The following is a 57,671-nucleotide window of genomic DNA, read 5'->3' on the forward strand; positions in this document are numbered from 1 at the left end:
ACACATAACCAAAAAGACTTTAGTCGTAATTAATTGATCAAGTACATTATAACGCTAAGCCCAAAAATCAGATATATTTGGGCTTATTTGTCATGCTTAATGATAAAAATAAATCGATACTACAAAATACTTAAACTTAAATTTAAACAAAAAGCAAAGCCAAATATCGCATTGTGCTTGACTTTACGTAGAAAAAAGAACGTCACATTTTTGCGACGTTCTTTTGGTTTCTATTGATATTATCCTAAAGTACGACTAATCCCAAAGACAGTTTTGAAGACACCGTTGGAAAGACCAGGAGTATCATAAATAATTGCTCTTAGAATAGGTGAATCCACAGTTTGTTGAATAAACCATTGATTCTGGAAAGCATCACACATAGAAAGAACTACATAAACAACGAAGTAGGCAGCAAATAAAGAAACTAGAGCTCCTAAAACATTATCTAATAAAGTGGTAAAGCCATGTTTGTTAGGATCCTTTTTTGGCAACCAACGCTTAAAAATTTTAACAATTTGTCGCCCAACAAACCAAATAATAAAGAAGGCGATAAAACGATAAATCATTAAATCAAGTGCTGAATTGGCAGTAGAAGTATTAGGATTAGCAAAGCGAGAATAAAGCCAATTTCCTAGTCCGTTTTGACCGAGGATCGCAATTGCAAAAACAATAGCACCGAAAATCAAATTAATAATGCGGCGTGAAAAACCAATTTGATAGCCCTTATAAACTTGATAGCCTAAATATAATAAAACTAAGATAGTAACAAGCATAAAAATTCTCCTTTGGCAATATTATAGCGAAATCTGGGACAAGTTTAAGTATTAAACTGTGAACTTTTGACGATTTTAAAAAAATAATTCATAATTAAAACGATAAACTCAATAAAATTGGGATTGTTAACTTCCCATATTTGCGGTAAATTAGAGTATGTGAAACATGGTTTCACGGGTGAAAAATGAATCCAGAAAATTTTATAAATGCTTTGACTGAAAAGGGTTTTGAACTTAGCTCAAAGCAAAAAGAACAATTTGCAATTTATTATCAAGAATTGGTTAAGACTAATAAAAAGGTTAATTTAACCAGAATTACTGATGAAAAAGATGTCTATCAAAAACATTTTTATGATAGTATGACCCCGGTTTTTGAATTTCCTGACCTTTTTAAAGGGGAAAAAAGTTTATGTGATGTAGGTGCCGGTGCAGGTTTTCCATCTTTACCAATTAAGATTCTTTGTCCAGAGTTAAAGGTTACAATAATCGATTCTTTGGGAAAAAGATTAAAGTTTCTCGAATCCTTAGTGGAGAAACTAGGTTTAACTGACATTACTTTGGTTCATAGTCGAGCAGAAGATGCAGGTCAAAACCCTGCTTTACGAGAAAAATTTGATTTAGTGACGGCACGCGCAGTTGCAAGAATGTCTGTTTTGGGAGAATACTGTTTACCTCTAGTAAAACTTGATGGTTATTTTATTGCCTTAAAAGGACCAAAAGCAGATGATGAATTAGCTAGTGCAAAAAAAGCAATTAAACTCTTGGGCGGTAAAACACAAAAGGTAGTTGAATTAACATTACCTAATAGCGATGATGAAAGAACTTTAATTTTAGTTAAAAAGCTAACTAAAACACCAAAAAAGTATCCACGTCAAGCTGGAACTCCAAATAAGAAACCACTTTAAAGAGTTTAACTGGGAGGAAAATTAGATGCCATTATTTTTTGGACATAAAAATAAAAATGAAGAAAATAAACAAGTTCAAGAGATTGAGATCGATCAAATTGTACCTAATCGTTATCAGCCAAGACGTACATTTAGTGAAGAATCAATTGCTGAGTTAGCACAAACTTTAAAAGAGCAAGGCTTACTCCAACCAATCATCTTACGCAAAGATAAACAAGAAGATGGTAAGTATGAGATTATTGCTGGTGAAAGACGTTTTCGGGCAGCACGTTCATTAGATTGGGCTAAAATTCCTGCGATTGTTGAAGATATGGACGATGCTAAGGTTGCTTCATTAGCATTAATTGAAAATTTACAACGTGAAGATCTTAATCCAATTGATGAGGCACAAGCTTATTTACAATTAATGAAGGTTAATGATTTAACCCAAACTGAATTAGCAAAACAAGTTGGTAAAACTCAATCTTATGTAGCAAATAAAATTCGTTTGTTACGGTTGACTCCCAAGGTACAAAGTTTTTTAGTTTCTAAAAAAATTACCCAACGTCATGGTCGTGCTTTGTTAAACTTAAATGAAGAAGATCAAGATCGTGCCGTAAGTGAAATCATTAAACGGGGGCTTACTGTTAAAGAAACAGAAGCAATGGTTGAAGACTTAGATGGTTATTTTGCTGCTTTAGCTGAAGCTGAGACGCAACCTGATGAGAAAAAGAAAGCCAAAAAAACTAAAAAGCAAATTATTAAGACCGGAAATGATTTTAAAGTTCAAGTTAATACTATTAAGCAAGCAATTAAAATGGCTAAAGAATCTGGATTAAAAGTCAAATATAAGGAAGACCAACAAAAAGATTCTTATAAGATTACAATTGAATTATTCAATAAAAATTAAGGAGCAATAATGGTTCAAATTATTTCTGTCGCCAATCAAAAAGGCGGCGTTGGAAAAACCACAACTACGATTAATTTAGGGGCAAGTATTGCTAAACATGGTTATAAAGTCTTAATTGTTGATATTGATCCACAAGGAAATGCTACTTCAGGATTAGGAGTAGAAAAATCTTCAGTGGATCAAGATGTTTATAATGTAATCATTGATGAAATTCCAATTTCAAAAACTATTCATCATAGTTCTACTAAAGACCTAGATATTGTGCCAGCTACAATTCAATTAGCTGGAGCAGAAATGGAATTAACATCTTTAATGGCAAGAGAGACACGATTAAAGCAAGGCCTTGATGAAGTAAGTGACCAATATGATTTTATCTTTATTGACTGCCCACCTTCACTAGGACAATTATCAATTAATGCTTTTACTGCATCTGACTCAATTCTGATTCCAGTTCAAAGTGAATATTATGCAATGGAAGGATTAAGTCAATTACTTAATACGATCCGTTTAGTTCAAAAACACTTTAATAAGGATCTTGATGTTGAAGGTATGCTGTTAACAATGCTAGATGCTCGGACAAATTTGGGTGCAGATGTTGTTAAAGAAGTTCAATCTTATTTCAGCAAAAAAGTTTATAAGACAATTATTCCTAGAATCACTAAGCTGGCAGAAGCTCCAAGTTATGGTCAAGCAATTACTGAATATGCACCGAGATCTCGTGGGGCAGAAGTTTATGATTCACTAGCAAAAGAGGTGTTAAAAGCTCATGGCAAGAAAGTCAAACGATGATAAAAAGAAGGGCTTAGGTAGAGGCTTGGGTAAGGGATTAGAAGCACTATTTGAAGATAGTCCTAAAATGAATGATGGTGAGGAAGTTAATGAACTTACCTTAACCGAAATTCGTCCTAACCCCTACCAACCTAGAAAAACTTTCGATGAAAAAAGCTTAAAAGAATTAGCCGAATCAATAAAAGAAAATGGTGTTTTCCAACCAATTATTGTACGAAAATCTGTCAACGGTTATGAAATCATTGCTGGTGAAAGACGTTTTCGTGCTTCTAAATTAGCAAATAAGACTACGATTCCTGCTATTATTCGTGATTTTGATGAAGCACAAATGATGGAAGTAGCAGTTCTAGAAAATTTGCAGCGTGAGGACCTTACGCCTTTAGAAGAAGCCCAAGCTTATGAAACTTTGCAAAAGAATCTTGGCTTAACTCAAGAAGAAGTTTCTAAACGTTTAGGAAAATCCCGTCCATATATTGCTAATTACTTACGCTTATTAACTTTACCCCAAAAAACAAAGCGTTTGCTTCAACATGGTGAACTTTCTATGGGACAGGCTAGAACACTTTTAGGATTAAAAAATAAAGATGAAATTGATGCACTAGCTAAAAAAGTTGTTAAAGAAGGAATAACAGTTCGTCAACTTGAAGCTTTAGTTAATCGTATTAATGAAAATAGCCTTTCACAACCAAAGCAAAAACGAATTAAGAAATCCGCATTTATTAGGGCTAGTGAAGATGAACTAAAAGGTAAATTTGGTACTAGCGTGAATATTACAGAAAATAAAAAGGGTAAGGGACATTTGGCAATCGATTTTTCTTCTGCGGAAGAATTAAACAGAATTTTGGATTTGCTAGGTGTTAATTTAGACAAATAATTTCCATATAACTATGTGAGGTGATTTTTCATGTATCATTTAGCTGATGTTGTACAAATGAAAAAACCACATGCATGTGGTGAAAATAAGTGGGAGATCTTGCGTCTAGGAGCAGATATCCGAATTAAGTGTATGGGATGTGGTCATATTGTAATGATGTCACGTGGTGATTTTAATAAACGATTGAAGAAACTCGTGACGATGGCCAATGACCCCAAAAATGAACAGCTGGAATACTATGTTCCAAAAGATAAAATTATCGTACCTCATTTTGATTAAGTAAAAATTAAGGAGAAGACAATGGCATTAACTGCTGGTATTGTTGGCTTACCAAATGTTGGTAAATCAACATTGTTTAACGCAATCACTAAAGCTGGAGCGGAAATGGCTAATTATCCATTTGCAACTATTGAACCCAACGTAGGAATGGTTGAAGTTCCGGACCAACGTTTAGCAAGAATTCAAGAATTAATTCCTGCTAAGAAGATCGTTCATACTACTTTTGAATTTACTGATATTGCCGGTTTGGTAAAGGGTGCTTCAAAGGGTGAAGGTTTAGGTAATAAATTCTTAGAAAATATTCGTCAAACTGATGCAATTGTGCATGTTGTACGTGCTTTTGATGATGACAATATCACTTCCGTTACTGGTAAAGTTGACCCAGAAGAAGATATTAATACGATTAATTTAGAATTAGCAATTGCCGATTTAGATGCCGTGAACCGTCGTATTGGAAAAGTACAAAAAGTTGCTCAACAAGGTGATAAAGAAGCAAAAGCTGAAATGGCTGTTTTAGAAAAATTAAAGCCAGTGCTTGAAGAAGGAAAAGCTGCACGTTCAATTGACTTTAATGACGATGAACAAAAGATAGTTAAGGGATTATTCTTACTAACTTCTAAACCAGTTATTTATGTAGCTAACATTGCCGAAGATTCAATGGCAGATCCAGAAAGTGATAAGTACTTCCAAATCGTTAAAAAACACGCCGAAAGTGAAAATGCTGAGGCCTTAGGAATTTCTGCTGCTACTGAAGAAGAAATTGCAGCTATGGATGATGATGAGAGAAAAGAATTCTTAGAAATGGAAGGCGTAGAAGAGTCTGGATTGGATCGCTTGATCAAAGCTGCTTACCACATTCTTGGTTTAAGAACTTTCTTTACTGCGGGTGGCCCAGAAACACGTGCTTGGACTTTCCATCAGGGGATGAAAGCTCCACAAGTTGCTGGTGTTATTCACTCAGACTTTGAACGTGGTTTTATCCGGGCCGAAGTAGTTTCATTTGATGATTTGAATGAATTAGAAACTATGCAAAAAGTAAAAGAAGCTGGGAAATTACGTCTTGAAGGTAAAGATTATGTCGTCGAAGACGGTGATATTATTGAATTTAGATTCAATGTTTAGGAGTTTAGGCTTTTATGAGTGAAAATAAAAAGGATCAAAATCAAGCTGCTGAAGAAGTAAAAAATGATAAAGTTGAACAAGAAGAATTAAAAAAGCAATCAAAGCAGGCTGCACATGAAGAAGCAATCAAAAATACTGATCCCCAAGAATTGCGTAAACAATTAACTAATAAAAATTCAGATTATGTATTTAGATTGCAAAAGGCTTTACTTGAAAATGAAAATATTGCTAATGATCAAGTAGAGCCAGCAATTGATTCGATTTTACCTGAGATGGTTATTGCTCAACAAAAAGGAATTCCTGCTAGCACACTTTATAAGATGTCGCCAACGGAAAAAGCAATTGAGTTAACTCATCCTAAACCTAAGGTAGTTACTCAAAAGTTTGGTTTGCAAGTAATAGACAACATTCTTTTATACTTGGCATTATTTGCCGGCTTGTATGGTTTTGTCCAACTTGTTTCAAAAACACCTAGTGGTGCTGAATTAGGAGTAGTAACTTTATTAGTTTTAGTTGTTGGTTTAGGTTACATGATGGCATATTATAATCGCTGGATTGTTACACCAAAAGATAAAAGAATGGGAACTGGTAAAATGATTTTAATTGGAGTTGCGATTCTGATTATAATGTTCCTTTGGGTAACTGCCACAAGTATGCCAGGACTAAGAAGCCTTAATCCACCGCTTAATCCATGGGTAGAGATAGTGATAGCAGTAATTGCCTTTGGAGTACGCTATTACTTGAGACGTAAATATAATATTATTGATCCAGTAAGACAAGCTCGTCTCCAACAACAAAATAAAAAGTAATATTGATAATGATATTTAATTAAAAGTAGTTTAAAATAACAATTAAAAGCTTTTATCTTGAAATAGACTGACGCTTCGGCGTCTTTTTATTTTAGATTCAATTAATAAGGGGAGAAATTAATGATTTCTACATTACGAAAATCGATTCGACAATACAAAGGCTTGTCAATTGCAGCTCCCATTCTGGTTTCTGGTGAAGTTATCGTTGAAATGCTGATTCCATATTTGGTAGGTATTTTAATTGACCAAGGAATTATGAAGGGAGATATGAATGCCATTGTTAAATGGGGAATAATCCTCTTTTGCCTTACTATTTTTGCGGTGGCATGCGGTATTGGAAGTAGTTATAGTGCTACTCATGCAGCGGCTGGTTTTGCAGCTAATTTAAGACAAGATATGTTTGATAACATTCAAGAATTTTCTTTTTCTAACATTGATAAATTCTCAAGTTCAAGTTTAGTTACACGTTTAACTACTGATGTAACAAATGTGCAAATGGCATATCAAATGATTATTAGATTTGCTGTTCGAGCACCAATGATGTTAGTTGTGGCTATCGTAATGTCAGTCATTATTAGTCCGCGCTTATCACTGATTTTTGTAGTTATCGCACCTATTTTTGCGATTATCTTAGCCTTATTAATTAGAAGTGCTTATCCATACTTCCCTAAAATTTTTAAGGGATATGACAAATTAAATCAGGATGTCAGAGAAAATGTGCGTGGTATTCGTGAAGTAAAGACTTACGTTCAAGAAAAACCACAAATTGAAAATTTTGAGAAGTCTACTGGATTAATTTACAAATTATTCTCAACTGCCCAAAAAATCATGTCGCTTAATGCAGTAACCGTTATGGTAGTTTTAAATGTATCTACCTTAGCTATTGCTTGGTTTGGTGCTAAGGAAATAATTGGTCATACTTTACAAACTGGTCAATTAGTTTCGATGTTTACTTATTCAAATTCAATTTTATTCGCTTTGAATATGATTGCTATGATTATTACCCAGTTAGTTATTTCTGGAGCAAGTGGACAAAGAATTACTAAAGTTCTTCAAGAAAAACCCACAATTACTAATCCTAAGAATCCAATTGAAGAAATTGAAAACGGTGAAATCAACTTTAAGAATGTTGATTTTAAATATGCACCTGATGATAAAAATTTTGCTTTAAAAGATATTAATTTGCATATTAAGTCTGGTGAGACAATTGGAATTATTGGTGAAACCGGATCATCTAAATCAACTTTAGTTTCTTTGATTCCACGCTTATATGATGCAACTTCTGGTGAAGTGGAAGTCGCCGGCCATAATGTAAAAGATTACGATTTAAATGTTCTTCGTGACAAAGTAGCGATGGTCCTGCAAAAGAATGTGCTTTTTACAGGTACCATTAAAGAAAACTTGATGTGGGGTAATGAACACGCAACTGATGAAGAAATAGTGCGTGCAGCTAAAATTGCTCATGCTGATGGATTTATTAGAGAACTACCAGATGGTTATGAGACGCAAATTACTCAAGGCGGAAATAATGTTTCTGGTGGACAAAAGCAACGTTTAACAATTGCTCGGGCCTTATTAAAGAATCCGAAAATTTTGATTCTTGATGATTCTATGTCTGCTGTTGATACTAGTACTGAACGTGAAATTCGTCATGCTTTGGTCAATGATATGCCTAATACGACAAAAATCATTATTTCTCAACGTATTGTTTCTATTAAAGATGCAGATCATATCATCGTCATGGATAAAGGTCGAATTCAAGCAATTGGTACTAATGATGAATTAATGAAGACAAATGAACTTTATAGTTCAATTGCAAAATTCCAAGAAGAAAAGTAGGTGAATTAGTTTTGGATCAAGCAAAAGAGAAACCTCAATTAAAGGGTAAAAGAGGTAAAGTTTTAGGTCGTTTATTAAAATTAGTTTTTACTACTAGTCCTTGGATGCTAGTTGTCTCTATTATTGGAATAATTTTATCAGCAGCAGCTAGTGTTATTGGTTCATTATTTATTGAAAAATTAATTGATACCTATATCACTCCTCTGCTCCATGAAAAAGCACCTAATTATCAACCTCTACTTTATGCAATTTGTGTAATGTTAGGAATCTTTATTATTGGTTGGATTGCTAACTATTTGTTTACTGTTTTAATGGCAATTTTGGCACAAAAAGTTCAGTATAACGTACGTAATAAGATGTTTACCCACATGGAATCTTTGCCAATCCCTTATTTTGATCAAAATGAATATGGGGATATCATGAGTAGATATACTAACGATATTGATACTCTTCAACAAATGATTTCGCAGTCAATTCCTCAATTTATGAATTCGCTGTTAACCTTAGTATTTGTGGTTGTAGCAATGTTTACATTGAGCTGGCAATTGACAATTTTGTCCTTCTTCATCTTTGCCTTATCCTTTGGTGTAGTTAGATTCTTAACTATAAGATCTAGCCGTTACTTTAAAATCCAACAGGAAAAGATGGGTGAGTTAAATGGTTATGATGAAGAAATGCTTAATGGTCTAAAGGTAATTAAGATTTTTTCTCATGAACCTGAAGCAAAGGAAGGTTTTCAAAAGTATAACGATCAGTTGCGAATTGCTTCTGGTAATGCGAATGCGTATGCTAATGTGCTATTTCCAATTATGGGGAGCATCGGAAACTTACTTTATGTCTTAGTCGCTTTTGTAGGTGGTGCTGCAGCAATTAATGGTTGGGCTCCACTTACTCTAGGAGCAATTGCATCTTTCTTACAATTATCAAGACAATTTAGTATGCCTATTTCCCAGATATCGCAACAACTAAACTCAATAGTGATGGCTTTGGCGGGTGCAGATCGAATCTTTGAATTAGAAGATGAGCCTTCAGAAGTTGATAATGGTGATGTAACTATTTGGCGTAATCCAGATAAGAAACATGAGTTTGATTGGGTGGTTCCAGAAAAGGATGGTCAAAATAAAAAGGTACCTATTAAGGGACATATTATTTTTGATCACGTAAACTTCTCATATGTACCAGGACATCAAATTTTATATGACATCAATATTAATGCCAAACCAGGAATGAAAGTGGCTTTAGTTGGTGAAACAGGTGCTGGAAAAACTACTATTTCCAATATGTTGAACCGATTTTATCAAATTCAATCAGGTAAAATCACTTATGACGGGGTACCAATTTCACAAATCAAATTAGATGATTTACGTCATTCTTTATCAATTGTTTTACAAGAAACACACCTATTCAGTGGAACAATTAAAGATAATATTCGATTTAGTAAACCTGATGCCACTGATGAAGAAGTACGTGAAGCAGCTCGATTATCTCGAGCCGCAGAATTTATTGAAAATCTTGCTGATGGTTATGATACTGTCATTGATGGCGATGGTGGCGATTTATCACAAGGACAAATGCAATTAATTAGTATTGCACGTGCGATGCTCGCTGATGAACCAGTAATGATTTTAGATGAAGCGACTTCAAGTATTGATACTAGAACTGAAAGAATGGTTCAAGAGGGTATGGATAACTTGTTAAAAGGGCGTACAAGTTTTGTTATTGCCCACCGTTTATCAACGATTGTAAACTCTGATTTAATCCTTGTACTTGATCATGGTCATATTATTGAACGTGGTTCTCATGAAGAATTACTTAAAGAAAAGGGTTATTACTACGAGCTATATACTGGCAAAAAAGAATTACAATAATTAAAAGCACTAAACTCAAAAAAGTTTAGTGCTTTTTTATGACTTTATTAAGGATCGAGTTATAAGTAAAACTTTTATATAAATAAGGGTAAAATAGTTCTAAATATAAAATGTATAATATAAAGTGTAAAAAATAAAAAATACAGGAGAGGAATTCTCTATGAAAGTCTTAGTTGTTGATGACGATAAAGAAATCGTTGAACTTTTAAATATTTATCTTAAAAATGAAGGTTATGAACCAGTAAGTGCATATTCAGGTAAAGAAGCTTTAACTAAATTATCTACTAATCCTGATATTGCATGTATGATTTTGGATATTATGATGCCTCAAATGTCAGGAATTGATGTAATTAAGGAAGTCAGAAAAGATTCAGAAATTCCTATTTTAGTTGTATCGGCTAAATCAGGAGATATGGATAAAATTCAAGGCTTAATTACTGGTGCAGATGACTATGTGGTAAAACCATTCAACCCATTAGAAGTAATGGCTCGTGTGCGTTCATTACTTCGTCGTAGTCAAAAAGAAGTTAAGAGCGATGAACCAGATATTTTAGAAGTAGGTCCTTTGGTTATTAATAAGGATTCTCACGAAGTAAAAACGGTAGACGGTACACCAATTCAATTAACTGCGTTAGAATTTGGCATTCTCTATATGCTTGCCAGTCATCCTAATCGAGTATTTTCAGCAGATGAGATCTTTGAACGTGTTTGGCAACAAGAGTCAGTTGTATCTGCAAAAACCGTTATGGTTCATGTGTCTCATTTAAGAGATAAAATCCAAAAAGCTACAAATGGTGAAGAAGTTATTCAAACCGTTTGGGGCGTAGGGTACAAAATAGAAGCCTAAGAAAGCTATGAAAAAACAAAAGGTTAAATTAACTGGTCGTGAAAAAAGCGAATTATTTGGTGAAGCGTTAGTAACGATAGTATTATTACTTCTTTTAAATTTATCAATAGTAATTTTACTTAATTTAGCTGTGATGAATGATCCTCACTTAGAAAATAATATTTTCTTTCTCAAAAAAAATATTACCTTATGGAATGGATCACATCTTTGGTCCTGGCAACGTGGGTTTATAGTAATTTTAATTATTTTTGATGTGATTATTCTTTGGTGGCGTTTGATTAGACGTTATCACCAAATGCAATTACGTCATGTAATTGATGAATTGCATTATATTGCCGATGGACATCTAGATCACCGAATTCCTTTTACTGTAAAAACAGATTTACAAAAGGTTATTGATTCGATTAATGCTCTGGTAGAGAGTACTGTAGCCGCAATGGAAGAAGAACGACAAATTGAAAAATCAAAAGATGATTTGATTACTAATGTGTCGCATGATATTCGTACACCGCTAACTTCAATCATTGGGTATCTTGGACTACTAAAATATCAAAATGATCTAAGCCAAGATAACAAAAAATATATTTCGATTGCCTATGATAAATCTTTGCAAATGAAGGCGCTAGCTGATGATTTATTTGAATATACTACCTTAAAATCTTCTAATAAGAGTAAGTTGGTTTTAGCACCTCTTCATATTAATTCAATGCTTGAACAAGTAGCGGCAGGCTTTGAACTAGAAGCAGAAAATAAGAATATTGAATTTAATGTAGAAACTAGGCCGCATGATTTAACAATTGAAGCGGATGCAAAGAAATTGGTTCGAGTTTTAAATAATTTAATTTCTAATGCTCTTAAGTATGGTAATGGGGCAAGTAGAATTAACTTAATTGCTAATAAAGTGAATAATCAGTATGTTGAATTACGTGTTGAAAATAATGGTGAAAAAATTCCTGAGGCTGCACTTAAGTCGATTTTTGAACGTTTCTATCGTGTAGAATCTTCACGGAATCTTCAAACTGGTGGCGCTGGTTTAGGATTAGCAATTTCCCAAAACATAGTTGAGTTACATGGGGGAACAATTACTTGTAAATCAGATGATAGTTGGACTAGTTTTATCATTCGATTGCCACTCAATTCTCCCCAGGAATAATAGCGTGTGCTATAATTTAGGCTGAATAGATTTGATTATAGGAGAAAAAATGACTGAATCTAGCATTTCATTAAATACTTGTATTTTAATTTTAAAGGAACATCACTTACTTAAATCTAGTGCTGTTCAAGACGCAGTACCCACAAAATTAGATTATATTTCTTATGATTCACGTGATATTAAGACTAATACGCTATTTTTCTGTAAGGGACAAGCTTTTAGACCAACTTATTTATCAATGGCTAAGGATAATGGAGCAGTATGTTATGTAGCTGAACAACCTTATCCTGAAGGTAAAGGAATGCATGCTTTAATTGTTAGAGATGTATCTAAGGCAATGGCCTTACTTTCTGCTGCCTTCTATGGCTTTCCGCAAGATGATTTATATGTTGTGGCGTTTACTGGTACCAAGGGGAAGACTACATCTGCTTACTTTTTAAAGGGGATGTTAGATGAAGTTAATGGGGGTCGAACAGCATTAATTTCATCAGTAGATGATGTTGTGGGACCTAAACCAGAAGACCGTTTTAAGTCGAGTTTAACCACACCGGAATCTCTTGATTTATTCCGTGACATGCGGACTGCCGTTGATAATGGCATGACTCACTTAGTAATGGAAGTATCTTCTCAAGCTTATAAAAAGAATCGTGTTTTTGGTTTAACTTATGATTTAGGTTTCTTTTTAAATATTACTCCAGATCATATTGGACCAAATGAACATCCTAATTTTGCAGATTATTTACACTGTAAATTACAATTAATGGTAAACTCGCGTAAATGTATTATTAATGCTATGACTGATCATTTCGACGACGTTTATGCGGCAGCTACTACTACGACTAACCCAGATAGTATTTATTTATTTGCAGATAATAAATTTGAAAATCCAAATTTAGATAAAACAATTGATTTCCGCTTTGAATCTATTGAGACTGACATGGCTGAAACTAAGTTTAAGCTTTTCTGTGAATCACCAATGGCTAAGAAATTACCAATCGCAGGTGAATATACTTTACAAATGATTGGTGATTTTAATGAAATCAATGGGACTGCTGCAATTATTGGAGCAGGTCTTGCAGGTGAGGATTATCAAGAAGCTGCCAAAGGAATTCGTCATGTCACAATTCCTGGTAGAATGGAGACTCTTCCTTCTGATAATCACGGTACAGTAGTGGTGGATTATGCTCATAATAAAGCCTCAATGATGGCATTAATGGGCTTTATGAAGAAAGAATTTAATAATCCAAAGATTATTGTTGTGGTTGGAGCACCAGGAGATAAAGGTGTATCTCGTCGTCCTGGATTTAGTGAAAGTTTAAGTGCTTATGCTGACAAGGCATTTTTAACGACTGATGATCCAGGCTTTGAAGATCCTAAAGATATTGCAGATGAAATTGATGCCGGTATTGATCATTCAAAAGTTGATGTAACGATTGAATTAGATCGTGAAAAGGCCATTCATGATGCAATTGCCATGGCTGGTAAAAATGACATTGTATTAATTTGTGGTAAGGGTGCTGATCCATATCAAAAGATTCGTGGTGTTGATACTCCTTATCCAACAGATATCAAAGTTGCTGAAAGAGTTATTAAAGAACTTGAAGGTAATAAAGATTAGTAAGGAATAATTATGAAGCATTTCTTCTCAATTATTGGTGGAATGGGAACAATTGCTACTGAAAGCTATGTTCGATTAATTAATCATCGTGTAAAAATTTCAAAAGATCAAGATTACTTAAATTATAGTTTAGTTAATGATGCACAGGTGCCAGATCGAACAGCTTATATTAAAGATCATTCTAAACCCAATTTCTTTTATGATTTAAAAGATGATATCGAGGGCCAAGATAAGTTGCATCCTGATTTTATGGTAATGGTCTGCAATACTGCCCACTATTTTTATGATGATTTGGCCGCATTAACTGATGTACCATTTTTACATATGATGCGTATTGCAGTGCATAACTTTGTTGATAATTATCCCAATGAAGAAAAAATTGGCTTAATTGCTACTGAAGGTTCAATCTATGATCATCTTTATGCAGATGAATTAGAAAAAGTAGGTAAACAAGTTGAATTAGGTGGTCCTGAAATTCAACCAATGGTAAATGAGTTAATCTATGACAATATTAAAGAAAAAGGTGTTGTAGATAAGAAACTTTACCATAAGATTTTGCAAACAATGCATGATAAGTATGGGTGCAATGTAGTTTTACTGGGCTGTACTGAATTATCGTTAGCTCAAGAAAAGGCTCCCGATCATCCTTATAATGTAATTGATCCTCAGTCAATAATTGCTGATGTTTCAATTGAACTCGCTTTAAAGATTCGCAATGGAATGGATCCTAAAGAAGCAACCAAAAAATATTTATATAAATAATAATTAAGAAGATTTGACTTAATGCGCAAATCTTCTTTTTTTGATTAAGAGTGACGAATTTTGAAGAAAAATGACTAAATTTGATTGCTTTTTAAAATGTAAGCGGTTATCATATTGATAGAGGTGGAAAGTGATGCTGACTGAAAAACGCCAACAGACAATTGCCGCTTATATTAAAGATAAAGACATTTGTCGAGTTGCAGAATTATGTAAGTTGACGAATTCATCGGAATCAACCATCCGACGAGATTTAATTGATTTGGAAGAGCGAGGCATGATCGTTAGAATACACGGTGGTGCCCGTTCACTTCAAAATTATTCTCGTGATGTAGAACAACAAGTAAGATTTAATTTAAATATTGATAAAAAGCGACAAATTGCTGCATATGCTGTAAAAAAAGTTAATCCTGACGAACATATTTTTTTAGATGCAGGGACAACTGTTTATGAGATGATACCTTTTTTGAAAGAAATTCCAAATTTACACATTATTACTAATGGTGTAGATACAGCATTAGCCTGTATTGAAGCAGGGATTTCAACGCAAATTCTAGGTGGAGAAATTAAACAGCAAACTAATGCGATAATTGGAGTAACAACTATTAAGCAAATGCAAAAAATGAATTTTTCAACTGCTTTTATTGGTGCGAATGGTCTTAATCGACAAGGTAAATTTACTACCCCTGATCCCAATGAAGCTGATGTAAAACAAACGGGAATTATTCAAGCTAAGAAAAGTTTTATTTTGATGGATGATTCCAAGATTGGTAATTCTAATTTTGCAAGTTTAGCTAATACAGAAAATGCAGTTTTGATTACTAATCAATTAACAAATGAGGAAAAACTTCAATTACCAGAGAAGTTACATTTTGAGGAGGCAATAGCATGATTTATACAGTTACAGTTAATCCGGCTTTGGATTATGTAATGCAATTAAAAGAAGTAAAATCCGGTGAAGTTAATCGAACAGATGATTGTCAATTTTTAGCCGGTGGAAAAGGAATTAACGTTTCACAAATTCTTAATCAACTTAGTGTAGATAATACTGCTTGGGGATTTGTCGGTGGTTTTACCGGTAAAGAATTAGTACGTCAATTAAATGTCAAAAAAATTGTTAGTGATTTTGTGACAATTAGTGATGATACTCGTGTAAATGTTAAGATTCATGCTCAAAAAGAAACTGAAATTAACGCAGCTGGACCAAAAATTGATGCGCAAGAAATCGCTGCGTTTAAAGCTCGTCTAGATGATTTAAATGCTGGTGATATTGTTGTTTTAAGTGGTAGTTTAGCTCCAAGTTTACCAACTGACTTTTACGAAGAATTATTACCAACCATTAAAGAAAATGGTGCAGAATTTGCTATTGATACTACTGGTCAAGCTTTATTAGACACTTTGAAGTATAAGCCTTTAGTTATTAAACCAAATCACCACGAATTAGCCGATTTATTTAACACTACTTTTGCCAATAAAGAAGAATTATTGGATGCAGCCAAAAAGTTAATGGATATGGGCGCTCAAAATGTAATGATTTCAATGGCAGGTGATGGTGGTTATTTAATCACTAAGGATCATATTTATCATGGCACAGCTGCTAAGGGAATCGCAGTTAACTCTGTAGGTGCTGGTGATTCAATGATTGCAGGCTTTGTGGGAACTTATTACAAGACGCAAGATCCTGTTGAAGCCTTTAGAGTAGGTATGGCTTGTGGTGGCGCTACTGCTTTTACTGAAGACATTGCGGTAAAGAGTCAAATTGATACTGTTTTACCGCAAATAAAAGTTGAAGAAGTACAATAGAAAGTTAATTATTTATCAAGAAAGGGAAAAAGATGAAAATTGAGGATCTTTTAAGTCCTGATTTAATGATTATGGACCTTAAAGCTACAACTCAAAAAGAAGCTATTAAAGAAATGGCTGATTTGGAAGTAGCTCAAGGGATTGTAAACAATGAAGATGAATTCATTAAATCAATCTGGGCTCGTGAAAATGAATCAACTACAGGAATTGGTGAAGGAATTGCAATGCCACACGCACGTAATAAGTATATTAACCGTGCTGCAGTTTTATTTGCAAAAAGTCCTAAGGGTATTGATTATAATGCTTTAGATGGGCAACCTGTTCACTTATTCTTTATGATTACTGCACCAGCTGGTGCTGATAATACTCACTTACAAGCATTGGCAAAATTATCTAGTTTATTGATTAATCCTGATGTTGTTAATGCTTTGAAAGCTGCTAAATCACCAGAGGAAGTTATCGACATCTTCAAATTAGCTGAAGCTGAAAAAGATGCGCAAGATAAAGCTGATGCTGAAGCTAGAAAAGCAGCTGCTGAAAAGAAAGATGATACACCTGCAGATAAAAAGAAGCCATTAATTGTTGGGGTTACTGCATGTATTAACGGGATTGCCCACACTTACATGGCTCAAGAAGCTTTAATTAAAGCTGGTAAAAAGATGGGGGTGGATGTCCGCATTGAAACTAATGGTTCTGAAGGTGTTAAAGATAAATTAACTCCTGAAGAAATTAAGGAAGCTAAAGGTGTTATCATTGCTTCTGATAAAAAAGTTGATATGCCACGTTTCAACGGTAAAGAAGTCGTAATGAAACCAGTTGTTGATGGTATTAATCACCCTAAGGAATTAATTGAAGATATCTTAGAAAATAAAGCACCTATTTATCATGCAGATAGCAGCGCTTCAAGTTCTGATGATGCTGGTAAAGAAAAACAGGGTGTTTGGGCAACGATTTACAAACATCTAATGAGTGGTATTAGCCACATGTTACCATTCATCATTGGGGGTGGTATCTTAATGGCCATTTCCTTCATTGTTGAAAACTACATGGCAGGTGGTGCTAAAAATCCCGCCTTTATTTTCTTAAACAATGCAGGTAACATGGCATTTGCCTTCATGGTTCCAGTTTTAGCTGCTTATATCGCTGAATCAATTGGTGATTTACCGGCCTTGATGCCTGGTTTTGTTGGTGGTTTCATGGCTACCGTTTATGGAGGAGCTTATGGTGGTACTTATACAGCTAGTGTAATGGGTGCTAAGACCGCTTCTCCATCAGGATTCTTAGGTGGACTTGCTGCTGGTTTCTTAGCAGGTTACATTATGGTCTTACTTAAGAAGATCTTTGCTAAGTTGCCAAAATCAGTTGAAGGTATGAAGCCAATGCTAATTTACCCAATCTTGGGATTATTGATTATTGCATTATTGATGTACTACATCATTAACCCAATTTTCTCAGGTATCAACTTAGCAATTACTCATTTCTTAAACAGTATGGGTACTGCTAACTTAGCAATCTTGACTACTGTACTTGCAGCCATGATGGCTATTGATATGGGTGGTCCTTTCAACAAGGCTGCATACGTATTTGCATCAGGTGCATTTGCTAACGATCCCAAATCTGTTACTGCTGCTATTTTAATGGCCGCCGTTATGGTAGGTGGGATGGTTCCACCATTTGCAACTGCTATTGGTACTGCCTTCTTTAAGAATAAGTACACTAAAGAAGAACGTCGTGCAGGTGTTTCAAACTGGGTATTAGGATTTTCATTCATTACTGAAGGTGCAATTCCATTTGCTGTAGCCGACCCTGGTCGTGTAATTCCTTCATGTATGATTGGTTCAGGTATTGCTGGTGCGTTGGTAGGAATCTGGCATGTTGGTGTTCCAGCACCTCACGGTGGATTCTGGGTATCACCACTTGCAACTAATATCTGGGGTTACTTCCTATCAGTTATTATCGGTTCGATTTTAGCTGGTGTGATTATGAGTCTTTGGAAGAAACCTGTCTCAGAAGATCCAGATGAATAAAAAGATAATTTTATTAAAAACGTACTTCTTTAGAAGTACGTTTTTTGTGTAGGAAACTAGGTTTTTAAGCACTTTTTTAGTATAGTGGAGGTAAGAAAAGCTGCAATTAGAAATTGAGGATATCAAATGATAAAATTAATTGCTACTGATATGGATGGTACGTGGTTAAAGGCAGATAAAACCTATGATCATGAACTATTTAAAAAAGATTTTAAGTTAATGCAGGATAATAATGTTAAATTTGTAATTGCTAGTGGCAACCAATATAAAAATATTTTTGCTCGTTTTCCTGAACAAGCTAGTGAACAAATGTATTTTATCGCTGAAAATGGTGCCTTGGTAGCACATGGACGCGATATTTTAAAAGTAGTAAGTTTGAGTAAGGAATTATATGAGCAAATTATAAAAATTACCCATGAATATTCTTATCCAGTAATTGTCTCAGGTGTAAAAAGTGCTTATATTTTAAAATCATCAGGATCAAAGTTTTATGATTCGATGAGTCGTTTTTATCGAAAAATAAAGATAGTTAATAATTGGGATGAGATTGATGATCAAATTTTCAAAGTTAGTTTGATTATTCCGGAAAAGGAAATGCCAGCGGTTTTAGTAGAACTTGAACAAAAGTATCCACAGGTTGGTTTTGTGGCTGGAGGATATGATTCAATTGATCTTTCAGCACCTGATGTTACCAAAGCCTTAGGATTAGAATTTTTAAGTAAAAAATTAAATATTGCACCGGCCGAAATGGTTGCTTTTGGTGATAGTGGTAATGATGTAGCTATGCTGAAATATGTTGGTAAGAGTTATGTCACTAGCACGGCTTTGCAAAGTGCCAAAGATGCTGCAGATACCGTAATTGGGTCTAGCCAAGACAGTAGTGTTCAAAAAGAAATTATAAAATTACTTGAAAAATAAGGATACATAAATTATAATGATCGGTTAATTATTTGGATTAACTGATCATTTTAATTTAAATCTAGAATTTATTTAAAGGAATTATGTAATGAATAAAAGTAGTAAAGTTAAGATTTATACTTTAATTGCCATTTTGGTAATTATTTTAACTGGTTGTTCAAAAACAAAAAAACAAAATGATAAGATTAGTATAGTTACTTCTACTAATATTTACTCTAATATTGCGGCTAATATTGTTGGTAAATACGGAAAAGCGACACCCATTATCAAGAATAGTGCGACAGATCCCCATGATTTTGAACCAACTACAGCAGATGCAAAAATTGTTGATCAAGCTGATATCGTAGTAGCCAATGGCTTAGGTTATGATAGCTGGATGAATAATTTGGCAAGTGCTTCTAATAAAAAGGTTGAACTTGTTGGTGAAAACCTAATGCATTTAAAAAAGGGTGATAATCCACATATTTGGTATGATTTAAACATGCCAGTAAAGTATGTTAGGTATCTTGAACGACAACTTATAAAAATTGATCCTAAACACAAAAACTATTATCAACAAAATGCGACCAACTATCTTGCTGAATTAGATAAAATTAAGTTAATTGTTCGTGGAATTAATGGAAAAAATAGTAAATCTGTTTTTGTAAGTGAACCAGTTTTTGATTATGCTTTAGAAGAAGCAAATTATAAAATTGGCGATCGTGATTTTGAAGAGGCAATAGAAAACGATACGGATCCAAGTCCAAGGGTTATTAATCAAATGACCACAGCGATTAAAAAGCGTAAAATTGCATTTTTTGTTAATAATGAACAAGCGACTAGTTCAACGGTAAATGGTTTTATTAAACAGGCAAAAGAAAAAGAAATTCCAATTTTAAATGTTAGAGAAACAATGCCTCCAAATATATCGTATTTACAATGGATGAGACAAAATTATACTAATTTGGCCAATGTAGCTAAAGAAAGTAGTTAATCTAACAAACGTAATGAAAGAGGTACGATTTGAAAGATATTTTAAATGTTAAAAATTTATCAATGAAATTTGATAATAAAGTGATTTTTAAAAATGTAAATTTTAAATTAAAAGAAGGATCAATGACGGCTCTTTTAGGTCCTAATGGTGCCGGAAAGACTACCCTAATCAGGATTTTAATGAATTTACTTGACCCAACTGAGGGAGTTTTTAAGTTTGATAAAGAAATTAGGTTAGGATATGTACCGCAATTTAGAAACATTGATGAAGATTATCCTTTATCAATTAAGGCTTTTGTTGGGTTAAATGCACCTACTATCAAAACAAAAAGAATTAAAGATCATATTAAACATGAGCTAGAAGAAACCAATCTTTTAGAAATTCAGAATACAAGAATGGGAAAAGCTTCTGGTGGCCAAAAGCAGCGCGCATATTTGGCACAAGCCTTATTAGATAACCCCAATATGATTATCCTTGATGAAGCAACGGCTAGCTTGGATCCACGTGCAAAAGAAGAATTAATGAATTTATTAAAGCATCTTAATGAGAAACATCAAATGACCGTGTTATTTGTGACTCATGATCTCCCTTTAGCAAAGAAATATATGAAAGAGTATTTATACTTAAATCATCAAACAGCTGAACAAGGGAAAATGCAAGACTTTAAGGGGGATTACGAATAATGTTTCAATTTGAATTTATGCGTTATGCCTTTTTAGCTTCAACCTTTATCGCAATTACTTGTGGTGTAGTAGGAATTTATGTGGTTTCACGTAACTTTAGTTTCTTGGCACATACTCTATCTGAAATCGGGTTTGCTGGAGCAGCCTTTGCGGTCTTTATGGGAATTGCGCCGCTTTGGGGGATGCTCTTATTCACCTTACTTGGCTCAGTTAGTGTAGGTGAATTAACAACCCGCAGTGATCAAAAGGAATCATCTATTAGTGCAATTTCAGCCTTATTTATTGGCTTAGGTGTCTTGTTTTTAGCTATTTCTGGCTCCAATAGTCGCTATGCTACCAACATTTTATTTGGAAGTATTATTGGGGTTGATCATACTGGAGTAGTACAATTAGTTGCCTTGTCGATAATTGTATTGTTACTTATTTTCTTAGTTCAACGTCCCTTAAATTTTGATTCTTTCGATCATATTGGTGCACAAGCTCATGGAGTAAAAAGTGGAGTTGTTGGGGTGATTTTTTTAGTTGCTTTAGCAATGTCAGTATCAATTGGATCGCAAATTGTTGGTTCTTTATTGGTATTTATTTTGTTAACCTTGCCAGCATCAACTGCTAAGTATTTAGGAAGAACAATTGGATCAATGATGATCTGGTCAATTGTAATTGCGTTAATCGGTGTTTGGGCCGGGCTTTATTTAGGCTTTTTGACCAATTGGCCAGTTACTTTCTTTATTGCAATTATTGAAGTTGCAATTTACTTAGGAACATATTTCTTTAATTTATTCCGTAATTCGTTTAATTAAAAATAAAAATGGAAAGAGTTTATTAGCTCTTTCCATTTTTTTATCTTTAATTCTTAATTTGGTCGATAAGTTTTTCAAATTCAGTTAAACGAGTTTCGAATGTAGCAAAAGCATCTTCTAAATAGTCAACTTTAGTCATATCAACGCCAGCCTTTTTCATAATTTCAGTTGGATAATCACTTGAACCAGACTTTAAGAAATTAATATATGCTTGGATTTGGTCTGGAGTACCGTGAACAATATTATTGGCTAAGGCAGTTGCTGCCGCAAAACCAGTAGCATATTGGTAAACATAAAAGTTATAGTAAAAATGAGGAATACGAGACCATTCTAAGGCGATCTCGCCACCAGGTTCAACACTATTGCCATAATAGCGTTGATTTAGTTGACCATAGAAATCATCTAAAACTTGAGCAGTTAATGGTTCACCTTTTGCATCTGTTTCATGGATAAATTGTTCAAATTCCGCGAATTGAGTTTGACGGAATAAAGTTCCTTTAAATGAGTCAAGATAGTGGTTTAAAATAAAAGCTCTAGTTTTAGGATCAGTTTCTTTATCTAAGAAATATTCAGTTAAAATATTTTCATTAGTAGTTGAGGCAATCTCTGCTACAAAAATTGGATAGTCACCATAAATAAAAGGTTGAGTATGACGTGTGTACCAAGAATGCACCGAGTGACCTGTTTCATGAACTAATGTAAATAAAGAATCCAGATTGTTTTCCCAATTTAATAGTTCATAAGGATCTGTATCGTAAGAACCGCCGGAATAAGCCCCAGTTACCTTATTTTGTGATTCAACTACATCAATTACCCGATTATTAAATATGTAGTCTACATGATTAAGGTAGTCTTCGCCTAAAGGACGCAAGGCCTGTCTTGCTTCTTTCTTAGCTTCTTCAAAAGTATAAGATAATGCTGGTTGACCTGTTAAAGGAACGTACATATCGTACATTTGTAAGTCTGATAAGTTTAAAATTTTCTTTCGTAAAGATACATAGCGGTGAAGTAAATCTAAGTGATTATTAACTACTTTAATTAAATTATCGTAAACAATAGTAGGAACATTATTTTTACTTAAAGCAGCTTCGCGTGCTGAATTATATTTATGCATTTTTGCATCAAAATTATGTTGCTTAGTTGTACCGGCTAAAGTAGAAGCTAGTGAATTTTCAAATTGACCATATGCTTCATACATAGTGGTAAAGGCATTTTTTCTAACATTGCGATCTTGGGATTGAATCAAAATAGAATAAAGCCCATCAGATAGTTGGACCATTTCCCCATTATTATCTTGGGTAAAACCAAATTGCATATCTGAATTGGTTAGGACATTAAAAGTATTAGCGGAACTTTCCAAAGCATTTTGCGCAGAAGCAATAATTTTTTCTTGTGCTGCAGGTAAAGTGTGAGGCCGCTTATTTGTGACCGTCTCTAAACGATGAGCATATTTTTTTAATCTAGGTTCATCTTTAATAAATTGGGTTAAAGTTTCGTCTGAAATACTCAAGATTTCTGGATCTACAAAAGCTGTTGCCGACGCAAAATCACCCAATAATGTCTGTGCTTTAGCAACATAGCCTAAATAATGACTATTACTTGTATCGACATCACTAGACATAGTGGCATAAACATAGACTTTTTCTAGTTTACGTTCAATATCTAAAATTTTTGTGATACCTTCATATAGATTCTTTCCTGATTGAACTAAATTTTCCTTTAATTGATTAAGCTTTGGAATCTCTATACTAACAGTTTGGTATTCTTTTTCCCAAGCTTCATCATTTTCAAACACTCGACTCAAATCCCATTTTAAATTTTGATCTACTTTATCTCTAGTTGGAAGTGTCATTAAAATCCTTCTCTCTTATATATTTGATTTTACTAATAATTATAATTAATAATTACTTGCTAAAAAATAAAAGTTTATTAATAATAGAATTCATGTGATTCAATAACAAAAAAGTGTGGTAAAAAGTAGTTAAGGAATAAAGAAGGGAAATTGGACTAATGAATCCTGAAAATCACCAGCAATCTTCTAACTCACACAAGTCATCACCAAAATTATCACGCAATAAATTTTTTGCCGCTGATCAAGATAAAGTCAAGAAAACGCATATTGGTGCTAAAATTGCCGGATTAATCGCTCTTTTAGTAGTTGGAATTAGTGTTGCATATGGAGCAGGGGCATACTTTAATGCAATTGAAAGTGTTCAACAAGCTTATCATGGTAATGGTCCAACTTCTAAGAAAATTTCTGAAAATAAACCAATTTCTATCTTGCTTTTGGGAGTTGATCAAGGAATTGAGGGACGACATGATCAAGGTAACTCTGATACAATGATTTTGATTACAATCAATCCTCAAAAAAAGAAAGCTACTATGACTTCCATTCCGCGTGATTTGTTAGTTGATGTTCTGGGTGATGGAAAAAATGGTGGAAAATATTATATGTCCCGTATTAATTCTGCCTATGAAGTAGGAGGATATCGTGCATCATCTAAAACCGTCTCTAAAGCATTTAACGTTCCTATTAACTATTATATGGAAGTGAATATGCATGCTCTAGAAAGTATGGTAGATGCTGTTGGTGGTGTAGACGTCAATGTTCCTTTTACTTTTACTTACCACACCCATTTTAAAAAGGGTAAAATGCACTTGAATGGTAAAGAGGCATTAGATTATGCACGTATGAGAAAAGACGATCCTCGAGGAGATTATGGGCGTCAAATGCGGCAAAGACAGATCATTAATCAAATAGTTAAGAAATCTATGTCTATTAATTCAGTAAGCAACTATCGTAAGATTTTAAGAGTTATTTCTAAATATGTGGAAACTAATTTAACCTTTAATGATATGATGTCAATTGCAATGAATTATCGTGGTGCGGCTTCAAATATTGAAAGTGGCTATGTTCATGGACATGATGCCACAATTGGTGGAGCCTCAATGCAAGTTGCATCAACTAAAGAATTACAACGCGTCTCTGATCTGAATCGAAGTAATTTAGATCTTCCTAAGAAAAAATTGCATAACGAAGAAACTCGACAAAATCGTTTACAAAAAGGGATTGATTGGAAGGATCCAGCGGAATTTACTAATTATATAATTTATGCTCAGCATTCCGATACAGAAGCATGGGATGGTACAAATTAATTGAATGAATAAAAATGACTTTTTAGGATTAGAAAGTCATTTTTTTATTGACAAAAATTTTAATATTGAGTTTACTTATTTTTAGTAAGAAAAAATCAAAAAATAGGTGATCGTAATGAGCAAATTACCAAAAAATGGAATAATATACTTTGGTACTATGGCATGTGGGCATGGATATATTGAAAGTAAGTTAATAGTAAAGTTATACCAAAAACATTATCCACTTGTTATACCTAATGATAATGAAATAAGTGAATGGATTAAAGAGTTGAATGTGAGACAATTCCCCAGCTTTGTAATCATGAAAAATGGACAACTTAAAGAAATTTTTGATGGATTTCTGGCTGAGTCACAAATTTTAACAATTGTTAAGTATTATTTTAGTGAGGAAGTGAATCATAATGGAAAAATTAGCTGATAAGTATCAAACCGCCGCTTTTGAACAAGTAGTAAAAATTGGCAAAACCTTTAGCAATTTAACAAGGATCAAGATACTATTTATGCTTGATCAAGGTCCAAAATCAGTAGAAGAACTTGCAAGCCAAATAAATATGAGTGTTGCCAATACTTCAAAAAACTTACAAATTTTAAAACAAGTAAACTTAGTAAAAGAAGAAAAACAAAAAAATTTTGTTATTTATCATCTTACTTCTAAAAAAGTAAATGAGTTATTATCGCTTCTAATTGATTTGAGTGAAGAATCTTTACCAAGTTTTACTGAATTAGAAGATAACTTAGTGGCTAAGACAGCAGATTTACCTCATGTTGATTCAAAAACTTTGTATGATAAATTATCTTCTAATGAAGCTTATGTGCTAGATTTACGCCCAAAAGATGAATTTGATAATGATCATTTACCTCAAGCTCATAATATTGACTATCACTATATTGATGAGCATCTCAATGAATTACCAAGTGATCAGGATATTATCGTTTATTGTCGTGGCCGTTTATGTGGCATTGCAAATGTAATTGGTCAACGTTTACAAGAGTTAGGACATAGGGTTTACACTTACAACCATACGGTTTCAGAGTGGAAAAAAGATATTCAATAGTAAAAAATTCTGATTTTAAGTCTAAGTGTTGACTTATTTTTAGTAAGTGATAATATAATTATATAAATTAATCAACGAAAACGTAGAATAGTTATTAAATAAAATAATTTAGGAGAAAGCAAATGAAAAAGTATGATGTAGCAGTTATTGGAGCAGGCCCTGGTGGAATGACTGCAGCATTATATGCTGCAAGGGCTAACCTTAAGGTAGCGATGATTGACCGCGGCGTTTATGGTGGTCAAATGAATAATACCGCTGAAGTAGAAAACTATCCTGGTTTCCCTTCAATTATGGGTCCTGAACTTGGTGAAAAAATGTACCAGAGTACGGTTAAGCAAAATGTTGAATTTGTCTATGGTGATGTAGCCGGACTCAAAATGGATGGTCATAAGCGTATTGTTCAAATGGAACCAGAAGATATTGAAGCGACGGTTGTAATCATTGCGACTGGATCAAATAATAAGAAGCTTGAAATACCTGGTGAAGAAGAATATAGTGGCCGCGGTGTTTCTTACTGTGCAGTATGTGATGGTGCCTTCTTCAAAGATGATAATGTCGTAGTTGTTGGTGGAGGAGATTCAGCTGTTTCTGAAGGACTTTACTTAGCAAATGTGACTGATGATGTAAATGTTATTCACCGTCGTGATCAATTAAGAGCTGAAAAAATTTTACAAGATCGTGCCTTTAAGAACGATAAGATGAACTTTACTTGGGATAGTGAAGTAAAAGAAATTATTGGCGATGGTCAAAAAATGACTGGTGTAAAAGTGCACAACAATAAGACTAATGAAGACAAGATTGTTGATGCAGCTGGGGCATTTATTTATATCGGAAATGAACCAAATACACAACCATTTAGAGACCTAGGTATTACTGACAAGGATGGTTGGGTAATTACTAATGACCGAATGGAAACATCAATTCCAGGGGTTTATGCAATTGGTGATGTACGTCAAAAAGAACTTCGTCAAATCATTACCGCAGTTGGTGATGGTGGCGTAGCTGGACAAAATGCATTTGAATATGTAGAAAGCTTAAAGGCTGAAGGAGTAAAATAATGGAAATTAAATATTGGTCAGATATTGCTTGCCCATTTTGTTACATTGGCTCTACTCGTATGAAGCGAGCAATGAAAGAAATTGGGATTTATGATAATACAAAATTAGAATTAAAGTCTTTTGAATTAAATCCAATGGAAGCAAAACATGCTCATCAAGGTGATTATATTAATCACTTTACTGGAGGAAATCCTGCAATGGCAGATCAAGCTAAGCAACAAATGGCTTATATTAGCCAAATGGCTGCCGGTGAAGGCTTGGAATTTCATTTGGATAAAGTTGTGCCAACCAACACAATGGATGCTCACCGTTTGATTAAGTTAGCTGAAAGTAAGAATAATCCAGAGCTAACAGAACGTGTAATTAATCGTTTTTATAAGGTTTACTTTACTGATGGTGAGTCAATTGCTGATCGTAAAGTGTTGCTAAAAGCTGCAGTCGAAGCTGGTTTAGATCAAGCAGAGGTAACTGAACTCTTAGATAGTGATAAATACGAAAATGAAGTTAGATTAGATGAAATAGAAGCTCACCAATCTGGTGTACAAGGAGCACCGTTCTTTGTCATTAACAATAAATATGCAATAAGTGGTGCTCAACCATATGAAGTTTTCTTAGAAGCTTTAAAAAAGGTACAAGCTGAAGAAGCAGCATCATAATTTAAGGAGGATGAGTAGTCATGAAAAAAGAAGAAAAGGTAATTAAAGAAAATAAGACTCCAAAATTTCATATTGTCGAAACTGATTCAAGTATTAGTGCAGGAATTTGTGGTCCTGATGGCTGTGTACTTGATTGGGGTAAAGCAACTGATAAGTAAATAAAGCAAAAAGAAGAAGCGATAGATTAAAAAATCTATCGCTTCTTCTTTTGTGATATCTGTTGACATAATCATCTTAGTTCAAAACTTCTTAAAGTCAACTAAAGAATATTTAATTAGAATCTATCCTAGTACTTCAACTGTAGCGTATAAAATTCCAGCAGCAGGAACTTGATTGTTTGGCATAGCAACGTCTAACTGACGAGGGTTACTTGCAGCAAAACTACCAGTATCATTAACTACTTTATACCATACTGTACCATCAGATAATGTAATTTTTAATCTTGTCCCTTTTGGAAAAATAGATAGGTTGGCTGCTACACCACCATAACCCATGTTTGAACCCATTGCGGCAGGATCATAAAAGGAAAGCTTAAATGTTCCCTTATTAGTGGAAGTAGTAGCAGTAGTAGTTTGGCTTGTAGGAGCTTGAGAAACTGTTACTTGTTTTTGCTCCTGTACTTTCTTTGCCGCTTCTTGAGCAGCTTGTTGCGTCATTCGCTTTTCTTCAGCTTGAATTTGTTTTAATTTTTGATTATTATAATTAATTTTTTGTTGGTCCTGAAATCTTTGTAACATGATTTGAGGCTTAAGAGTTTCCCTAACTAAATTCATGGACACAATATTATCATTAGAATTTTTTATAGTAGCATCAGCGTTTTTACTAGTGAAATTTACTAATAATAAGACTAAGCCAATTAAACTCATCCAAAATTTACGCATATAAAAATTCAAACTCCTCGAAAAATAAGTAAAATAATTAAGAAAATGCTGTAGTTAATGAATAAAACTGTTATTCTTTAACTAAATCAATAATTCATCTAAATTATAAAGACTGCTTATTGCAGAGACTAAACATACAATTTACAAAATGATTTTAGAATGTAATATAGTAATTTCTTTGTAATAAAAAATAAGATAAACAGAGGGCATAATATGAACAAAGCGAAGTATTTTCCGGTAGTTTATGGAGTTTTATCAGCAATTATTGGCTTTTTAGCTGTTTTAATCATTTGTCATCGTCTGCGTTTACAACTAAGTATCGCAATAATATTTAGTAGCTTATTTGCAATATTTTTCTTTGTACTTTCGTATTTTAGAGCACATGCTTCACTTGAAATTAAAAGGATAACAGCTAAATATCATTTAAGTGCAAGTGATTTGGCAAAGATAACTGGAATGAAAGAGACGGACTTTCCCTTTGTAAATGGAAAATTACAACTAATTTTGCCGAAACGAAAATGGCCGGAATTATTAACAAAGTTACAAGAATTTGAACAAAATAAAACTAAAAATTAAAAGGATTAAGAAGAAAAATGAGTTTATTAACGGTTAAGAATCTAAGTCAGTCTTTTATTGATAAGACTTTGTATCAAGATGCCTCTTTTGTGCTCAATAAAGAAGATCACATGGGTGTAACTGGTCAAAATGGTGTGGGGAAGTCTACTTTGATCAAAATTTTAACTGGTGAAGTTATTCAAGATGAAGGAACAGTTAAATGGCAAAATAAATTAAACGTCGGTTATTTAGATCAGTATGCGCAGCTTGAACCGGGAATGACATTAAAAGAATTTTTACAGACTGCTTTTGAAGATCTTTTTATTCAAGAGTCAAAATTAAATGACTTATATACCCAATATGGGGAAAAGGGTGAACAAAGTTTATTAGATAAGGCTGGAAAAATTCAAACTTTCCTGGAGGAACAAGGATTTTATGATATTGATACTAAGATTGATCAAGTGGCGTCCGGCTTAGGTTTACTTGAATTGGGATATGATCATGACGTATCAAAAATGTCTGGTGGACAAAGATCTAAATTAATTTTGGCCAAGTTGCTCTTACAGAATCCAGACGTTTTAGTACTTGATGAACCAACTAACTATTTAGATGTAGGACATATTGATTGGTTAGTAGATTATCTTAATGATTTTGATGGTGCCTTTATTGTAGTTTCACATGATTATAATTTTCTTGGTCGAATTACTAACTGCATCATTGATATCGATTTTGGTACGATTACTCGCTATACTGGTGATTTAAAACATGCACTTCGTCAAAAAGAAGCAGATCGAGAAAGTTATCTTAAGGCTTATGCGAATCAGCAACGCAAAATAAAAAAGACCGAAGCTTATATTCGTAAAAATAAGGCCGGCTCGCGCTCAAAGAGTGCGAAGTCACGGGAAAAACAACTTTCAAAGATGGAGATCTTGACTCCACCGCAAAATAATAAACGTGCCCATGTTCAGTTCCCGTATGTAGCTACTGCTTCGAATCTTTTATTACAAACTCAAAATTTGGTAATTGGCTATGATGAGGCCTTAGTTAATGCTGCTTTTAATTTCTCTGTAGGTAATGGAGAAAAAGTGGCTGTCACTGGTTTTAATGGAATTGGGAAAACTACTTTATTAAAAACTTTGTTAGGCCAGCTTAGCCCAATAAAGGGAAGCTTTGATTTGTCTACTACTGCAAAACTAGCTTACTTTAAGCAAGATTTATCTTGGCCTAATAAAAATATGACGCCCTTACAATACTTGCAAGAAGAATATCCCCGTCTCAAGCCCAAGGAATTACGTCAAGCGTTGGCAAGAATGGGCCTGACCGCACAGCAGGCAATGAGTTCACTAAAAGAGTTATCTGGTGGAGAACAGGAAAAAGTTAAATTGGCCCAAATGAGTTTTGAACCGGCCAATTTGCTTTTTCTAGATGAGCCAACTAATCACTTAGATGTGGCAACTAAAGACGCATTGCGTAAAGCCATAGTTGAATTTGAGGGTGGTGTGATAATTGTAAGTCATGAGAGAGACTTTTTTGAAGGCGATTGGGTAGACAAAACAATAGATATTGAAACCATGAAATAGAAGGGATCATGGAAAGGAAAGCTAATGCAAAAAAAGGTGATAGATTCTACTTATGCAGCTGAAGTACTTGATACTTGTTTAAAAGCAGGTAGATTAATGATTCAAGGTGGAAGTGAAATGTATCGAGTTGAAGATACTATGCTTCGAATTGCAAGAAATGCGGGTATTGAAGGAAGCCGTTGTTTTACGACTCCAACCGGTATTTTTATGAGTTTGGGCCCACATTCTTATACTCAAATCACACAAATAAAAAAACGTGATATTAATTTAGAATTGGTAGATCGAGTCAATGCATTATCTCGAGAATTTGCAGAAAAAAGAATTAGTTTAAATGAGTTAAAAACAAAACTTATTGAACTTTCTAACAATACTCCTAATTATCCAATTTGGTTACAAATTTTTGGGGCAGTTATCTTGAGTTGTACCTTAATGGTTCTATTTATGGCAAATTATGATTGGCGCGATTTTCCTGCTGCTGCTTTAGTTGGTGGAGTTGGTTATGGCGTATTTTTGGCCATAAAAAAATATACTAAGATACGATTTCTAGCTGAATTTATTACTGCTATGTTAATGGGATTTATTACAATTTTTCTTTGTAAAATTTTTCCCAAACTACTAGTTGATAATATTTTAATTGGGGCTTTAATGACTTTGGTACCAGGAGTAGCTTTTACTAATGCTTTAAGAGATCTTTTTGGTGGAGATATTTTATCTGGAATTGCTCGTGGAATTGAGGCCTTATTTACCGCCATTGCACTAGGAGGCGGTATTGGTATTGCAATGAAGATTTTAGGAGGTTAGAATGCCATATTGGTTAGAAATACTTATTAATTTCTCTTTTGCTTGGATTGCATCAGTAGGTTTTGCTTTAATTATTAATGTGCCGCACCGAGCATTAATCTTATGTGGCTTGAGTGGAGCAGCAGGCTGGATGGTCTATTGGTGGGATATTCAATTACACTTTGGCCGTTTAGCCTCAAACTTGCTTGGAACATTAATTGTAGGCATTTTGGGAATTATTTTTGCACGGATAAAAAAGTGTCCAGTAACTGTATTTAATATTCCTGGAATTGTTCCCTTAGTGCCCGGTGTGCCAGCTTATCAAGCAGTACGGGCAATGGTAGAGGGTCATATGAATAAGGCTGAAGATTTAATCATGAAAATTGCAATAGTTGCTATTGCAATAGCAATGGGATTTATGCTGGCTCAGATGGTGGGAGAAGTAATTATTCGCATCCATAGAAATAGAAAAAGTAGAAAAAATTTGTTATAATAGTAATGCGACGAGTCGAGGAAAACGCGAAGTGCGTTCTTTGACTGAAGACACCTTAACTTAAATGTTAAAACACGGGAAGTGTTGGTGTTGGGCTACTTCGGCTGTGAAACGAAGACCCTGAGATGAATTACTTATTCATTTTCTTCATTAGCCAGCTCTATGGAGCTGGCTTTTTTTATTTAAAATATTTGCATGTAAATGAAATATTAGTTATCTTATTTAGTGATTATATATTTCATTAATGAAGGTTTTAAATTTTGAAGATTAAGCAAGAAAATATAATAAAGAAAATTGAAGAACAAGATTATTTACAAGATCTTGAAACTATAAAATATAGTGAGTTAAACAAGACGAAAATAAAAGGCTTCACCGAAAAAATGATTAAAGAAGTAATACAAGCTGCAAAACATGATTCTTTAATTCAAACTCAGCTCGCAGTTGCTGGTCAACGTCCTGTAACATTTGCATTAGAAAGTAACATTATTAATTTACCTTTTGCTAACTACAAAAAAATAAGTAATTTTGGTAATGATGATGAAGATTATGAAGTAAATGTTTACTTTGAAACCATTTCTGAATATGTCAATGTATCAGGGTTTAGAATCGATATTTTAGGTTCTGTGAGTGAAATTGAAGCAGATCCTTCAAAATATAGTGAGTTATTAGCAGAAAATATTAGTGAAAAACTTAAAGTTGTTAGAAGCTATGAAAAACCAACAACTAAGGCAAAATCTACTAAAAAGTAAAAAAACAGACTACACATAGTGTAGTCTGTTTTTTTACTTGATTTCGTTCATATGAGTAATGGCATGTTTATTAGCATAGAAAAAGAAATCATCACCATCTGCATTTTCAACTAATCCTTGTTTAATAATGGGATCGATATCATCTATAGTTTGTGAGTATTTATTTTCAAGTCCTAAACTTAATAATCCCTTATTTAAACTATATTTGACATAGTTGATTACGATGTCACTCCATCCTGTATCTTGATAAAGTAAGTTAATATGTTTAACTTCATTTTCCATGGCAGTATTAAGTAAGTTATCTACCCAAATTTTAACCTCTTTTTGCTTATTTGGTGATAAGGTATTAAAACGGTCTCTAAACTTAATACCTGAGTACATTCCACTAAAAGAGGTAACACGTAGTGCATCTTTAGTTAGCTCAGCAGTACGTGGTAAATGACCTTGTCCAAAGAGATATAGAGGTGCAAAAAATGCTGAATGATACAAGCCTGAGTTAATTAAAGTCATTAAAGCAAGACGTTGAAGAGCATCTCCAGATTCATAAATGGAATTCAAATGATAGTTTTTGTCTTGTAAATACTCATTATTAACAGCCCAATCAAAGATCTCTTTTCGGTCAGAACCTCTAGTGAGTTCTTCAATAATATAGCTATAAGCTCGATTATTAAGAGATTCAAGGTACTGAAATGCATTAAAAACAGCCGTTTCTTTTGGCGTAGTAGCTACTTCTTGTACTGATCTAACACCTTTTTCCATTTGTAACGATGAGGTTAGTGAAAGCGAAGCAAAACTGTGAAGTAATGCATCTTGTTGTACCTTTGGTAATTGTAAAAATTCTTTAGTATCTTTTCGTATTGGAACTCTGCGTGATTCATAAATGATATCGTTTAAACGCGACCATGCAGAATTATCAACAACAGTCTGTTTACCAGACTTCCAATCAAACGGTTTAAAATAAATGTTAGTCATTGTTATTGCCTATAATCACTTAAAAAACTAATATTTCCTATTTCATTAGGACGGTTAACTTTTTTAACATCATTACCTGAATTGCTGGTATTTTGGGATAGATTATTAATAATTTGTTTTACATTTTTAACATCTGTCGAGTTACCACTTAATTCAAGCAAATACAAAATTGGAATGTTGAGAGTTGCTGAGATTTTTTTTGCAGTTTGAGCGAATAAATCGTTAAAGTTACGATTACCACAGCCAATTAGGCCAATTAGATTTTTTTTATTGTCTTTATATGTTATGAAATCAACTACAGAATCCATCATAAAATCCTGATAAGAGGGGAGCACTAAAATATATTTTTCTCCCATTTGATATTCTGGTTTCATATCATCAATTTTATGGGCAACTAGACCAGTTTTATTGATAAACTGTTCAGTTTGCCCCGTTATTGTATAATAAGCTATTGCAACCATATTTACATGCCTAACTAAATAATAAAACATTAAACTGACATCTTTATTTTGATGTTGTTTTTTTAAAATGTCAAATTAATATATTAAATATAAAAGTAGCTTAACTTGTCGTCATACCGTATACTTATTTTAAAGGATAGGAGGTAATTATTGTGACTATTGGTTGGAATATTTTAGGAATTTTGGCTTGGTTAATTATTATTCTTTATTTAGTATTTATTATTCAAAATATCCGCAAACGTCATTTGTTAATGATTGTGCGTGATCGTAAAAGATTTACATGGACGACTACAATTATTGACACGATAGAAATTGTTATCTTTTTTATCGCAACAATTTTTATGGTAATGTTAACCTTCTTTACTAAACCAGATTTAGAAAATAAGAATATTATTTCGAGCAAGGTTGAATATGAACCGTTAATTATGAGTACTGATAATAAACAATCATATTATGTGGTAGCAAGCTCTAATAGTAAATCAGCTCCTCGACAAAATTATAAGTTTTATAGTAATAAAGAACGAATTATGGTAAGCAATAATTATGCTTCAATTTCTGATGGTAAAGACCCAATGTCTGTAGAAGCAGCAGCTATTCCATATGTTAAAAAAGATCTAGAAAAGGCTGATAAGCAATATCAGAATGCCTATGTAGCAATTTACACAGCTACTTATAAAAAGAACTGGTATAACGGAATTAGTCTTCATTCAGGGAAAATGGCGACAAGATATTATTTAATTAGAATTCCTGATCAAACTTTTGTTAAACGAATTAAAGACTAAAAAGCGGTGAGACATTGTCTCACCGCTTTTATTTATCAGAATTATTAAGTTTTTTTGCTTTTGATTTATCAACCAATTGAAGTGCATACCCATAAACAAAAGCCATAATTAGGGTAGCAGTTAGATAGTCCATAACATTTCCTGAATAAAAGGCTGCCGTTAGAATAAAACCTAGGGCTATTAAAATTATCGTATTGATAAACTGACGATTTGCCTTTGATTTAAACCAAGAATAAATAAGATAGAATAATTCGTAAATATAGATACCTAGGAATAACAGTACTCCAATTATTCCAGTTGAATAATATTGAGCAAGAAAATCACGCTCTAGTGGGAAAATATTGTTTTCTCTGATATATGAAATTCCTAAAAATTTATCATATTTATTATGATTATTAGCCACCACTTTATTTAACATTTTTATTTCTAAATGCCGGTAATTAAGGCGTTCATCAACTGGACTTTTCATAATTTCTAGCCAAAAGTCAGGATCATATTTGTAAGAATAACCTTTTAATACAAATCCTTTTTTTAAAGAATAAGCATAATAATGTTTTTTAATAAAACGTTTTAATACTTTTTCTCTCTTAGCTCCGCTATACTTCTTTAGATCTTTTTTCAAAATATCATCGGATTTTTTGATATTAGCCTTTTTACCTCTGTTGTCGGCCACTCCGATATCGTAAGTATTTCGTCTAAACATTGGACTATGTGGAACGATTAGGCTAGAACCTAAAATGACAAGCACAAGAGTTAATAGAAATTTTTTGTTCACTTTAATATTTTTCAAAATAAATAAGTGAACTAAGTAGAAAATAAAAAATACAATAAAGTCAATAAATAAACCGTAGGCTCCAACCTTGGTTCCTAGCATTAACATAGCTAGTGATTGAGCAACTACAAGAATAATATTGAGGGCCTTAAAATCTTTATAAAGAAAATAAAGCATAAGCGGCATTAAGAAAAATAAAATTGCCGATATAGTATTTGCTAAATAAAAGAAACCTTTAGATGCAAGTTCAAAATAGGCATAATTATTAGAGGTAAACCATGCAAAGATATTAGCATGAATCCATCTTACGCCATAAGACCCATAGGCAGTTAAAGAGTGTACAAATAGGTTTGTTAGTATAATAGTTAATGAAAAAAGTCCAGATAAAGTTTGAATAAGGTGTTCAAACTGCTTTTCAGAAAAATGGGTATAACGTGTAATATAAAGAATGATAATTGGTAGGATCATTCTTAAAAGATAAAAAATTTCTCCAAAAGTTGAATAGCCATAGCCACTAGGATCTACGGCATGAAAATTTGCTGGTCGGACATGGTAAAGATGTAGAAAAATATAAATAATTAATAAAATGATATAGGTGATAACCCACCATTGCTTTCGCAATCTTTGCCAATTATTTTTTTGACTAAAAAACATTAAAAAGACAACAAAAACACCTACAATACGAATGATAGTAGGAATTGTGAAAGGTAAAATGGTAGATAAACGCCCTTTATAGAACCAATCTAGTTCTAAAAAGGGTTGAATTAGGATAAACCAAAATAAAACGCGATTTATTTTTTTTTGCAATTTAAAAACTCCACTAATAAAATCTGGGATACTTTTAAAAATTATACTATAAAAAAGATAGAACAAAAAAAGTGAATCTTGGGATTCACTTTTAAAAAGTTAAAATTACTTTTTAGTTTTTTTAGTATCTTTTTCTTTACTACTATCCTTATCAGGTGAAACCTTTGAAATTTTTACATCATTTGTAGAAGCTACTTTAGTTTGAGCCGGTTTTTTAACTTTTTTTAGTTTTTTGAAATTAATTACCATCTTATGGTTTAAATCACTAACTGCGGTTTCATCTTCAGAATCATATGAAGTAATTGCAAGAAGAGCAGAATTATCATAAATTTTTTCTACTTTTCCTTCGAAGGGATGCTTCAACTCTTCTTCAGAAGTTGCGCCGAGAATATCACCTAATTTTACATCAGCTTTTTTCATTATAAACTCCCTTTTCTATCTGGACTGTTTTGTTCTACAATAGTGAAATACTATTATAGATACATATAAATTTCAAGCGGGAGAGACATATTTTGCAAAGAATTATTATTATTGCTGGTCCTAGTGGTGTAGGGAAAACAACAGTAACAGATTATTTATATAAAAAATATAATATTCCGCGCGTTATTACTCATACTACGCGACCAATGCGGACTGGAGAAATAAACGGAAAATCCTATTATTTTGAAACGGATGATACCTTTAAGAAATTACATTTTTTTGAGCATGTTAAATATGGTGATTATCAATATGGATCAAGTAGAGAAGCATTAGAAAAGGCATGGAGAAAAAATGATCTGGTTACTTTAATAGTAGAAACTGAAGGAGTTGCATCATATTTAAATAAGTTAGGTAATAAGGCATATTTTCTTTATTTAACTGTAAGTGATTCTAAAATTTTAAAGCAGAGATTGATTGAACGTGGTGATGATGTTCAAGAAATAGAAAAGAGAATAAATAGCCAAGAATACAAACGTGATTTAAGGCTAAAACCAAATTTAGAAAGGTTTGCGCATTATATAATTAATGATAATCTGGCTGATACAAAAGAAAAATTAGATAAATTAATAACTTCATTAGAAAAGTAGTTAACAGAAAAATGCTATTTTAATGTCAATGAAAGCAATTACATTACAAAAAATATGATTTAAAGTTCCTAATTGTAACTAGCTCGGTTTAATTTTGTAACATCGTTGTAATAATTGCATCCTACAATAACAGTTGTCAATTGAGATACAAAACGTAGCAACTGATAAACATTTTCGCTACTAATAAAATATTAACAATTTATTTGAAGGAGAATTTATTTTGAATTTTAAATCAAACGTTATTAAGTTATCTGCTGCAGCTGCTTTAACTCTGACCGGTGTAGCCGCAACTAACTCTGTTAAGCCTGCAGCTCAAGTAAAGGCTGCAACTCAACAAGTAGTAACTATTAATTACGTTCCTGGTTATGGTATTGCCGTATGGAATAACTACGAAGGTGGTCATACTACTGGTCAATATTTAAAACATGGTGATAGTTATAAAGTAATCAAAACTACTAAGGATTCACAAGGTAATACTTGGTACGATTTAGGTGCAAACCAATGGATTATGGCTAAGTATACTGTAGATAAGAATGCTTCAACTCAAGCTGCATCTGCATCAACTGCTAACACTTCATCAGTGCAAGCTGTTATCAATGTAGCAAAAGCACAAATTGGTAAACCTTACGTATGGGGTGCTTCTGGTCCTAATAGTTTTGACTGCTCAGGCTTAACTTCTTATGCATTTTCTAAAGGTGCTGGTAAGAACATTGGCCGTACAACTTATGTACAATTAAATGCTGGTAAACGTGTTTCTGTAAGTCAATTACAACCAGGTGATTTAGTATTCTGGGGTAACTACCATGTAGGTATTTACCTTGGTAACAACCAATACATTCATGCACCACAACCAGGTCAAAGTGTTAAAATTGCTACTATTAGTAGTTACTTCTACCCATCATACGGTGTACGTGTATTTAACTAATTTGAATTTAATTAAAGGCTATTGCAACTGCAATGGCCTTTTTTTGTGTTATAATGAGTAGCATTGAATTTTTAATGATTTTTAGAAAGTTTGGATAAAATGCCTACTCGTAGAGGGAAAAATAAAGATTATACTAATTTAATAATTACACTAGCTAGTATAGTAGTGTTGTTCTTAATTGGTTTCTTAATTTATAAAAATATTTCTGCAGCACATACAAAAAAGGCAGAAGAATTTAATAAAACTCACTTTAACGAAAATGTAAAAATTTATGGTATAGCTGTAGGAAAGTTGACAGTAAAGCAAGCTACTAAACAAATTAATAATAAAGCCAACGATAAAGCAACTTTAGTAAATGATAAGGTGACTTTATCTCATTCTGGGGAAAAAGTAGTTACTAAGTCACAGGTTTCTAAATATTTTAAACAGCAATTTACTAAATATCCATCTAATAAAAATTGGAATTTTGAAAATAAAGATTTAAGTACTGCTCAAAATAAACTTAATAGTATCAAAAATCGTAGTGTGAAATATACTATTGATGGTCATGAATATGAATTTAAGCGTGATGAATACTTTAAAAAAGTTACCTATGAAGATGGAAAATATAATTTTGGTAATACGAAAAAACTAGAAGAAAAGATAGAAAGTATTAATAAAAAAGTAACTACTTTTCACAAGAAATATCCTTTTAAGTTACCAACTGGAAAAACTATTACTGTAAAAAATGAAAGTTATGGTTGGGCAATTAACACTAAACATTTGATCCCAGCAATTGAGAAGGCTCTGGCTCAAGGAACTGCTTCTATTAATGGGAAAGATTATATTTATGGCTTAGGATTTAGTACATATGGTACTGGTTATGGAATGAGTAATCACGGTTTGGGTCATACTTATATTGTTGTTTCAATTAATCAACAAAAGGTTTGGTTCTATAAGAATGGTAAAAAAGTTTTAGTACTTGATGATGTAGTTACTGGTACAGCAACTGGAAATACCAAAGATATCGTAAGTAATGCCACTCCAACTGGGGTTTGGTACATTGAATATAAAGAATCTCCAAGTGTATTAAAGGGCCAAAATGATGATGGTAGCTCTTATTCATCCCCAGTTCAGTATTGGATGCCATTTACAGTAAGTGGTTGTGGATTTCATGATGCAAGCTGGCGAACAGATTGGAGTAAAACTGCCTATCTTGCTGGAGGATCACATGGTTGTGTAAATATTCGTCCAAGTGAGATAAAACAAGTTTGGAATGTAGTGGAACAATACGAGCCAGTTATTGTTTATCAATAGTAAGATTAAAAAATGACAGGTCAAATGACCTGTCATTTTTTAGATTAGATATTTTTTTAATTCTTTAATGTCTCTTTCTGGAAGACGAACGGTCATATATATTCCACTTTCTTTATAGTCTTCACTTAGAACCTGCCCATTTTCATGTAAATGAGCCACAATTTTGCTTGCCTGTAAGGGTAATTTTAATTTGATTTCTTCATAATTAGCAAAAATGCGTTTGGTTATTAAATTAGCAAGTTGGCGAATAGAGACAGGATCTTTTGCAGAATAAAGAATATCGTCACCTTCAATTTGTGGATAATTACGCTCTGTTAAATCTGCCTTATTGTAAGCAGTGATTATTGGAATTTCCGTAATACCTAATTCCTTTAGCACTTTTTGTGTAGTTTTAATCATCTGAATCATATTTTGATCAGAACTATCAACAACGTTAATAAGTAAATCTGCATCTTCAGCTTCTTGTAAGGTTGCCTTGAAAGACTCAACCAAATTATGGGGAAGTTTTGAAATAAAACCAACTGTATCTGAAAGAATAAAGCTTAATTTATCGTCTAATTCGATGCGCCGAACGCTTGTATCTAAAGTAGCAAAGAGCATGTCTTTTTCAAAGACCTGTTTTTTGTTAGCTGTATCACTGAATACTTTTAATAACTCGTTCATAGTAGTAGATTTACCTGCATTAGTATAGCCTACTAATGCCACTTTAGGTAAACGAGAGTTATTTCTTCGGGCAGCTTTAATATTTTCCTGTTTTGAGATATCTTTCAATTCTTTTTTAATAGCAGTGATCTGTTTACCTAAAGTTCTTCGATTTAATTCAAGTTTTGTTTCACCGGAACCACGGTTAGCAAAGCCACCATTGCTTCCACCAGAACCACGTTGTTGATCGAGATTATTTTCAGAAGGATGTAATCTAGGAAATTCATACTGTAACCGAGCCAAACGGACTTGAAGTTTAGCTTGTCTAGTTTTTGCACGATTTGAGAAAATTTCAAGAATTAATTCAGTACGATCAAGAACGCGTAATTTTGTCATTTTCTCAAGGTTTCTTATTTGAGTAGGTGTTAATTCGTCATTAATGATTAAAACTTTAGCCTTTAATCCTTGTGCTGCCGCTCTAATTTGATTAACTTTTCCCAAGCCAAAATAAGTTCCTGCAGCTAGTTTGTCGGCATTTTGACTAGTTTGGCCTACAACTTCCATTTGATTTGCCTTACTTAGTTCTCCTAATTCCGTCATATAGTAATCAAAGTTAGGATCATTTAAGTTAACCCCCGCAAGATAAGCCTTTATTTTATTTTCTTTAGTATTTATCATTTTTTCACCTCGCTATACCCTATTTAATTAGAGAAATTATAGAGGTTCTCCACTAAAAAAGCAAACGATTTCAGTTTTACCATTTAATTTAAGTTTTTAATAAGGTATTATTTATGAAGATGTAAATATTTTGGAGGATAAAGAATGAATAAAAAATTTTGTCCAAATTGTGGACATCCTATTAAAAATGATGCAGATTTTTGCCCTAACTGTGGTACAAAATTAAAAAAAGAAAAACCAGCAGATACTGCACAGACTACGAAGCCCAATGAAAAAATAACTCCACAGCCTGCTCAAGTAAGCCCATCTCGAACTGCAGTAATAAAGAATAAAACTCCGATGTCTAAAAAAACAAAGTTAGAAATTATTGTTGCAGCTGTAGTCTTAGTAATTATTATTTTATTTGCTGGAATTGGTAATTGGTATTACTCAAAGGCAAATCAGGTAAATCGTATTGTTAACACATTAAGAACAAGTAGTGATGTAAGTAAAGTAATTAAACCTGAGGATCCTGCTGTTAATGTAACTAAAGATAATAGTAAATCTTTAAGAGATTACTTTAAAAATGTAGCTAATGTTCAAGAAACAGAAAATGATTTAGTAAATAATGGTACTTACAGTGACTATACGTTGATTGAAGATGGAAAAAGTCTTTTGTTCTTTCCAAAATATAAATTAGAAGTGCCAACTTATAATCCAACTGTTACTACGAGTCATGCAAATTCAACAATTTATGTGAATGGTAAGAGTGTTGGTAAAGTAAGTAGTGATGGTTCAGATAACTACTCACATAAAATTGGACCTCTTCTTGAAGGAACTTATTCAATTAAAATCCGTTCTAAAGTTCATGGTAAGACTTTAACAGCTACTCTTAATGAAGAAATTAAATCAAATTCTAACATTAATATGGATATTAAAACAGGGAGCTTTAAAGTTAAGAGCGTTCCTAACGGAGTAGTTTATATTAATGGCGAAAAGGCCGGAAAATTAGATAAAAAAGGAACTGCTAAATTTACAGATTATCCTGTTACTGATAATATGAGTCTTTATGTTGAAACTACTGTAAATGGTAAAAAAGTAAAATCCGAAATAATAAAAAATGTTGAAAATCAAATTTATAATGATGAAACAGTTACTTTAGAGCCAAAATTTGCGGGCCAGATTACTAAATCAGACGCAGAAGACCTTTTAACTAGGGTGTTGAATACTGAGAATCCTGATGAAGATGCCTTTGTAGATGGTAAAGATAGTCGTGCTTATAGTTTAATTGCAGATGCATTGAAGAAAACTAGTGATATGGATGGCTTTGAAAGTATAAGTGATTGTTCAGTTAAAATATTGAATATTAATCTTACCGGTAAAAATGAATCTACCATCGATTTTCAAGTTTCTTATGAATTCGATTTTGAAGATAAAACTAATAAGCAAACAATCGAATGGGATGGATGTGTTATTCAAAATAATGGCTCTAATGATAATCCAGAGTATCAAATAAAGGATCTTGGAAAATCAAAAATGATCTCCAATAAAGATATTAGTAAAGATTCTGATGACTAATAAATGATAAATAAAAACGATCTCAGTTCGAATGAGATCGTTTTTATTTAGTCAATTTAATTGTGATTCCTTTGCCATTTAGCAATTAGTGGCAAAATAATTCCAAGTCCGATCATAATTAAAGGTTCAACAATATTAAGAATTAACATGTGAATCCAAGTTGGACTACCAAACTTAGCATCAATTGGAATAATACCGAATGTTGCACCAGTTACAGTTACAATTAGGCACCACCAACCAACGATTAAAGCTAAGGTTCTATTCTTGATATAAACATACTCAGAGTTAAATTTATCTTGGTTGGCACGAACTTTAATGAAGGCCCAGAATAAAAGACCCGTTACGTATGGTGAAACAATACCATTTAAGTTAAGTAATTGATTAAAAATATCATTAACCGAAGGTAAGGTAGCACTTAAGAAGAGAAGTACGGAACAAATACCTGTCGTTAACCAGTAACCATTAATTGGTAAACCATTTTTATCAGTTTTGGTTAATTGTCTTGGTAAGTAACGTTTCGCAGTATCTGATAGGAAAATTCTTGCTCCACCATCAACTAAGATTGCAAGTTGAGCAATCATATAAAGAGCTTGTGTAACAATAAAGAGGTAAAGGAAGAAATTACCTAAACCAAATTTATTCCCCATGGCCTGAAAGGCATAGTAAGAACCATTCATTTTCAGGTCGTCTGGTAAGTGATGGGCATTAAAGAATACACCTAAAGAGAAAGATCCGAAAATAGTTAAGAAAGCAGTCATAATTGCTAACATGTACATTGCCTTAGGAAAGTTCTTAGGCCCATCTTTCATTTCGGTAACATATGGTGCTATGAATTCTGCGCCATTCATGGCAAAAATCAAAAGACCTAAGGACATAAAGAATTTTATATTAAAGGTTGGTAAGAAATTCTTAAAGTGGAAAGGCTGAGTTGCAATATGACGACCTTCGCCTAAATAAACGACAGTCATAATAACGAATAAAATCGTCATAATAAACATTGCCCCACCACCAATAATTCCAAGCCATTGAAGGGTATTGGCAAAACGGTGTTGGAAAAAGATGAAGATAACAAAGATTAATGCTGTTAAAAGTGCAAAGCCCCAATTACTCATTTCTGCATCGCTTAAGGCATGTCCCTTAAAAAGCCATGCAAATGAAACAACGGTTGAGTTTGCAACATCAACTAAATATGGTAATGAAACTACCCAATAACACCAAGCAGTAATGTAACCCATTTTGTCCCCAGAGGTGTGTCTAATCCAAGAAGATAGTCCACCACCGTCATTAGAGAAAGTTGAACCTAATTGTCCCACAATTAATTCATAGGGAATAACAAATAAAATTAATAATAAAATCCAGTCACTAACAACTGCTAGTCCTTGATTTTGAAAGTTATAAATAATGTCGTCAAAGCCAATCACAGTTACGAAATCCATGAGGGCAATGACTGGCCAAGTTAATTGTTTTCTTTTTTGTGCTGTATCAAAAGAATCCACTGCTATACTCCTTTTTTAATTTATTAGTTTTTTCTTTTAAATAAAAAAGGTGGTGGATTGAAATAATAAAATGAAAAAAGTTCAGAAAAGAAATTCTTTAATTCTTGCTGAAGCATTAACAACTGTACCTTTCTAGTAATTACTTGTGTAATTATATCCTAGATAGACAAAATAATTAAGATTTTTTAAAGCTAAAAATTTGACTTTACAAAAATTATTTTTTTAATTATTATCTAGTGTAGTAGTTAAGTAATACACTATATCTTTAAAATAGGAGTAAAAAAATGACTAAAGTTGTACAAGTTGATAATGTTACAAAAGTTTATGGTAAAAGGGGCGAAAAGAAATATGAGGCCCTAAAAGGAATTACCTTTGATGTCGAGCAAGGAGAATTTGTTGGGATCATGGGTGCCTCTGGATCAGGTAAAACAACACTTTTAAATATTTTATCTACACTTGATCAACCTACTAGTGGAAAAGTGTTAATTAACGGACGTGATATTACTGATTTAAATAAAAATCAAATGGCTGATTTTAGAGGGCAAGAAATTGGTTTTATTTTTCAAGATTTTAATCTTTTAGATAACTTAACTAATCGAGAGAATATTGCGTTGCCCTTATCTTTGCAAAATGTGAAAAGTAGAGAGATTGAACCAAAAGTAGATAAGATTGCTAGTAGATTAGGAATTAAAGAAATACTAGCAAAATATCCGGCTGAAGTATCAGGTGGACAAAAACAAAGAGTTGCGGCCGCCAGAGCATTGGTGCACGATCCCTCAATTTTATATGGGGATGAACCTACGGGAGCGTTAGATTCAGATAGTGCAACTGAATTATTAGAAACTATGAAAGATTTAAATGAAAAAGATAAAGTATCGATCTTGATGGTAACGCATGATCCTTATTCTGCTTCTTATGCACAAAGAATTCTGTTTATTAAAGATGGAAAAATTGGTAAGGAGTTAAATAGAAACGACAAAAATCGTGAGGAATTTTATCAAGAAATTATTACTGAATTAGGGAGAAGATAGAATGCTGTGGAAATTATCTCTTACTAGTTTAAAAAGTCGGTGGAAAGACTATTTAGTACTTTTTTCAGGGTTAACTTTAGCTAGTGCAATTTTTTATATGTTTATGACCTTGGCAACGAATCCCTCCTTTTTAAAAGGAAATGTAGCAATTGCTTTTTCAACAACTCAGTGTGTCTATGGTTTTGGAATTGTTCTGTTAGCTTTAATTACTTTTATTTACATTATCTATGCTAATAGCTTTTTACTGAGTATGCGGCAAAAAGACTATGCAATGTATATGATGCTTGGGGCTCGTTCAAGTAAAATCGGTCATCTAATATTTATTGAAACCTTTTTGGTGGGACTAATTTCTACCATTATTGGTGAATTAATAGGAATTGGATTGACCCAAGTAGTATCGAATATTTTGATTACTCAATTGGGCCTATCTATCACTCATTTTATTGGTTTTTATTTACCAGCATTGTTATGGACTTTAATATTCTTTGTAATTCTATTCTTCTTAGCAGCATTATGGAATCGCCATAAGTTGGTCAAAGCAAATGTAATAGACTTACTCAAAGAAAACCAAAAGCCAATTAAAGCAAGAAAAAATATTGCTTTAAAGATTATTGAAGCAGTCTTAGGAATTATTTTACTTAGGGTTGGTTATTGGGCTATGGCAAATGTTTCAACTCTAGTTCTTAATTCAATTCCCCTGGCCTTAGTAACGATTGTTTTAGGTTCTTACTTTGTTTTTGATTCTTTCTTTATACTATTAATTGATTTATTACGTAGAAATAAGAAGTTTAAGTATAGTAAATTACATTCATTTACTTTAGGACAATTGAAATTCAGGATTAATAGTTATACTCGAATTCTTTCAATCGTTTCTTTACTTTTTGCTTTAGCCCTAGGAGCAATTACTGTTGGTCTTAACTTTAAACAAATTACTGATCAACAAATGGAATCAACTTATTATGATGTTGTACTCTTTAATCAGAATCAAAAGACCAAGCAACAATTGAAAAAAGTAGTTGTGACATCTAAAACTAAGGTGACTTATAAAATTGCCGGAAAATATGCTTATGTTTCATCTGCTCAAATAAAGAATGCTAATTTGAAACGAAATGCTTTTGTAGGCAAAACTGATGAAATTAAGTATAAAACTGAAAAAATAACTCCTAATGATATTAAGCCAGAAAATAGTGCTTATTATGAATTTGCCGAATATATCCCTTATCAAAAGGAAATTAAAGTAGTTTCACAAACTAAGTATGATCAAATAAAACAAAATTCCAATGAAACTATTTTATTACGCGTTAAAGATTTCAAAAAAAACTTTGATAATGTAGAGAAATTACAAAAATTTGCCGTACCAAAAGGTAAAAATGTGGAAGAGCAATTAAACTCCTCTAAGGCAGCAAGTTATCGTTTAATTTTAAATATTGCTTCTGGCTTTGAATTTATGGGCTTCTTCTTAGGGATTGCCTTTCTAGCAATGCTTGCCTCAACCTTAATGTTTAAAGTACTAAGTGGGGCCAACAGTGATGAGCCAAGATATGTTATGCTTTGGAAAATGGGCACTAGAAACAAATTATTAAAAACCTCTATTAATTGGGAGATTGGCACTCTATTTGCTTTACCGGCAGTTTTAGGTGTATTAGATGTACTGTTTGGCCTTCAATTCTTTAAATCACTTTTAGCCCATCCATATAATAATATTTGGATACCTTTCAGTATTTTTCTGATTTGCTATTTAATCTACTACTTAATTACGGTTAAGTTGTATCAGAGTATTGTGTTAAAAAAGATCAAATAAATATTTAGTAAAATTCAAAATAATTCTCAAACAAAAAATGTCTTTCTAAATAGAAAGACATTTTTTTGCTTGGTTAAAATTCAGTTTTATTATATTCGGTCACTTTAATATCATTATCATTCATTTTAAGAATCGTAATTGAACCATTTGCTGGACCTGGAACTAAGGGGATTTCAGGGGCATAGCGACTAACGATACTTCTAATAGTCATACTATGACTTACTAATAAAATATTTTCAGCACCATCCAGTTCTTTGATTAGCTTAAATCCCTTGTCTAGCCGTTTCCAATATGCTTTATTATCTTCAGCATCATGATAAGGATCAGCCTCATGAATATAATCTTTGATTACGCTCATTTTTTCTTTGAGTAATAGTTCCTGGCGACGAGGACAACCATGTGGGCCACCAATCATTTGCCAGGCTTCATCAGAATTCATGCCTTCAAAAAAGCCAAAGAATTGTTCACGGAAAAATGGACTAGCAATGTGTTGTAAAGTTAAATGATTACAATTTTTTTCTATTATATAATCACATGTATCAACTGCACGTCCTAAATCACTAGAAAGGGCAATATCAAAAGGAATATTTTTTAAAACTTCCCCAGCATGTTTGGCATCCGCAATTCCTTTATCGGTTAATGGCGTATCACACCATCCTTGAATTTTATCGTATTTATTAATAATTGTTTGACCATGTCGAACAAGATAGATTGTTTTCATTGATAACCTCAAATTAAATAATAGATATTGTATTGATATAATAATTAATACCAGTTAATATAATAATAATTACAAAATTTTATTATATTCTCCTAATGATTAATAATACCATTTATTCGTATTTAAACACCATTACAGTTAATAAAGAGAGGAGAAAATGTTTGACTGCAACGGAAGAAAAACGTGAGGAACTAATTGATTTATGGCTTAACAGCTGGAAGAAAAAAGATAATTTAGGGATTGAAAAAGTTTTTGCACCCGATGTTCATTATATTCGCAGTTGGGGCCCCGAATATTATGGTTTACTCGAAGTAGAATATTTGTTTAATGAACAAAATGATCGTGGAACTATAAGATCATGGGAAGTTGATCGATTTATACATAATGACGATGAAACAATTATTCACTGGTTTTTAGAAGATGAAAATAAGACTGGCAATGGCAAAAAAATAGAAGGCTTGTCAATTTTAAAATGGAATAAGAATAATCAAATATCTTTTGTTCAAGATTTTCTTTGTAATATACACCGTTCAGACCCTTATAGTTCAAGTGAATCCCCGGTATATACAGAGCAACAGTTAAACTGGCTTGATAAATTTCGCAAGTAAAAATTCAAAATATTTAACACTTATCTTACTGCTCTATACAATAAAAGTAGAAGCACTGATTTTGGATCCCTGATAAAAAGAAGGTGTAATTATGACATCACAACAAGAAAAAGAACGTGAACAATTAATTGCCTTGTGGACTAAAAGTTGGACTGAGAAAAACAACTTAGGAATTGAAAAGGTTTTTGCACCCGACGTGCATTATATTCGTAGTTGGGGCCCAGAATATCATGGGTTGCTTGAACTACAATATTGGTTTAGTGAAAAGAATGAACGGGCTAGTATTGAAAAGTGGGATGTTGATCATTTTATTCATTTAGAAAAGGAAACAATTATTCATTGGTTTGTTGATGAACAAAAAAATGGTGATGTAATACACTTGGAAGGATTATCACTTGTGAAATGGAATGATCAAAACCAAATTAGTTATGTTCAACATTTTGCTTCTAATATGAATCGATTTGATCCATATCGAGATAGTGAAACACCACAATATGATGATCAACAATTAAAACGTTTTGATGATTTACATAAATAAAAGTTCATAATATTTAATTCTTTAGCTGTTGCTTTGTACAATGATATTGGAAAGCAACAGTTTTTTATTTATTAAAGAAAGAAGTGTTAAGCATGAAATTTGTTTCATGGAATGTAAATGGCTTTAGAGCAGCTTTAAGACATGGTTTTTTAAGAACCTTTAATGATTTAAATGCGGATATCTTCTGCATGCAAGATATTAGATTATCACCAGATGAAGTAGAAATAGAGACTCCAGGATATTATCAATATTGGAATTACTCGCAAGAAAAAGGATATGATGGCACAGCAATTTTCACTAAAGAAAAACCACAAACAGTGGCTTATGGAATTGGAGTGCCTGAATTTGATCAACAAGGTCGAACAATTACCTTAGAATTCAAAAATTATTACTTTGTAACGACCTATGTACCATTTTCAGGTGAACAATTACAAAGGTTAGCCTTTAGACAGGCTTGGGATCAAGCTTTTAAACTTTATGTAGAAAAGCTAAAAGAAAATAAACCTGTTGTAATTGGTGGAGATATGAGTGTAGCACATGAAGCTATCGATTTAGCTGAACCTTCAGAAAATCATCATCACGCAGGCTTTACTGAACAAGAACGTGAAGATTTTACTGAATTATTAGATGAGGGCTTCATTGATACTTACCGCTATTACTATCCAAATAAGACTGGAATGTATACTTACTGGTCTTATCGTGGAGATGCTCGTCCAAAAAACGAAGGATGGCGATTAGATTATTTCTTAGTTTCTGATTCTTTAACAGATAAACTTGAAAAAGCTAATATTTTAACTGATATAATGGGATCAGATCATTGTCCCGTTAGTTTAGAAATTGATTTAAAGAATTAGGCGAATTTTATGAGAGTTACAAAATTAGTAGTAGGAATTTTTTTGATTTTACTTGCAATCTGGTTATTTATTCATGGCTTATTATTTGGATTAATAGGGCTTAACGAATTAAGAAATATTACTGCTGGTATAATTGAAATAGTTATGGCCGGATTAATGATGGCGGCCGGAATAGTTTATATTGCCACAGAAAATAGGTCGGGTTTAGGTGGAGATATTACTGGTTTTGTTTTACTTTTAATTACAGGAATTATTAGTATTGCTGGCTGGATGTATAATTATATGATTTTATATGGAGCCTTGGCTTTAATAATTGGAATTGCATTTTTTGTCTGGCATTTATGTCGAGATTAAAGATAAAAACGAGATGAATTAATTCATCTCGTTTTTTGTTGATTCATGATAAAGTTTTTTGACATTATTAATGTCTGTTGGTTGAATCGTATAAAAAGATCCTTGAGGATACATAACCGATACTCCATTCTCATGGTTTAAGCCAATTGCGTGTCCCAATTCATGTTCAACAGTATTAACAATTCGATCATAGCTATAGTTATATTGCGGATTTAATAAATAAAAAGAATTAAGACGAACAGTGGCATGAAGGAGATGTCCCGTTAAAGAATTATATTCAGTATCAGTTAATCCCGCAGCATTAGTATTAGATTTGTCCATGGCCTCTACAATGATTTGAGCGTCCTTTTTATTGTTAGTAGTTTTAAAATTAAATGCACTGGTATTATTCCAGGCTCGTAGTCCTGTTAAAGTTGCTTGGTAAAGTGTTTTGTTTGAAAGATTAATATAAACAGTAGCCTTAGCTTGTTCAAAAGTATGTCCATTATCTTGGGGTTCATCATTATTTAATTGGTTAAACTTATTAGGATTAAATAATTGTTCAATTCGATAAGAAAGATAAGGAAGGGGATTAGTAGTTCCAAATGTACGTTCAAAATAAGGCTGTGATTTGAAATAAAATATACTGCCAGCAAGGAAAATTATTCCCCAAATAAATAAAGTACGAATAAATTTTTTCATTTAAGTCCTCGGTTAATAATTTAGTAGCGTTTATTATAGCGCTAAAATATGATAGTGCTAAAAATTTTGAATTATTTAGATAAAATTTAAGCTTAATGTGTTTTTATTTATGTAAGCGGATAATTATGATAAAATATTAGGCAACATTTTTAGTTTGAGAATTGGGTGAGAAGATGGCTAAAGAATCACAACAAGAATTAGAACAAAAACACCTTGATGAAGTGATGGATAAAATTAAAATAAAAGAAAAATCACTTGATAAAACGATTGATTCCGCTCAAGGTGAAGCACGTAACTTAAATTTTCATTATTTAGATGATGTAAGACTAGATTATGATGATTATTCTACATCAATGGAAACTGCACTTACGATTCAACAACAGCAACAAATGTTGAAAGAACGTGAACATGCTTGGCAGCAATCCACAAAGCAATTAGATACTTTACAACGATTAGAAAAAAGTCCGTATTTTGCCCGTGTAGATTTTAAAGAAGAAGGGGAAGAGAAACCGGAGACAATTTATATTGGCCTAGGCTCTTGTGCGGATGATCAAGAACATTTCTTAGTTTATGACTGGCGTGCACCAATTTCATCTATTTATTATGATGGGAAACTGGGTAAAGTTACTTATAATGCTCCTGATGGTGAGCGTAGTGTAGATATGACCAAGAAGCGTCAGTTCATTATCAAGAATGGAAAAATTGAAAATATGTTTGATACCAATGAATCAATTGGTGATCAAATGTTGATGAATGTGTTGAATGAGAAGTCATCAACGCAGATGAAGTCAATTGTAACGACTATCCAACGTGAACAAAATAAAATTATTCGTAATACTAGTGCCGATTTGCTATTTGTTCAAGGAGCTGCTGGTTCAGGAAAAACTAGTGCGATTATGCAACGGGTTGCTTATTTGCTTTACCGTTATCGTGGTAATTTGAATTCTGGTCAAGTGATCATGTTTAGTCCTAACCAATTGTTTAATGACTATGTAAAAAATGTTTTACCTGAAATGGGTGAACAAAATATGGTTCAGATGACCTATTGGCAATTTGCTTCTCGCCGAGTTCCAGGAATGAAAGTCGAGAATCTTTTTGAACAATTTGAAGATGAAAAGCAAGATGATAAAGTAGTTAATTTTGAAAATTCACTGGATTTCTTTAATGCAGTTACCCGTTATGCTAAGCATTTGAATAAGAGTGGGATGCTCTTCAAGAATATCTACTTTAAGTCAAAGAAGAAACCATTTTTTGATAAAGAGAAAATCAAGGAAATCTACTATAGTTTTAATGAAAACTATAATTTACGAAATAGAATTGATGCTACACAAGAACAATTAATTACTGACTTAAACCATCGAATTAGTTCAGAAGCTAGAAAAGCTTGGGTAAGTAAAACAATTGAATCTTTAGATCCACAACAATTACAAGCACTTTATGACCGTCCTGATCAAGAATTCGAATCTGGCGAAAAAGAAGAAAAGTTCTTGGCAAAAAAGATCGTGACCAAAGAATTAAAACAGGTGGCCAAAAAGATTAATCATCATCGTTTCTTGAATATTCGTGGTCAATATCTTGCCTTCTTACGTGCTGTACCTAAGATTGTTGATTTAGCTAAATGGAATATTAGTGAAAGCGAATGGCAAGACCATATTGAACAAGTTAAAGAACGCTTACGTAAGCACAAGATTAAGATGAGCGATATAACTCCATATTTGTATCTTTATGATTTAATGACCGGACGTCGCACAGACTATACAATGCGTTATGCTTTTATTGATGAAATTCAGGATTATACGCCATTCCAATTAGCGTATTTGAAATATAATTTCCCGAAGGCTAAATTCACTATGTTGGGTGATTTAAATCAAGCAATCTTTACTAAGGATGCAAGTAAGAATTTGCTGAGCCAGATTTCTAAATTATTTGATCCTGAAAAAACCGATGTAGTGCAATTGACTAGATCATATCGTTCTACTAAGGAAATTACGGATTTTACTAAACAAATCTTACGTCAAGGTGAAAAAATTGAAGCCTTTGATCGTAAAGGCCCTAAACCTGCCTTTTATAAACGTGATAGTATCGAAAAAGAATACAGAGCTTTAGAAGACATTTTGACAGAAAATGATAACCAAAATTTGACAACTGCCATAATTACTAAGACTCTTGCTGAGGCTAAAGAAGTAGCACAAGTATTAAAAGAAAGAAATATTAAGGCTACTTTAATTGGCTCTGCTAATCAGAGATTAGTAGAGGGAACGCTAGTAATTCCATCTTATTTAGCAAAAGGATTAGAATTTGATGCAGTAGTTGCATGGGATGTATCTGCTAAACAATATCATGAACTAGATGAAACTCAATTACTTTATACAATTGCATCACGTGCTATGTATAAATTGGATTTAACTTATTTAGGAGAAAAGAGCCCAATCCTAAGTTCATTAAAAGAAGGAACTTATATAAATAAATAAAAAAATACACATAGATCAAAATTTGGTCTATGTGTATTTTTGTCTATTTTTCATCAAATTCGTAATGGGTACCGTCTTGATCAATTATCGCTGTTAAATCGCCTTTGCGTCCATCCATCAGCCGTAATTCTCCAAAATTAACTTGCCCATATTCATGTTCCAGGTCGCATACGTTAATTTGATAATTTGGATCACTAAAAAGTTTGCGCAATAGTTTAACTTTGGTTTGATCTTCTTTAGATTTTTTTACCGCGCTAGCCAAAGTGTATCCTTGATCAAGTTTTTCTTTAATAAAAGCAATAGAAAATAGAGTACCCAACGTATATTTACGAAGACCTTCTTTTTCGATTGGCTCAATATATCCCTTTTCTTCCCAATACCGTAGTTGTCGCTGGGTAACACCTGTTAGACTACTTACTTCGCCAATACCTACTTTAAGATTACTGTAGATACTACGCCATACCGAATTCATTTATTGGAACCTCCAAATAATTAGTAGGATTAATTTATATTAGCATTGTAAACTAAGTGACTATAAATGTAAAATTATTATTCATAATTGTAAAAAATATTGACAATAAAAATAAACAACCCTAAAATAGTACTCGTTAATTTAATTTAAGGAGATTAGATATGGATAAAGAAATAACCGATATCTACGGCAAACCTTATAAACGAAATTTGCTGGTTATGGTATTAATGATCGGTTCGTTTTGTACGGTGTTGAATGGTACACTTTTATCTACCGCTTTACCGTCTATAATGAAAGACTTCAAGATTGATACGGCTACTGCTGAATGGTTATCAACTGCTTTCCTTCTCGTTAATGGGGTTATGATCCCACTTTCGGCTTGGGTAATGGGCAAGTTCGGTGTTAAAAAATCTTATTTGTTTGCAATGATTACTTTCTTTATTGGAACAGCTTTTGCAGCGTTGGCACCTAACTTTGGTAGTTTATTAACGGCACGAATTATTCAAGGTATTGGTGTGGGTATTACAATGCCACTACTTCAAACAATTATGTTGACCATTTTTCCACCGAGTGAACGTGGTGCAGCGATGGGTACGGTTGGTATTGTTATTGGACTAGCTCCAGCAATTGGACCTACTTTATCTGGTTGGGTAGTAGATAATTTGAGTTGGCGTTACTTATTCAGTCTTATTGCTCCAATTGCATTTATCGTCATTGTATTGGCTTTCTTCTTTATGAAAGACGTTGTACCTCTTAAAGACGATAAGCTTGATTATTGGTCAGTGATCACTTCAACTGTAGGTTTCGGTTCATTACTTTATGGCTTTTCAGAAGCTGGTAATGATGGCTGGACTGATCCTAAAATTTTAACTTTCATGGCAATTGGTTTCGTATTCATCATTTTATTTGGTTGGCGTCAAACCCATATGGAAAAGCCATTCTTAGATATTTCTGTATTTAAGCATTTTGAATTTGCTTTAGCAGCATTTTTGAGTGGTATTGTTAACTTAGCCATGGTTGGTATTGAATTAGTTTTACCATTGTACATTCAGAACTTACGTGGTGAAAGTGCCTTTCATTCAGGTCTTTTACTTTTACCAGGTGCTTTGATGATTGGTATTATGTCACCGATCACGGGACGATTATTTGATAAATACGGTGCTCGTAAGATGGCTATTACAGGTATGGTTATTTTAACTTTGGGTACTGTTCCATTTGTCTTCTTAACTGAAGAATCTTCAATGGTTATGATTACCATTCTTTATGCCATTAGAATGGTCGGTGTTTCTTTGGTTATGATGAACGTTACTACATCTGGTATGAATTCACTTCCACTAGATAAAATGTCTCATGGTACAGCGGTGAACAATACCTTTAGACAGGTACTTACTTCAATTGGTACTGCAATTATTGTTTCAGTACTTTCAACTGTTACCAAAAATAATTTACCATCCAAATCTATCCTTAAAGCTACGCCATTAAAATACGCAACCGGTGCAAAAGCTGCCACATTAGATGGTTTTAATGCTGCATTTTGGGTAAGTATTCTCTTCTGTTTAGTTGCTTTAGTATTAGCATTTTTCTTGAAGAAGGGAAATCGTGCTAGTCAAAACAAGATTTCTGTTGAGGGAGGTAAAGATTAATGATAATTGTAATTTTAGTTATTGCTTTATTTTTATTTGCCTACTTCAACATTATTCCTGGTAAATTCCATACTGCGTGGGCTTGGTTATTCATGCTTATTTCATTTGCTAGTGTTGGTTCAATTGTGGCTCATGACTATAGTCATATGGGTATGAAAGAAGTAACCACTGTTAAAACTGAAAATTTAGCTTCTGCAGTACCAATGCCAAGTAAGGCACAACAAGCCAAACAAGCACAACAAATGCAACAAATGATTCAAGCTAACCCAGCCATGGCAGCTCAAATTCAAAAGCAAGCAGCAAGTATGAAAATGCCTGGTGGAATTTTAATTTATCAACCGCTGGGTAACGGAACAGAAAAAGTTTATGTTTACCATACTAAACAAAAGGATAAATTAAAACCGATCAAGACTGATCACATGTCAGCAAAAACTGTTACTTCTAAAAAAGCTCAGGTAGAAATTAAAACTACTAAATATGTCTACCAAAATAATATAGTTAAACTTTTCTTCGGTATCTTTGGTAGAGATAATGAGTTAGTGAAGCGACAATACATTTTCCATGTTCCTTCTGATTGGAGGGTTATTTCAACTAAGAAGGCCAAAGATCTTCAAAAGCAAATGACTGCAATGAAAAAGCAGCAAGAACAAATGATGAAAAATGCACAAAGTGCACAGGCTGCTCAGAAAAACTAGTGTTAATAAAAAATCGTTGAGTTTAATTACTCAGCGATTTTTTTGTTAATTAAGTTAGTTAACTGATTAACTAGCAACTTATTTCCTGCTTGATTAAGATGAATGCCATCAGCTTGTAATAAATCATTGGGGTGCCCTGTTTTAACCATCTCTTTGTTTAAGTTTAAAAATGGTAAATGATGGATAACACTGCAATGTTCTGCGATCAAACTAAACTGAATAGTTCGTGGCCAAGATTGATTTTGATTAACTTTCCAATTTGTATATGAAGGTCCCATCAGAATAATTTTATTAGGATCGAGTTTGGCTACTAAGTGGTCTAGATTATAAGCATACCGACCAGCATTTAGACCGTCATAGACACTATCATCATTAGTACCTAAACCTAAAATTATTAATGCATAATTGTGAATATAGACTTTATTAGGTAGAAAATCTTCGGCCTCTTCCGTAGTTAGGCCGGGAATTGAAGCATTTATAAGATTATAATTTGGAAAATTATCTTGCAAGGACTTAGTAATATGGTCACTGGGATGACCATTAACATATCCTGCTAGAATTGAATCACCAAATAGGATTATTTCTTTTGACATCATTAACATTTCTTTCTTTTCAATTCTATGATACTCTGAACCCAGTACTAATACTAGCAATAAGGAAGAAGGCGACTCATAGTGAATACTGAATATTTACATTTAACACCAGATAGATGGCAAAATTTGATGCCTCCAAGTAATTCTCTAGATGGGTGGTCCTTTATTAGTTACGTTTTAAATAAAGAACTTTTGGCAAGGAAAATTTCTTTAAAAGAGTTAAAATGGCAAAATTTAAGCCCATATGTTATAGGAATTTCAGGGTCTGTTGCTGCAGGTAAGTCGACCTTTGCCCAAAAATTAAAGCAATGCTTAGAAAAAGAAGATAAACAGGTTGAAATTGTTTCTACAGATAATTTTTTAATGTCTAATGCTGAATTAGAAGAAAAGGGGCTAATGGAACAGAAGGGATTTCCAGCTTCAATTAATTGGAAGGCTCTAAATAATTTTTTATTAAATGTAAAACTTGGAAATAACAATATTCCTTATCGCCTTTATTCACAAGAATTGTCTGATTTAATTCCCGATAAACTAGGAACATATAAACAAGCAGATATTTTAATAATTGAAGGAATTAATATTTTAGAGTTACCGAAAGAAAATGGACCTATTCCAAGCGATTATTTAGATTATGCTATTTATTTAGATAGTGATGAGAAAAATTTAGAGACTTGGTTTATGAAACGCTATCATTATCTGTTAGAACTTAATCGTAACAATCCTGATAATTTCTTTTATAAGTGGGCTCATGTAGATAGAAAACAAGCTGATGAATTTGCAAAAAAAGTATGGTTTGATGTGAATATAAAAAACTTACATGAATTCATTGCACCGACTAAGGTGCGAGCTAATATGATTGTGACAAAAGCATTAGATCATTCTATTAGCGCAATTGATTTAAAACAATTTTAGGAGAAAAAATGACACAAGCAATTGATTTGAAAAAAGGTATGATTTTTGACCAAGATGGTAAGTTAACTGAGGTTTTGAAGAGTAACCACCATAAACCTGGTAAGGGTAATACGGTTATGCAAATGGACTTAAGAGATGTAATGAGTGGTGC

60 protein-coding genes (1 of these 60 running past the window's edge) are annotated in these 57,671 nt (G+C 32.9%); 47 read left to right on the top strand and 13 right to left on the bottom strand.

Features of this window, described 5'->3' with window-relative positions; genetic code table 11:
• Positions 1-239 precede the first annotated feature (239 nt).
• Entirely contained in the window at positions 240-773 is a 534-nt protein-coding gene (locus LrDSM24759_RS00005; protein ID WP_117117296.1) for a CvpA family protein, read from the bottom strand.
• Between the two features lie 185 nt (positions 774-958).
• Here LrDSM24759_RS00005 and rsmG point away from each other — a divergent pair, with 185 nt between their 5' ends.
• The 20 genes from rsmG to LrDSM24759_RS00105 all read left to right on the top strand — a co-directional run bounded on the left by rsmG (position 959) and on the right by LrDSM24759_RS00105 (position 21,728).
• Positions 959-1,678: a 16S rRNA (guanine(527)-N(7))-methyltransferase RsmG gene (gene rsmG / locus LrDSM24759_RS00010; protein WP_117117297.1), complete on the top strand. Its 720-nt coding sequence runs from the start codon at positions 959-961 to the stop codon at positions 1,676-1,678.
• A 25-nt stretch (positions 1,679-1,703) separates the two neighbouring features.
• Complete coding sequence (noc, locus tag LrDSM24759_RS00015) at positions 1,704-2,567, top strand: nucleoid occlusion protein (RefSeq protein ID WP_117117298.1); 864 nt, start codon at positions 1,704-1,706, stop codon at positions 2,565-2,567.
• Positions 2,568-2,576: 9 nt separating this feature from the next.
• The gene (locus LrDSM24759_RS00020; RefSeq protein ID WP_117117299.1) at positions 2,577-3,356 is read left to right on the top strand and encodes a ParA family protein; all 780 of its coding nucleotides are present in this window, start codon (positions 2,577-2,579) and stop codon (positions 3,354-3,356) included.
• Complete coding sequence (locus LrDSM24759_RS00025) at positions 3,334-4,230, top strand: ParB/RepB/Spo0J family partition protein (RefSeq protein WP_117117300.1); 897 nt, start codon at positions 3,334-3,336, stop codon at positions 4,228-4,230. Before LrDSM24759_RS00020 ends, LrDSM24759_RS00025 begins: the two co-directional genes overlap by 23 nt.
• Positions 4,231-4,260: 30 nt before the next feature.
• Entirely contained in the window at positions 4,261-4,509 is a 249-nt protein-coding gene (locus LrDSM24759_RS00030; protein ID WP_117117301.1) for a DUF951 domain-containing protein, read from the top strand.
• Between the two features lie 21 nt (positions 4,510-4,530).
• On the top strand, positions 4,531-5,631 hold the full coding sequence (gene ychF, locus LrDSM24759_RS00035; RefSeq protein ID WP_117117302.1) for a redox-regulated ATPase YchF: 1,101 nt from the start codon (positions 4,531-4,533) through the stop codon (positions 5,629-5,631).
• Between the two features lie 14 nt (positions 5,632-5,645).
• Positions 5,646-6,440 carry a DUF1129 family protein gene (locus LrDSM24759_RS00040; RefSeq protein ID WP_117117303.1) on the top strand — a complete coding sequence of 265 codons (795 nt, stop codon included), beginning with the start codon at positions 5,646-5,648 and terminating at the stop codon, positions 6,438-6,440.
• Between the two features lie 120 nt (positions 6,441-6,560).
• Positions 6,561-8,279, top strand: a complete 1,719-nt coding sequence (locus LrDSM24759_RS00045) for an ABC transporter ATP-binding protein (RefSeq protein WP_117117304.1) — start codon at positions 6,561-6,563, stop codon at positions 8,277-8,279.
• 11 nt (positions 8,280-8,290) lie between these two features.
• The gene (locus LrDSM24759_RS00050) at positions 8,291-10,147 is read left to right on the top strand and encodes an ABC transporter ATP-binding protein (RefSeq protein WP_117117305.1); all 1,857 of its coding nucleotides are present in this window, start codon (positions 8,291-8,293) and stop codon (positions 10,145-10,147) included.
• Between the two features lie 160 nt (positions 10,148-10,307).
• The gene (locus LrDSM24759_RS00055) at positions 10,308-10,994 is read left to right on the top strand and encodes a response regulator transcription factor (protein WP_117117306.1); all 687 of its coding nucleotides are present in this window, start codon (positions 10,308-10,310) and stop codon (positions 10,992-10,994) included.
• A gap of 7 nt (positions 10,995-11,001) precedes the next feature.
• Positions 11,002-12,147: a sensor histidine kinase gene (locus LrDSM24759_RS00060; protein WP_117117307.1), complete on the top strand. Its 1,146-nt coding sequence runs from the start codon at positions 11,002-11,004 to the stop codon at positions 12,145-12,147.
• 49 nt (positions 12,148-12,196) lie between these two features.
• Complete coding sequence (locus LrDSM24759_RS00065; protein WP_117117308.1) at positions 12,197-13,765, top strand: UDP-N-acetylmuramoyl-L-alanyl-D-glutamate--2,6-diaminopimelate ligase; 1,569 nt, start codon at positions 12,197-12,199, stop codon at positions 13,763-13,765.
• A gap of 12 nt (positions 13,766-13,777) precedes the next feature.
• Positions 13,778-14,527, top strand: coding sequence for an aspartate/glutamate racemase family protein (locus LrDSM24759_RS00070; protein WP_117117309.1), 750 nt, complete (start codon positions 13,778-13,780; stop codon positions 14,525-14,527).
• Positions 14,528-14,660: 133 nt separating this feature from the next.
• Positions 14,661-15,416, top strand: coding sequence for a DeoR/GlpR family DNA-binding transcription regulator (locus LrDSM24759_RS00075; RefSeq protein ID WP_117117310.1), 756 nt, complete (start codon positions 14,661-14,663; stop codon positions 15,414-15,416).
• Entirely contained in the window at positions 15,413-16,327 is a 915-nt protein-coding gene (pfkB, locus tag LrDSM24759_RS00080) for a 1-phosphofructokinase (protein ID WP_117117311.1), read from the top strand. Before LrDSM24759_RS00075 ends, pfkB begins: the two co-directional genes overlap by 4 nt.
• 32 nt (positions 16,328-16,359) lie before the next feature.
• Positions 16,360-18,354 carry a PTS fructose transporter subunit IIABC gene (locus LrDSM24759_RS00085; RefSeq protein ID WP_117117312.1) on the top strand — a complete coding sequence of 665 codons (1,995 nt, stop codon included), beginning with the start codon at positions 16,360-16,362 and terminating at the stop codon, positions 18,352-18,354.
• 126 nt (positions 18,355-18,480) lie between these two features.
• Positions 18,481-19,272: a Cof-type HAD-IIB family hydrolase gene (locus tag LrDSM24759_RS00090; protein ID WP_117117313.1), complete on the top strand. Its 792-nt coding sequence runs from the start codon at positions 18,481-18,483 to the stop codon at positions 19,270-19,272.
• Positions 19,273-19,360: 88 nt separating this feature from the next.
• Positions 19,361-20,245 (top strand): metal ABC transporter solute-binding protein, Zn/Mn family, encoded by an 885-nt coding sequence (locus LrDSM24759_RS00095; protein ID WP_117117314.1) that lies wholly within the window; start codon positions 19,361-19,363, stop codon positions 20,243-20,245.
• A gap of 62 nt (positions 20,246-20,307) precedes the next feature.
• Positions 20,308-20,928 (top strand): metal ABC transporter ATP-binding protein, encoded by a 621-nt coding sequence (locus LrDSM24759_RS00100; RefSeq protein ID WP_117117686.1) that lies wholly within the window; start codon positions 20,308-20,310, stop codon positions 20,926-20,928.
• The gene (locus LrDSM24759_RS00105) at positions 20,928-21,728 is read left to right on the top strand and encodes a metal ABC transporter permease (protein WP_117117315.1); all 801 of its coding nucleotides are present in this window, start codon (positions 20,928-20,930) and stop codon (positions 21,726-21,728) included. The genes LrDSM24759_RS00100 and LrDSM24759_RS00105 overlap by 1 nt, the downstream gene beginning before the upstream one ends.
• A 46-nt stretch (positions 21,729-21,774) precedes the next feature.
• Here LrDSM24759_RS00105 and pepF read toward each other — a convergent pair whose 3' ends face one another.
• The gene (pepF, locus tag LrDSM24759_RS00110; protein ID WP_117117316.1) at positions 21,775-23,580 is read right to left on the bottom strand and encodes an oligoendopeptidase F; all 1,806 of its coding nucleotides are present in this window, start codon (positions 23,578-23,580) and stop codon (positions 21,775-21,777) included.
• A 158-nt stretch (positions 23,581-23,738) separates the two neighbouring features.
• Here pepF and LrDSM24759_RS00115 point away from each other — a divergent pair, with 158 nt between their 5' ends.
• The 6 genes from LrDSM24759_RS00115 (at position 23,739) to LrDSM24759_RS07750 (ending at position 27,811) form a co-directional block, all read left to right on the top strand.
• Positions 23,739-24,884: an LCP family protein gene (locus tag LrDSM24759_RS00115; RefSeq protein WP_117117317.1), complete on the top strand. Its 1,146-nt coding sequence runs from the start codon at positions 23,739-23,741 to the stop codon at positions 24,882-24,884.
• A gap of 115 nt (positions 24,885-24,999) precedes the next feature.
• Positions 25,000-25,302 carry a thioredoxin family protein gene (locus LrDSM24759_RS00120; protein ID WP_117117318.1) on the top strand — a complete coding sequence of 101 codons (303 nt, stop codon included), beginning with the start codon at positions 25,000-25,002 and terminating at the stop codon, positions 25,300-25,302.
• Positions 25,286-25,939, top strand: coding sequence for an ArsR/SmtB family transcription factor (locus tag LrDSM24759_RS00125; protein ID WP_117117319.1), 654 nt, complete (start codon positions 25,286-25,288; stop codon positions 25,937-25,939). Before LrDSM24759_RS00120 ends, LrDSM24759_RS00125 begins: the two co-directional genes overlap by 17 nt.
• 122 nt (positions 25,940-26,061) lie before the next feature.
• Positions 26,062-26,997 (top strand): thioredoxin-disulfide reductase, encoded by a 936-nt coding sequence (trxB, locus tag LrDSM24759_RS00130; RefSeq protein ID WP_117117320.1) that lies wholly within the window; start codon positions 26,062-26,064, stop codon positions 26,995-26,997.
• Positions 26,997-27,653 (top strand): DsbA family oxidoreductase, encoded by a 657-nt coding sequence (locus tag LrDSM24759_RS00135; protein WP_117117321.1) that lies wholly within the window; start codon positions 26,997-26,999, stop codon positions 27,651-27,653. Before trxB ends, LrDSM24759_RS00135 begins: the two co-directional genes overlap by 1 nt.
• A 20-nt stretch (positions 27,654-27,673) precedes the next feature.
• The gene (locus LrDSM24759_RS07750) at positions 27,674-27,811 is read left to right on the top strand and encodes a hypothetical protein (protein WP_170133343.1); all 138 of its coding nucleotides are present in this window, start codon (positions 27,674-27,676) and stop codon (positions 27,809-27,811) included.
• 123 nt (positions 27,812-27,934) lie between these two features.
• On the opposite strand, the gene LrDSM24759_RS07785 is transcribed toward LrDSM24759_RS07750, so the two are convergent.
• The gene (locus LrDSM24759_RS07785) at positions 27,935-28,534 is read right to left on the bottom strand and encodes a hydrolase (RefSeq protein WP_245953312.1); all 600 of its coding nucleotides are present in this window, start codon (positions 28,532-28,534) and stop codon (positions 27,935-27,937) included.
• Between the two features lie 213 nt (positions 28,535-28,747).
• Between LrDSM24759_RS07785 and LrDSM24759_RS00145 the strand changes: the two genes are divergently transcribed.
• From LrDSM24759_RS00145 to LrDSM24759_RS00165, 5 genes are all read left to right on the top strand, one after another.
• Positions 28,748-29,110 carry a hypothetical protein gene (locus LrDSM24759_RS00145; protein ID WP_117117322.1) on the top strand — a complete coding sequence of 121 codons (363 nt, stop codon included), beginning with the start codon at positions 28,748-28,750 and terminating at the stop codon, positions 29,108-29,110.
• Positions 29,111-29,127: 17 nt separating this feature from the next.
• Positions 29,128-30,669: an ABC-F family ATP-binding cassette domain-containing protein gene (locus LrDSM24759_RS00150; RefSeq protein WP_117117323.1), complete on the top strand. Its 1,542-nt coding sequence runs from the start codon at positions 29,128-29,130 to the stop codon at positions 30,667-30,669.
• A gap of 24 nt (positions 30,670-30,693) precedes the next feature.
• Complete coding sequence (locus LrDSM24759_RS00155; protein ID WP_117117324.1) at positions 30,694-31,470, top strand: threonine/serine exporter family protein; 777 nt, start codon at positions 30,694-30,696, stop codon at positions 31,468-31,470.
• Position 31,471: 1 nt separating this feature from the next.
• Positions 31,472-31,942, top strand: coding sequence for a threonine/serine exporter family protein (locus LrDSM24759_RS00160; protein WP_117117325.1), 471 nt, complete (start codon positions 31,472-31,474; stop codon positions 31,940-31,942).
• Positions 31,943-32,202: 260 nt separating this feature from the next.
• The gene (locus tag LrDSM24759_RS00165) at positions 32,203-32,691 is read left to right on the top strand and encodes a hypothetical protein (protein WP_117117326.1); all 489 of its coding nucleotides are present in this window, start codon (positions 32,203-32,205) and stop codon (positions 32,689-32,691) included.
• A 33-nt stretch (positions 32,692-32,724) separates the two neighbouring features.
• Here the strand turns inward: LrDSM24759_RS00165 and LrDSM24759_RS00170 are convergent, their stop codons facing one another.
• Both LrDSM24759_RS00170 and nrdI read right to left on the bottom strand, forming a co-directional pair.
• Entirely contained in the window at positions 32,725-33,663 is a 939-nt protein-coding gene (locus tag LrDSM24759_RS00170) for a ribonucleotide-diphosphate reductase subunit beta (RefSeq protein ID WP_117117327.1), read from the bottom strand.
• Between the two features lie 2 nt (positions 33,664-33,665).
• Positions 33,666-34,124 carry a class Ib ribonucleoside-diphosphate reductase assembly flavoprotein NrdI gene (nrdI, locus tag LrDSM24759_RS00175; protein ID WP_117117687.1) on the bottom strand — a complete coding sequence of 153 codons (459 nt, stop codon included), beginning with the start codon at positions 34,122-34,124 and terminating at the stop codon, positions 33,666-33,668.
• Between the two features lie 152 nt (positions 34,125-34,276).
• On the opposite strand from nrdI, the gene LrDSM24759_RS00180 reads away from it, so the two are divergent.
• Complete coding sequence (locus LrDSM24759_RS00180) at positions 34,277-34,906, top strand: LVIS_2131 family protein (protein WP_117117328.1); 630 nt, start codon at positions 34,277-34,279, stop codon at positions 34,904-34,906.
• Positions 34,907-34,934: 28 nt separating this feature from the next.
• On the opposite strand, the gene LrDSM24759_RS00185 is transcribed toward LrDSM24759_RS00180, so the two are convergent.
• Together LrDSM24759_RS00185 and LrDSM24759_RS00190 are read right to left on the bottom strand one after the other, a co-directional pair.
• The gene (locus LrDSM24759_RS00185) at positions 34,935-36,485 is read right to left on the bottom strand and encodes an O-antigen ligase family protein (protein ID WP_117117329.1); all 1,551 of its coding nucleotides are present in this window, start codon (positions 36,483-36,485) and stop codon (positions 34,935-34,937) included.
• Between the two features lie 105 nt (positions 36,486-36,590).
• Entirely contained in the window at positions 36,591-36,905 is a 315-nt protein-coding gene (locus LrDSM24759_RS00190; RefSeq protein ID WP_117117330.1) for a DUF2187 domain-containing protein, read from the bottom strand.
• A 92-nt stretch (positions 36,906-36,997) separates the two neighbouring features.
• Between LrDSM24759_RS00190 and LrDSM24759_RS00195 the strand changes: the two genes are divergently transcribed.
• From LrDSM24759_RS00195 to LrDSM24759_RS00205, 3 genes are all read left to right on the top strand, one after another.
• Positions 36,998-37,552: a guanylate kinase gene (locus tag LrDSM24759_RS00195; RefSeq protein ID WP_117117331.1), complete on the top strand. Its 555-nt coding sequence runs from the start codon at positions 36,998-37,000 to the stop codon at positions 37,550-37,552.
• A gap of 220 nt (positions 37,553-37,772) precedes the next feature.
• On the top strand, positions 37,773-38,477 hold the full coding sequence (locus tag LrDSM24759_RS00200; protein ID WP_117117332.1) for a C40 family peptidase: 705 nt from the start codon (positions 37,773-37,775) through the stop codon (positions 38,475-38,477).
• A 99-nt stretch (positions 38,478-38,576) separates the two neighbouring features.
• A complete protein-coding gene (locus LrDSM24759_RS00205; RefSeq protein WP_117117333.1) occupies positions 38,577-39,773 on the top strand; it encodes a L,D-transpeptidase family protein in 1,197 nt (398 codons plus the stop codon).
• Positions 39,774-39,812: 39 nt separating this feature from the next.
• Here LrDSM24759_RS00205 and hflX read toward each other — a convergent pair whose 3' ends face one another.
• Complete coding sequence (gene hflX / locus LrDSM24759_RS00210; RefSeq protein WP_117117334.1) at positions 39,813-41,093, bottom strand: GTPase HflX; 1,281 nt, start codon at positions 41,091-41,093, stop codon at positions 39,813-39,815.
• A 144-nt stretch (positions 41,094-41,237) separates the two neighbouring features.
• Here hflX and LrDSM24759_RS00215 point away from each other — a divergent pair, with 144 nt between their 5' ends.
• Entirely contained in the window at positions 41,238-42,650 is a 1,413-nt protein-coding gene (locus tag LrDSM24759_RS00215; protein ID WP_117117335.1) for a zinc ribbon domain-containing protein, read from the top strand.
• A gap of 56 nt (positions 42,651-42,706) precedes the next feature.
• On the opposite strand, the gene LrDSM24759_RS00220 is transcribed toward LrDSM24759_RS00215, so the two are convergent.
• On the bottom strand, positions 42,707-44,146 hold the full coding sequence (locus tag LrDSM24759_RS00220) for an APC family permease (protein WP_117117336.1): 1,440 nt from the start codon (positions 44,144-44,146) through the stop codon (positions 42,707-42,709).
• Between the two features lie 284 nt (positions 44,147-44,430).
• On the opposite strand from LrDSM24759_RS00220, the gene LrDSM24759_RS00225 reads away from it, so the two are divergent.
• Together LrDSM24759_RS00225 and LrDSM24759_RS00230 are read left to right on the top strand one after the other, a co-directional pair.
• Complete coding sequence (locus LrDSM24759_RS00225) at positions 44,431-45,177, top strand: ABC transporter ATP-binding protein (RefSeq protein WP_117117337.1); 747 nt, start codon at positions 44,431-44,433, stop codon at positions 45,175-45,177.
• A 1-nt stretch (position 45,178) separates the two neighbouring features.
• Positions 45,179-46,978: an FtsX-like permease family protein gene (locus LrDSM24759_RS00230; protein WP_117117338.1), complete on the top strand. Its 1,800-nt coding sequence runs from the start codon at positions 45,179-45,181 to the stop codon at positions 46,976-46,978.
• A gap of 73 nt (positions 46,979-47,051) precedes the next feature.
• On the opposite strand, the gene LrDSM24759_RS00235 is transcribed toward LrDSM24759_RS00230, so the two are convergent.
• Entirely contained in the window at positions 47,052-47,699 is a 648-nt protein-coding gene (locus LrDSM24759_RS00235) for a histidine phosphatase family protein (protein WP_117117339.1), read from the bottom strand.
• 161 nt (positions 47,700-47,860) lie between these two features.
• On the opposite strand from LrDSM24759_RS00235, the gene LrDSM24759_RS00240 reads away from it, so the two are divergent.
• The 4 genes from LrDSM24759_RS00240 to LrDSM24759_RS00255 all read left to right on the top strand — a co-directional run bounded on the left by LrDSM24759_RS00240 (position 47,861) and on the right by LrDSM24759_RS00255 (position 50,053).
• Positions 47,861-48,307 carry a nuclear transport factor 2 family protein gene (locus LrDSM24759_RS00240; protein ID WP_117117340.1) on the top strand — a complete coding sequence of 149 codons (447 nt, stop codon included), beginning with the start codon at positions 47,861-47,863 and terminating at the stop codon, positions 48,305-48,307.
• Between the two features lie 91 nt (positions 48,308-48,398).
• Positions 48,399-48,845, top strand: coding sequence for a hypothetical protein (locus tag LrDSM24759_RS00245; protein ID WP_117117341.1), 447 nt, complete (start codon positions 48,399-48,401; stop codon positions 48,843-48,845).
• Between the two features lie 92 nt (positions 48,846-48,937).
• The gene (locus LrDSM24759_RS00250) at positions 48,938-49,699 is read left to right on the top strand and encodes an exodeoxyribonuclease III (RefSeq protein WP_117117342.1); all 762 of its coding nucleotides are present in this window, start codon (positions 48,938-48,940) and stop codon (positions 49,697-49,699) included.
• Positions 49,700-49,708: 9 nt separating this feature from the next.
• A complete protein-coding gene (locus LrDSM24759_RS00255; protein WP_117117343.1) occupies positions 49,709-50,053 on the top strand; it encodes a hypothetical protein in 345 nt (114 codons plus the stop codon).
• A gap of 18 nt (positions 50,054-50,071) precedes the next feature.
• Here LrDSM24759_RS00255 and LrDSM24759_RS00260 read toward each other — a convergent pair whose 3' ends face one another.
• Complete coding sequence (locus tag LrDSM24759_RS00260) at positions 50,072-50,734, bottom strand: matrixin family metalloprotease (protein WP_117117344.1); 663 nt, start codon at positions 50,732-50,734, stop codon at positions 50,072-50,074.
• A 173-nt stretch (positions 50,735-50,907) separates the two neighbouring features.
• Here LrDSM24759_RS00260 and helD point away from each other — a divergent pair, with 173 nt between their 5' ends.
• The gene (helD, locus tag LrDSM24759_RS00265; RefSeq protein WP_117117345.1) at positions 50,908-53,205 is read left to right on the top strand and encodes an RNA polymerase recycling motor HelD; all 2,298 of its coding nucleotides are present in this window, start codon (positions 50,908-50,910) and stop codon (positions 53,203-53,205) included.
• 43 nt (positions 53,206-53,248) lie between these two features.
• Here the strand turns inward: helD and LrDSM24759_RS00270 are convergent, their stop codons facing one another.
• Positions 53,249-53,677 carry a MerR family transcriptional regulator gene (locus LrDSM24759_RS00270; protein ID WP_117117346.1) on the bottom strand — a complete coding sequence of 143 codons (429 nt, stop codon included), beginning with the start codon at positions 53,675-53,677 and terminating at the stop codon, positions 53,249-53,251.
• A 161-nt stretch (positions 53,678-53,838) separates the two neighbouring features.
• Between LrDSM24759_RS00270 and LrDSM24759_RS00275 the strand changes: the two genes are divergently transcribed.
• Positions 53,839-55,320 carry an MDR family MFS transporter gene (locus LrDSM24759_RS00275; protein WP_117117347.1) on the top strand — a complete coding sequence of 494 codons (1,482 nt, stop codon included), beginning with the start codon at positions 53,839-53,841 and terminating at the stop codon, positions 55,318-55,320.
• On the top strand, positions 55,320-56,015 hold the full coding sequence (locus tag LrDSM24759_RS00280; protein WP_117117348.1) for a DUF4811 domain-containing protein: 696 nt from the start codon (positions 55,320-55,322) through the stop codon (positions 56,013-56,015). The genes LrDSM24759_RS00275 and LrDSM24759_RS00280 overlap by 1 nt, the downstream gene beginning before the upstream one ends.
• A gap of 26 nt (positions 56,016-56,041) precedes the next feature.
• Here the strand turns inward: LrDSM24759_RS00280 and LrDSM24759_RS00285 are convergent, their stop codons facing one another.
• Positions 56,042-56,611: an SGNH/GDSL hydrolase family protein gene (locus LrDSM24759_RS00285; RefSeq protein ID WP_245953313.1), complete on the bottom strand. Its 570-nt coding sequence runs from the start codon at positions 56,609-56,611 to the stop codon at positions 56,042-56,044.
• Positions 56,612-56,689: 78 nt separating this feature from the next.
• On the opposite strand from LrDSM24759_RS00285, the gene coaA reads away from it, so the two are divergent.
• Entirely contained in the window at positions 56,690-57,520 is an 831-nt protein-coding gene (gene coaA / locus LrDSM24759_RS00290; RefSeq protein ID WP_117117349.1) for a type I pantothenate kinase, read from the top strand.
• 8 nt (positions 57,521-57,528) lie between these two features.
• On the top strand, positions 57,529-57,671 hold the 5' end (the start) of the coding sequence (efp, locus tag LrDSM24759_RS00295) for an elongation factor P (protein ID WP_117117350.1). 418 nt of this gene lie beyond the right edge of the window; only the first 143 of its 561 coding nucleotides appear in the window; the start codon lies at positions 57,529-57,531; its stop codon lies off the right edge, out of view.

The organism is Lactobacillus rodentium, assembly GCF_003423665.1.
GTDB lineage: Bacteria > Bacillota > Bacilli > Lactobacillales > Lactobacillaceae > Lactobacillus > Lactobacillus rodentium.

Coding starts and splice junctions, on each gene's coding strand:
- LrDSM24759_RS00190 (WP_117117330.1), bottom strand. CDS start 36,905: ATGAAAAAAGCTGATGTAAAATTAGGTGATATTCTCGGCGCAACTTCT.
- LrDSM24759_RS00150 (WP_117117323.1), top strand. CDS start 29,128: ATGAGTTTATTAACGGTTAAGAATCTAAGTCAGTCTTTTATTGATAAG.
- rsmG (WP_117117297.1), top strand. CDS start 959: ATGAATCCAGAAAATTTTATAAATGCTTTGACTGAAAAGGGTTTTGAA.
- LrDSM24759_RS00125 (WP_117117319.1), top strand. CDS start 25,286: ATGGAAAAATTAGCTGATAAGTATCAAACCGCCGCTTTTGAACAAGTA.
- LrDSM24759_RS00230 (WP_117117338.1), top strand. CDS start 45,179: ATGCTGTGGAAATTATCTCTTACTAGTTTAAAAAGTCGGTGGAAAGAC.
- pepF (WP_117117316.1), bottom strand. CDS start 23,580: ATGACACTTCCAACTAGAGATAAAGTAGATCAAAATTTAAAATGGGAT.
- LrDSM24759_RS00115 (WP_117117317.1), top strand. CDS start 23,739: ATGAATCCTGAAAATCACCAGCAATCTTCTAACTCACACAAGTCATCA.
- LrDSM24759_RS00135 (WP_117117321.1), top strand. CDS start 26,997: ATGGAAATTAAATATTGGTCAGATATTGCTTGCCCATTTTGTTACATT.
- LrDSM24759_RS00255 (WP_117117343.1), top strand. CDS start 49,709: ATGAGAGTTACAAAATTAGTAGTAGGAATTTTTTTGATTTTACTTGCA.
- LrDSM24759_RS00025 (WP_117117300.1), top strand. CDS start 3,334: ATGGCAAGAAAGTCAAACGATGATAAAAAGAAGGGCTTAGGTAGAGGC.
- LrDSM24759_RS00155 (WP_117117324.1), top strand. CDS start 30,694: ATGCAAAAAAAGGTGATAGATTCTACTTATGCAGCTGAAGTACTTGAT.
- LrDSM24759_RS00060 (WP_117117307.1), top strand. CDS start 11,002: ATGAAAAAACAAAAGGTTAAATTAACTGGTCGTGAAAAAAGCGAATTA.
- LrDSM24759_RS00030 (WP_117117301.1), top strand. CDS start 4,261: ATGTATCATTTAGCTGATGTTGTACAAATGAAAAAACCACATGCATGT.
- LrDSM24759_RS00085 (WP_117117312.1), top strand. CDS start 16,360: ATGAAAATTGAGGATCTTTTAAGTCCTGATTTAATGATTATGGACCTT.
- LrDSM24759_RS00065 (WP_117117308.1), top strand. CDS start 12,197: ATGACTGAATCTAGCATTTCATTAAATACTTGTATTTTAATTTTAAAG.
- LrDSM24759_RS07785 (WP_245953312.1), bottom strand. CDS start 28,534: ATGCGTAAATTTTGGATGAGTTTAATTGGCTTAGTCTTATTATTAGTA.
- LrDSM24759_RS00005 (WP_117117296.1), bottom strand. CDS start 773: ATGCTTGTTACTATCTTAGTTTTATTATATTTAGGCTATCAAGTTTAT.
- LrDSM24759_RS00215 (WP_117117335.1), top strand. CDS start 41,238: ATGAATAAAAAATTTTGTCCAAATTGTGGACATCCTATTAAAAATGAT.
- LrDSM24759_RS00275 (WP_117117347.1), top strand. CDS start 53,839: ATGGATAAAGAAATAACCGATATCTACGGCAAACCTTATAAACGAAAT.
- LrDSM24759_RS00105 (WP_117117315.1), top strand. CDS start 20,928: ATGTTTCAATTTGAATTTATGCGTTATGCCTTTTTAGCTTCAACCTTT.
- LrDSM24759_RS00070 (WP_117117309.1), top strand. CDS start 13,778: ATGAAGCATTTCTTCTCAATTATTGGTGGAATGGGAACAATTGCTACT.
- LrDSM24759_RS00160 (WP_117117325.1), top strand. CDS start 31,472: ATGCCATATTGGTTAGAAATACTTATTAATTTCTCTTTTGCTTGGATT.
- hflX (WP_117117334.1), bottom strand. CDS start 41,093: ATGATAAATACTAAAGAAAATAAAATAAAGGCTTATCTTGCGGGGGTT.
- LrDSM24759_RS00245 (WP_117117341.1), top strand. CDS start 48,399: ATGACATCACAACAAGAAAAAGAACGTGAACAATTAATTGCCTTGTGG.
- LrDSM24759_RS00045 (WP_117117304.1), top strand. CDS start 6,561: ATGATTTCTACATTACGAAAATCGATTCGACAATACAAAGGCTTGTCA.
- trxB (WP_117117320.1), top strand. CDS start 26,062: ATGAAAAAGTATGATGTAGCAGTTATTGGAGCAGGCCCTGGTGGAATG.
- LrDSM24759_RS00260 (WP_117117344.1), bottom strand. CDS start 50,734: ATGAAAAAATTTATTCGTACTTTATTTATTTGGGGAATAATTTTCCTT.
- LrDSM24759_RS00225 (WP_117117337.1), top strand. CDS start 44,431: ATGACTAAAGTTGTACAAGTTGATAATGTTACAAAAGTTTATGGTAAA.
- LrDSM24759_RS00145 (WP_117117322.1), top strand. CDS start 28,748: ATGAACAAAGCGAAGTATTTTCCGGTAGTTTATGGAGTTTTATCAGCA.
- pfkB (WP_117117311.1), top strand. CDS start 15,413: ATGATTTATACAGTTACAGTTAATCCGGCTTTGGATTATGTAATGCAA.
- LrDSM24759_RS00095 (WP_117117314.1), top strand. CDS start 19,361: ATGAATAAAAGTAGTAAAGTTAAGATTTATACTTTAATTGCCATTTTG.
- LrDSM24759_RS07750 (WP_170133343.1), top strand. CDS start 27,674: ATGAAAAAAGAAGAAAAGGTAATTAAAGAAAATAAGACTCCAAAATTT.
- ychF (WP_117117302.1), top strand. CDS start 4,531: ATGGCATTAACTGCTGGTATTGTTGGCTTACCAAATGTTGGTAAATCA.
- LrDSM24759_RS00090 (WP_117117313.1), top strand. CDS start 18,481: ATGATAAAATTAATTGCTACTGATATGGATGGTACGTGGTTAAAGGCA.
- LrDSM24759_RS00040 (WP_117117303.1), top strand. CDS start 5,646: ATGAGTGAAAATAAAAAGGATCAAAATCAAGCTGCTGAAGAAGTAAAA.
- LrDSM24759_RS00270 (WP_117117346.1), bottom strand. CDS start 53,677: ATGAATTCGGTATGGCGTAGTATCTACAGTAATCTTAAAGTAGGTATT.
- LrDSM24759_RS00170 (WP_117117327.1), bottom strand. CDS start 33,663: ATGACTAACATTTATTTTAAACCGTTTGATTGGAAGTCTGGTAAACAG.
- LrDSM24759_RS00285 (WP_245953313.1), bottom strand. CDS start 56,611: ATGATGTCAAAAGAAATAATCCTATTTGGTGATTCAATTCTAGCAGGA.
- LrDSM24759_RS00250 (WP_117117342.1), top strand. CDS start 48,938: ATGAAATTTGTTTCATGGAATGTAAATGGCTTTAGAGCAGCTTTAAGA.
- LrDSM24759_RS00055 (WP_117117306.1), top strand. CDS start 10,308: ATGAAAGTCTTAGTTGTTGATGACGATAAAGAAATCGTTGAACTTTTA.
- nrdI (WP_117117687.1), bottom strand. CDS start 34,124: ATGGTTGCAATAGCTTATTATACAATAACGGGGCAAACTGAACAGTTT.
- LrDSM24759_RS00280 (WP_117117348.1), top strand. CDS start 55,320: ATGATAATTGTAATTTTAGTTATTGCTTTATTTTTATTTGCCTACTTC.
- helD (WP_117117345.1), top strand. CDS start 50,908: ATGGCTAAAGAATCACAACAAGAATTAGAACAAAAACACCTTGATGAA.
- LrDSM24759_RS00120 (WP_117117318.1), top strand. CDS start 25,000: ATGAGCAAATTACCAAAAAATGGAATAATATACTTTGGTACTATGGCA.
- LrDSM24759_RS00235 (WP_117117339.1), bottom strand. CDS start 47,699: ATGAAAACAATCTATCTTGTTCGACATGGTCAAACAATTATTAATAAA.
- LrDSM24759_RS00100 (WP_117117686.1), top strand. CDS start 20,308: ATGAAATTTGATAATAAAGTGATTTTTAAAAATGTAAATTTTAAATTA.
- LrDSM24759_RS00075 (WP_117117310.1), top strand. CDS start 14,661: ATGCTGACTGAAAAACGCCAACAGACAATTGCCGCTTATATTAAAGAT.
- LrDSM24759_RS00020 (WP_117117299.1), top strand. CDS start 2,577: ATGGTTCAAATTATTTCTGTCGCCAATCAAAAAGGCGGCGTTGGAAAA.
- LrDSM24759_RS00205 (WP_117117333.1), top strand. CDS start 38,577: ATGCCTACTCGTAGAGGGAAAAATAAAGATTATACTAATTTAATAATT.
- noc (WP_117117298.1), top strand. CDS start 1,704: ATGCCATTATTTTTTGGACATAAAAATAAAAATGAAGAAAATAAACAA.